Annotated in this window: 46 protein-coding genes, 1 pseudogene and 1 riboswitch; of the genes and pseudogenes, 25 read left to right on the top strand and 22 right to left on the bottom strand. The window is 40.9% G+C overall.

All coding sequences use genetic code 11. From position 1 onward, the window contains the following. Positions 1-582 precede the first annotated feature (582 nt). The 5 genes from AB6T38_RS15000 to AB6T38_RS14980 form a co-directional block, all read right to left on the bottom strand. Positions 583-1,149, bottom strand: coding sequence for an ankyrin repeat domain-containing protein (locus AB6T38_RS15000; RefSeq protein WP_372548073.1), 567 nt, complete (start codon positions 1,147-1,149; stop codon positions 583-585). A 67-nt stretch (positions 1,150-1,216) separates the two neighbouring features. Continuing rightward, positions 1,217-2,806 carry a catalase gene (locus tag AB6T38_RS14995; RefSeq protein ID WP_372548072.1) on the bottom strand — a complete coding sequence of 530 codons (1,590 nt, stop codon included), beginning with the start codon at positions 2,804-2,806 and terminating at the stop codon, positions 1,217-1,219. A 112-nt stretch (positions 2,807-2,918) separates the two neighbouring features. Beyond that, positions 2,919-4,181, bottom strand: a complete 1,263-nt coding sequence (locus AB6T38_RS14990; protein WP_372548071.1) for an alanine racemase — start codon at positions 4,179-4,181, stop codon at positions 2,919-2,921. 34 nt (positions 4,182-4,215) lie between these two features. Continuing rightward, complete coding sequence (gene amt, locus AB6T38_RS14985; protein WP_372548070.1) at positions 4,216-7,257, bottom strand: ammonium transporter; 3,042 nt, start codon at positions 7,255-7,257, stop codon at positions 4,216-4,218. A 241-nt stretch (positions 7,258-7,498) separates the two neighbouring features. After that, entirely contained in the window at positions 7,499-8,458 is a 960-nt protein-coding gene (locus AB6T38_RS14980) for a hydrogen peroxide-inducible genes activator (protein WP_372548069.1), read from the bottom strand. A gap of 153 nt (positions 8,459-8,611) precedes the next feature. On the opposite strand from AB6T38_RS14980, the gene AB6T38_RS14975 reads away from it, so the two are divergent. After that, complete coding sequence (locus AB6T38_RS14975; RefSeq protein ID WP_372548068.1) at positions 8,612-9,256, top strand: carbonic anhydrase; 645 nt, start codon at positions 8,612-8,614, stop codon at positions 9,254-9,256. 19 nt (positions 9,257-9,275) lie between these two features. Further along, positions 9,276-10,922: a SulP family inorganic anion transporter gene (locus tag AB6T38_RS14970; protein ID WP_372548067.1), complete on the top strand. Its 1,647-nt coding sequence runs from the start codon at positions 9,276-9,278 to the stop codon at positions 10,920-10,922. A gap of 97 nt (positions 10,923-11,019) precedes the next feature. On the opposite strand, the gene glyA is transcribed toward AB6T38_RS14970, so the two are convergent. Further along, positions 11,020-12,270, bottom strand: coding sequence for a serine hydroxymethyltransferase (gene glyA / locus AB6T38_RS14965; RefSeq protein ID WP_372548066.1), 1,251 nt, complete (start codon positions 12,268-12,270; stop codon positions 11,020-11,022). Between the two features lie 152 nt (positions 12,271-12,422). Between glyA and AB6T38_RS14960 the strand changes: the two genes are divergently transcribed. Beyond that, positions 12,423-13,277 carry a LysR family transcriptional regulator gene (locus AB6T38_RS14960; protein WP_372548065.1) on the top strand — a complete coding sequence of 285 codons (855 nt, stop codon included), beginning with the start codon at positions 12,423-12,425 and terminating at the stop codon, positions 13,275-13,277. A gap of 173 nt (positions 13,278-13,450) precedes the next feature. On the opposite strand, the gene AB6T38_RS14955 is transcribed toward AB6T38_RS14960, so the two are convergent. Beyond that, positions 13,451-13,732, bottom strand: a complete 282-nt coding sequence (locus AB6T38_RS14955) for a hypothetical protein (protein ID WP_372548064.1) — start codon at positions 13,730-13,732, stop codon at positions 13,451-13,453. Next, positions 13,732-14,187 carry a hypothetical protein gene (locus AB6T38_RS14950; RefSeq protein ID WP_372548063.1) on the bottom strand — a complete coding sequence of 152 codons (456 nt, stop codon included), beginning with the start codon at positions 14,185-14,187 and terminating at the stop codon, positions 13,732-13,734. Before AB6T38_RS14950 ends, AB6T38_RS14955 begins: the two co-directional genes overlap by 1 nt. A 279-nt stretch (positions 14,188-14,466) precedes the next feature. On the opposite strand from AB6T38_RS14950, the gene AB6T38_RS14945 reads away from it, so the two are divergent. From AB6T38_RS14945 to AB6T38_RS14935, 3 genes are all read left to right on the top strand, one after another. Beyond that, on the top strand, positions 14,467-15,975 hold the full coding sequence (locus AB6T38_RS14945) for a DUF4397 domain-containing protein (protein ID WP_372548062.1): 1,509 nt from the start codon (positions 14,467-14,469) through the stop codon (positions 15,973-15,975). 132 nt (positions 15,976-16,107) lie between these two features. Next, the gene (locus tag AB6T38_RS14940) at positions 16,108-17,784 is read left to right on the top strand and encodes a DUF3466 family protein (protein WP_372548061.1); all 1,677 of its coding nucleotides are present in this window, start codon (positions 16,108-16,110) and stop codon (positions 17,782-17,784) included. Between the two features lie 161 nt (positions 17,785-17,945). Then, the gene (locus AB6T38_RS14935; protein WP_372548060.1) at positions 17,946-18,455 is read left to right on the top strand and encodes an NUDIX domain-containing protein; all 510 of its coding nucleotides are present in this window, start codon (positions 17,946-17,948) and stop codon (positions 18,453-18,455) included. A 10-nt stretch (positions 18,456-18,465) separates the two neighbouring features. Here AB6T38_RS14935 and AB6T38_RS14930 read toward each other — a convergent pair whose 3' ends face one another. Beyond that, the gene (locus AB6T38_RS14930) at positions 18,466-19,392 is read right to left on the bottom strand and encodes a LysR family transcriptional regulator (protein ID WP_372548059.1); all 927 of its coding nucleotides are present in this window, start codon (positions 19,390-19,392) and stop codon (positions 18,466-18,468) included. Between the two features lie 194 nt (positions 19,393-19,586). Here AB6T38_RS14930 and AB6T38_RS14925 point away from each other — a divergent pair, with 194 nt between their 5' ends. Next, complete coding sequence (locus AB6T38_RS14925) at positions 19,587-20,591, top strand: NAD(P)-dependent alcohol dehydrogenase (protein WP_372548058.1); 1,005 nt, start codon at positions 19,587-19,589, stop codon at positions 20,589-20,591. 88 nt (positions 20,592-20,679) lie between these two features. On the opposite strand, the gene AB6T38_RS14920 is transcribed toward AB6T38_RS14925, so the two are convergent. Then, positions 20,680-22,191 carry an Hsp70 family protein gene (locus AB6T38_RS14920; RefSeq protein WP_372548057.1) on the bottom strand — a complete coding sequence of 504 codons (1,512 nt, stop codon included), beginning with the start codon at positions 22,189-22,191 and terminating at the stop codon, positions 20,680-20,682. Positions 22,192-22,305: 114 nt separating this feature from the next. Further along, entirely contained in the window at positions 22,306-22,746 is a 441-nt protein-coding gene (locus tag AB6T38_RS14915) for a cupin domain-containing protein (protein WP_372548056.1), read from the bottom strand. A 99-nt stretch (positions 22,747-22,845) separates the two neighbouring features. Between AB6T38_RS14915 and AB6T38_RS14910 the strand changes: the two genes are divergently transcribed. After that, positions 22,846-23,433 carry a TetR/AcrR family transcriptional regulator gene (locus AB6T38_RS14910; protein WP_372548055.1) on the top strand — a complete coding sequence of 196 codons (588 nt, stop codon included), beginning with the start codon at positions 22,846-22,848 and terminating at the stop codon, positions 23,431-23,433. Between the two features lie 106 nt (positions 23,434-23,539). On the opposite strand, the pseudogene AB6T38_RS14905 reads toward AB6T38_RS14910, so the two are convergent. The 4 genes and pseudogenes from AB6T38_RS14905 to AB6T38_RS14890 all read right to left on the bottom strand — a co-directional run. Further along, positions 23,540-23,713, bottom strand: a pseudogene (locus tag AB6T38_RS14905) (aminopeptidase P family protein); the annotation flags it as partial. A 372-nt stretch (positions 23,714-24,085) separates the two neighbouring features. Continuing rightward, positions 24,086-25,498, bottom strand: a complete 1,413-nt coding sequence (locus AB6T38_RS14900; protein WP_372548054.1) for a hypothetical protein — start codon at positions 25,496-25,498, stop codon at positions 24,086-24,088. A 582-nt stretch (positions 25,499-26,080) separates the two neighbouring features. After that, a complete protein-coding gene (locus AB6T38_RS14895) occupies positions 26,081-26,707 on the bottom strand; it encodes a PEP-CTERM sorting domain-containing protein (RefSeq protein WP_372548053.1) in 627 nt (208 codons plus the stop codon). A 172-nt stretch (positions 26,708-26,879) separates the two neighbouring features. Then, on the bottom strand, positions 26,880-27,215 hold the full coding sequence (locus AB6T38_RS14890) for a hypothetical protein (RefSeq protein ID WP_372548052.1): 336 nt from the start codon (positions 27,213-27,215) through the stop codon (positions 26,880-26,882). A 181-nt stretch (positions 27,216-27,396) separates the two neighbouring features. Here AB6T38_RS14890 and AB6T38_RS14885 point away from each other — a divergent pair, with 181 nt between their 5' ends. Then, positions 27,397-28,095 carry a response regulator transcription factor gene (locus tag AB6T38_RS14885; RefSeq protein ID WP_372548051.1) on the top strand — a complete coding sequence of 233 codons (699 nt, stop codon included), beginning with the start codon at positions 27,397-27,399 and terminating at the stop codon, positions 28,093-28,095. Continuing rightward, positions 28,088-29,296, top strand: coding sequence for a sensor histidine kinase (locus AB6T38_RS14880; protein ID WP_372548050.1), 1,209 nt, complete (start codon positions 28,088-28,090; stop codon positions 29,294-29,296). Before AB6T38_RS14885 ends, AB6T38_RS14880 begins: the two co-directional genes overlap by 8 nt. On the opposite strand, the gene AB6T38_RS14875 is transcribed toward AB6T38_RS14880, so the two are convergent. From AB6T38_RS14875 to AB6T38_RS14865, 3 genes are all read right to left on the bottom strand, one after another. Next, positions 29,286-29,945, bottom strand: coding sequence for a hypothetical protein (locus tag AB6T38_RS14875; protein ID WP_372548049.1), 660 nt, complete (start codon positions 29,943-29,945; stop codon positions 29,286-29,288). The genes AB6T38_RS14880 and AB6T38_RS14875 overlap by 11 nt on opposite strands. 498 nt (positions 29,946-30,443) lie before the next feature. After that, positions 30,444-31,688 carry an aspartyl protease family protein gene (locus AB6T38_RS14870; protein ID WP_372548048.1) on the bottom strand — a complete coding sequence of 415 codons (1,245 nt, stop codon included), beginning with the start codon at positions 31,686-31,688 and terminating at the stop codon, positions 30,444-30,446. Positions 31,689-31,766: 78 nt separating this feature from the next. Further along, a complete protein-coding gene (locus AB6T38_RS14865) occupies positions 31,767-32,471 on the bottom strand; it encodes a hypothetical protein (protein ID WP_372548047.1) in 705 nt (234 codons plus the stop codon). Between the two features lie 230 nt (positions 32,472-32,701). Here AB6T38_RS14865 and AB6T38_RS14860 point away from each other — a divergent pair, with 230 nt between their 5' ends. Then, positions 32,702-33,856, top strand: coding sequence for a serine hydrolase domain-containing protein (locus tag AB6T38_RS14860; protein ID WP_372548046.1), 1,155 nt, complete (start codon positions 32,702-32,704; stop codon positions 33,854-33,856). Positions 33,857-33,907: 51 nt separating this feature from the next. Here AB6T38_RS14860 and AB6T38_RS14855 read toward each other — a convergent pair whose 3' ends face one another. After that, a complete protein-coding gene (locus AB6T38_RS14855) occupies positions 33,908-35,221 on the bottom strand; it encodes an aminotransferase class V-fold PLP-dependent enzyme (protein ID WP_372548045.1) in 1,314 nt (437 codons plus the stop codon). A gap of 243 nt (positions 35,222-35,464) precedes the next feature. Between AB6T38_RS14855 and AB6T38_RS14850 the strand changes: the two genes are divergently transcribed. After that, the gene (locus AB6T38_RS14850; RefSeq protein ID WP_372548044.1) at positions 35,465-37,891 is read left to right on the top strand and encodes a TonB-dependent receptor plug domain-containing protein; all 2,427 of its coding nucleotides are present in this window, start codon (positions 35,465-35,467) and stop codon (positions 37,889-37,891) included. Between the two features lie 123 nt (positions 37,892-38,014). Here the strand turns inward: AB6T38_RS14850 and AB6T38_RS14845 are convergent, their stop codons facing one another. Then, a complete protein-coding gene (locus AB6T38_RS14845) occupies positions 38,015-38,182 on the bottom strand; it encodes a hypothetical protein (protein ID WP_372548043.1) in 168 nt (55 codons plus the stop codon). Positions 38,183-38,530: 348 nt separating this feature from the next. On the opposite strand from AB6T38_RS14845, the gene AB6T38_RS14840 reads away from it, so the two are divergent. The 12 genes from AB6T38_RS14840 to secF all read left to right on the top strand — a co-directional run bounded on the left by AB6T38_RS14840 (position 38,531) and on the right by secF (position 51,933). Next, a complete protein-coding gene (locus AB6T38_RS14840; RefSeq protein ID WP_372548042.1) occupies positions 38,531-39,244 on the top strand; it encodes a PEP-CTERM sorting domain-containing protein in 714 nt (237 codons plus the stop codon). Between the two features lie 112 nt (positions 39,245-39,356). After that, positions 39,357-39,479: riboswitch (TPP riboswitch) on the top strand. Between the two features lie 168 nt (positions 39,480-39,647). Further along, entirely contained in the window at positions 39,648-41,612 is a 1,965-nt protein-coding gene (thiC, locus tag AB6T38_RS14835) for a phosphomethylpyrimidine synthase ThiC (RefSeq protein ID WP_372548041.1), read from the top strand. A gap of 84 nt (positions 41,613-41,696) precedes the next feature. Next, complete coding sequence (thiE, locus tag AB6T38_RS14830) at positions 41,697-43,370, top strand: thiamine phosphate synthase (protein ID WP_372548040.1); 1,674 nt, start codon at positions 41,697-41,699, stop codon at positions 43,368-43,370. Then, a complete protein-coding gene (locus AB6T38_RS14825) occupies positions 43,367-44,278 on the top strand; it encodes a ThiF family adenylyltransferase (protein WP_372548039.1) in 912 nt (303 codons plus the stop codon). Before thiE ends, AB6T38_RS14825 begins: the two co-directional genes overlap by 4 nt. After that, the gene (thiS, locus tag AB6T38_RS14820; protein ID WP_372548038.1) at positions 44,275-44,490 is read left to right on the top strand and encodes a sulfur carrier protein ThiS; all 216 of its coding nucleotides are present in this window, start codon (positions 44,275-44,277) and stop codon (positions 44,488-44,490) included. Before AB6T38_RS14825 ends, thiS begins: the two co-directional genes overlap by 4 nt. Before the next feature lie 3 nt (positions 44,491-44,493). Further along, on the top strand, positions 44,494-45,264 hold the full coding sequence (locus AB6T38_RS14815) for a thiazole synthase (protein WP_372548037.1): 771 nt from the start codon (positions 44,494-44,496) through the stop codon (positions 45,262-45,264). Continuing rightward, positions 45,251-46,366 (top strand): 2-iminoacetate synthase ThiH, encoded by a 1,116-nt coding sequence (thiH, locus tag AB6T38_RS14810; RefSeq protein ID WP_372548036.1) that lies wholly within the window; start codon positions 45,251-45,253, stop codon positions 46,364-46,366. The genes AB6T38_RS14815 and thiH overlap by 14 nt, the downstream gene beginning before the upstream one ends. 193 nt (positions 46,367-46,559) lie before the next feature. Then, a complete protein-coding gene (locus AB6T38_RS14805) occupies positions 46,560-47,372 on the top strand; it encodes a sterol desaturase family protein (RefSeq protein WP_372548035.1) in 813 nt (270 codons plus the stop codon). Positions 47,373-47,679: 307 nt separating this feature from the next. Beyond that, the gene (locus AB6T38_RS14800; protein ID WP_372548034.1) at positions 47,680-48,234 is read left to right on the top strand and encodes a DUF1439 domain-containing protein; all 555 of its coding nucleotides are present in this window, start codon (positions 47,680-47,682) and stop codon (positions 48,232-48,234) included. Positions 48,235-48,397: 163 nt separating this feature from the next. Continuing rightward, positions 48,398-48,964, top strand: coding sequence for a hypothetical protein (locus AB6T38_RS14795; protein ID WP_372548033.1), 567 nt, complete (start codon positions 48,398-48,400; stop codon positions 48,962-48,964). A gap of 144 nt (positions 48,965-49,108) precedes the next feature. Beyond that, positions 49,109-50,953, top strand: coding sequence for a protein translocase subunit SecD (gene secD, locus AB6T38_RS14790; protein WP_372548032.1), 1,845 nt, complete (start codon positions 49,109-49,111; stop codon positions 50,951-50,953). Between the two features lie 44 nt (positions 50,954-50,997). Further along, positions 50,998-51,933 carry a protein translocase subunit SecF gene (gene secF, locus AB6T38_RS14785; protein ID WP_372548137.1) on the top strand — a complete coding sequence of 312 codons (936 nt, stop codon included), beginning with the start codon at positions 50,998-51,000 and terminating at the stop codon, positions 51,931-51,933. A gap of 396 nt (positions 51,934-52,329) precedes the next feature. Here secF and AB6T38_RS14780 read toward each other — a convergent pair whose 3' ends face one another. Beyond that, positions 52,330-53,325 carry a transposase gene (locus tag AB6T38_RS14780; RefSeq protein ID WP_372548031.1) on the bottom strand — a complete coding sequence of 332 codons (996 nt, stop codon included), beginning with the start codon at positions 53,323-53,325 and terminating at the stop codon, positions 52,330-52,332. Between the two features lie 334 nt (positions 53,326-53,659). Then, a complete protein-coding gene (locus AB6T38_RS14775) occupies positions 53,660-55,993 on the bottom strand; it encodes a peptidase U32 family protein (protein ID WP_372548030.1) in 2,334 nt (777 codons plus the stop codon). 218 nt (positions 55,994-56,211) lie between these two features. On the opposite strand from AB6T38_RS14775, the gene AB6T38_RS14770 reads away from it, so the two are divergent. Beyond that, entirely contained in the window at positions 56,212-56,880 is a 669-nt protein-coding gene (locus tag AB6T38_RS14770; RefSeq protein ID WP_372548029.1) for a glutathione S-transferase, read from the top strand. The last annotated feature ends 791 nt before the right edge of the window (positions 56,881-57,671 follow it).

The following is a 57,671-nucleotide window of genomic DNA, read 5'->3' as shown; positions in this document are numbered from 1 at the left end:
TTTATCACAATTACAAACAGTTGTATTTCATAAGGTAACTTATTGAAGAAAAACATAATTTTCAAAATAATGGAAAAAAACAACAAACACTATTGATAATGATTTTCATTTACACTATTATGGATCTGCCTGGAATCGTTAAGTTTCACTGGTCCTGGCTTAACGCAACCAACCGGGTAGGCATTTTCTCCAAGGTGCCTACCCACCTCCCTACCCTTTCCATATCTACAAGATTAAAACCTGTTAGTTCAGATCCTTGCATAAGCTTTAAAAGTCAAAACCTAACTGATTAAGTGTTACCAAAACGTAGTTCATTTTTTATTACGGTTACTTTCGATTATAAAATGAGGGTTATTTATTCAAGTTGTTTGGAAGGTTTTATTAGGATTGCTTAACCTCAGAGTACGTAACCATAGACTTTGAGTGCAATCCAGTTGGTTAGGATAAATAAGTGATCGGGGGTTTAGCTCACCAGCGTCTGCGCATTGTTTAATTGAAGTTATCAAACACAATAATAATGGCTTTAAACTCAAATTAATTTAGCCATACTAGGCACTATTATCAACCTAGTCTTTTTGCTCTCTAAGGTTTAGCTTGCTTAAATTTGTCAGCTAGAATCTGATTACCTTGGCTTGCGGCAATATCGCTTAAACTGCGACTATGGCTATCTTTTAGGCTAATGTTAGCACCCTGGTCAAGAAGCCCTTGGATAATATCCTGTCTGTCAAATAAGGTAGCAAACATCAATGCGGTTTGACCATTTTGATTGCTTTGATCTACTTCGCAGTCAACTCCCATTAGTGATTTAGCTATGCGAAGATTACCTTTAAATATCGCCCCCATTAACGCTGTGTTACCTCTTGCATCTTCTTGGCACGGATTAATATCTTCCAACCCCAATAAAAAGTTAACAGCTTCAGTTTGGCCATTGTAAGCGGATAAAATCAGTGCAGTATATCCCTTTTCATTTGCAATATTGACTGACAACCCAGCATTGTAAAAGGTCGTTAATAATTCAATATCCCCCGTTCTAGCTGCATCAAAATACAGGGTTTTAAGTTGCTGGCTTTGTTCATTTTCATTGGCATTCGCGGGATGAAAAGAAGCGCTGAGAAGTACGATTAAAAATACGGTGATTAGGGTTTTCATTGGTCTTTCCTTATAAACACACTGCCTGCAATTGCAGGCAGTGAAAGTTATTTAATGGATAATCAAATTAGAACAATTTGCTGAGTTTAAGGGCAATCTTCTCGCCTTCAGCTGCCAAAGCTTGTTGCTCTGCCATTAGCGCTTTTGCTCTTGCTTTCACTTTGCTCAAGTTAGTACCTGAACGTTTAGCGATAGCCGTACCGTAATCTTTGTCCGCGTTGTACATAAATGCACTAATATTGATTCGAACTAACTCTTTATCAGATGTTGCTAGGGCTCCACCTAACACTTCAATTAATCTAGTTTGTTCGTCTTTACTAAATGAGCGGTACAAATCACCAGCTTGTCTAAAGTTCAATTGCTTGTAGAAAGGTATTTGTTGATAGCTTCCTAACAATGGCATAGCTGAATATTTGTATTGTGTATCTTCTGCCAAATTAAGGTACTCACTTGGCTGATAATTCACTTCACGCTGGGTATTAGTTGGACGTAATTTACCGTGTTGCATATGGTTGTTAATCTTGACATTTTTAGGTGCGTTGATTGGAATACGGTAAGAGTTCACGCCTAAACGGTAACGCTGGGTATCTGCATAGGCAAACACTCGGCCTTGTAACAATCTATCTTCTGATGGCTCTATGCCTGGAATTACGTTACTTGGTGCAAATGCAGCTTGTTCAGTTTCTTCAAAAAAGTTGTCAGGCACGCGGTTTAGTACCATTCTGCCCACTTTGCGAAGAGGTAACTTATCTTCTGGCCATACTTTAGTGGCATCAAGGGGGTTAAAGTCAAAGTTATTCACGTCTTTTGGAGATAATACTTGAATGTATAGGTCCCAAGATGCAGTTTCGCCTTTTTCGCCGATACGCGTATAAACATCAGTAGTATGAGGTTGCATGTCTTGACCTTGCATGGTCGAAGCTTCTTCATAGGTGAAGTTCTTTACGCCCTGGTTGGTTTTCCAAACAAATTTCACATAGTTCATTTCACCTTTAGCATTAACAAATTTGTAGGCGTGAACGCTAGAGCCGTCCATGTTTAAATAACTTTTTGGCGTGCCGTAGTCAGAAAACAACATGGTTAGCATTTGTGTTGATTCTGGTACATGAGAAAAGAAATCGAACACTCTTGATGCTTTTTGCACATTGTCATAGGGCGACGGTTTTAAACTGTGAACCATATCTGGAAATTTAATCGCATCACGAATAAAGAAAATCGGGAAGTTGTTACCGACTAAATCCCAGTTGCCTTGTTCGGTATAGAACTTCACTGCGAATCCACGAGGGTCACGCAAAGTCTCTGGAGATTGATGACCGTGAATTACCGCTGAGAAACGCGTAAATACTTCGGTATTTTTACCTTTTTCTTGGAAAGGGGCAGCCATGGTTATGTCAGATAAATCCGCGTAGTTTTCGTAATATCCGTGGATACCTACACCGCGGGCATGCACCACTCTTTCAGGAACACGCTCTCTATCAAAGGCCGCTAATTTTTCAATTAGATGACTGTCTTGAAGTAGCACACCACCCCAAGGACCAGCAGTTTGAGAGTTTTGGTTATCGCCAATAGGCGCACCATTTTGTCTTGTTATTGTGGTGTTAGCGACTGCACTAAGGGACAACAAAATTAAACTTGATAGGGTTATTAATTTTTTCATTTTCGTTTCACATCCTATTTATCTATAACTTGGGAAGCCCCAATAGAGTGCTAGAATAGAAACTTAGTGAAAGTTAGTACATTTGATAAAAACGAAGTCGAGGTTCTATTTTTTAGAACCACGCTTCAATTGCGTCAATAACATTGTATTGCCGATCAACAACCAGCATTTTTCGCCACTTATCAAAGGTGGTACAGGGATGTGAGATGCCAATAGCTACCATATCGCCAGGTTTTAGTTCATCATCACTTGGCACTTTTAAAAAACAATGTTGATCATTAATCCGAGTAATTCGATAATTATCTTGGTCAATTTTAGTCAAATTCGTGGCCAATCTCGATTTAGTGTACAAAGGTTTAGGCAACCCCTTATCATAGGAAAAATCACGTTTCCCCGCCCCTAAAATTACCACTCCAGCTTCAGGCTTAGACAATACATAACACCACACTTCAATTGCAGCCTCAGAGGCAGGTAAGGTAATTTGTTCATTCGCTAACCTTTCATCAATGGCCAATGATGCTTTGTCGTAAACCCCTGAATCACTGAATAGGTAACAACCACTTCTAAGTACCACCTTAACATCAAAGTTTTGCTGTAAATCTGCAAAAGTTGCAGCGCAGATATCGTAATATTCAGAGCCACCAATGGTTATAACGAATGGCTCAGTAGGAAGGATAACTTGTTGCTCAATAAAGACCTTAATGGTCGTTTCTAACAAGTTCAAAAAATCACGAACCCGCTGTTCTTTTTGTTCCGTAGAGCCTTCAAAAACCGCTTCATAGGCACTAAAACCGGCAACCTCCCATTGATTGGCACAAATACTCTCGATTAACTCTTTGGCTTTACTGGGTTCTCGTACTCCACATCGTCCACCTTCTGCGCCTAATTCGATGAGTAATTTAAGCTGCTTATGATGTTGTATATTTGCCGCTTTTAATAATTCAAAAACATCCAATGAATCGATAAAAAGGTAGAGGGTCAAATCAGGGTATTGGCCTAATAATTGTTCGACTTCCTTGATATTGCCAGGGCCCACTAATTGATTAGCAAATATGATGTGACTTGCCCCCATCTCAGCGGCTAAGCGCAAATTAGTCACATTCGCAACAGTTAAGCCCCAAGCCCCTTCGGCTAATTGTTGTGAAATTAATTCCGGACTCATAGTTGTTTTAATATGAGGCGCAAGCAGCAGGTTATTGCGTTGCAACCATTGTTCCATGCGCTTACTATTTTGTTGTAAAGCAGCTTGTTTGATTATGCCGCAGGGCAAAGGCAGGTCTTCTTGCAAGATATTCCAGCCAGCATTAGCGATTTGTTCACGATTAAAATGCTGCGCGTAAAAAGGCAGCCCCTTAAACAACGGTCTAGTTTCCATGTGAATCCTTTTGATTGCAAAGTAGAATCTACGATCAATCCTGTGGGTTTAATAATGCATGTACCATGTTAGCGCTTTGGGGGAGATGAAAAAAATAACCTTGGTAAAGATGGCATCCCATATCTCGTAATGTATCAAATTGAGATTGCGTTTCTACACCTTCGGCAACCGTTGTTAAACTTAAGTTTTTGGCTAAATTGATAATAGTGGCGCAGATTTCCGCATCTTCGGTTTTAGTGTCACAGTCATGGACAAAAGAGCGGTCGATTTTCAAAATATCTAGCGGCAGTTTCTTGAGATAACTCAACGAAGAGTAACCTGTGCCAAAATCGTCTATCGATACTTTGATATTAAGGCTTTTTAACTCATTCAGAATAGCCACACAATTTTCGATGTCTTGAATCAAAATACCTTCTGTAATTTCAAACTCCAATAGCTCACCTGGAATTGCAAAAGCCGCTAGTTGCTGCTTAACATGGTGTATAAAGTCTTCTGCGACTAATTGTCTTCCAGAAATATTTATTGCAATGGGCACAACGTTGAGCTTCTCATCGAGCCAAAACCGTAATTGGCTAAGTACCTTCGCAATCATGACCTCACCAATATGCACAATCAAATTACTTTGTTCTGCAACTGGAATAAACTCACCGGGGGAAATTTCACCTATATCTCGCCGTTGCCATCGAATCAAAGCTTCTAACGATACCACCTCACCCTGGCATGTGACTTTTGGTTGATATGCAACACTGAATTCATCATTATCAATTGCTTGCTTAATTTTTCGTTCAAAGCTCACTTCTTCTTGTGCTTTTTGGCCCATCTCATCTGTATATAATTTAAAATTATCACGACCATGAAACTTGGCGTTGTACATGGCAATATCAGCCCTTTGAATCAACTCTTCAGTACCAATATCACCATTTACTGAAACAGAAACCCCAATACTGGTAGCAATTTGATAATTTTTACCACTCAAAGTAATGGGATCTCGCAGTTTAGCCAGAATCCCTTGGGCTTTTTGTGCGATCAATTGTTGAGTGAGTTCACCTGTTATTACCACAATAAACTCATCACCACCTAAACGGGCAATAATATCTTCTTCGCGGCAAACTACTTTTAGTTTTTTGGCCACCTGACACAATAAATAGTCACCGGCTTTATGCCCTAAGGTGTCGTTAATTTTTTTAAATCTATCTAAATCTAAAAAGAAGACGGCTATTACACCGGCGGATTTTTTAGACTTTGCAACTTGATAATTGAGTTCAGAAATCAAATGAATGCGATTGGATAAATGGGTTAATGGGTCGTGATATGCCAAAAAATTCAAACGCGCTTGAATTTTTTGTTGTTTGGTTACGTCTCGCAAATGCAAAGTAAATTCATTAATGTGACTGTCATTCAATTTACTGCTAGTGATAGTCACCTCTGCGGGAAAAGTTTGTCCCGCAGCACGTTTTAATTCGATTTCACTTCGTCGATTCAGTACCAACCCAGTTGCAGATACAAACTGCAACGCTAAGCTCTGTGAGAATCGCTCCAGATCTTTGTTCAGGGCAAATATTTTAAAAAAGTTTTGCTGCAAAACCTGGGCTTTTAAACAACCAAACGTGCGTTCGGCAGCGGGGTTGAACTCAATGATATATCCTTGCCAATCGATGGAAACAATACAATCCATGGAAGAGTCTAAAATAGCGCTTTTACGTTTTTCGCTTATTTTAAACTGAGTGATAGCACTTTCTCGCTGATTCATTTCTTTGGAAACTTTGCTAATCACTTGGTTGTATTTTTGCGCTATTTGCCCAACTTCGGTAAAGGGTTCTTCTTTAACTTGAAGAGTAAAATCACCTTTATTTTGATGATTCTGCATATCATTTAATAGTTCTATTAATTCCGTCGATGCTTGGTGTTCACTGACATTTAAACCACTAAGTTCGTCTTCCTTGGATACTCGCAATGGTGAGACTTTGTTAAGTAGATAAAGAATTAAAAAACAAGTGAGAAAACTGAACAGACCAATCACAACGACACCAAAAACTTGGATACTGAGTTGCGAAGTAAATGACAACCCAGTTGCCAATTTTTCAGGATCGCCAAATAAGGCCACCGCAATTGTTCCCCAGACTCCAGCAAACAAATGTGCGGGGATCACTTTTAGTGCATCATCAAGCTCAATGATATCCATTAACTCAGAGCCATAGTGCACCACCAAACCCGAGACTATACCAATGATTGCAGCCTCAACGGTTGATACCGCATGACAGCTAGCAGTTATAGCCACTAGACCTGCTATTACACCGTTCAAACTAGTACCAACATCAACATATTTTTGCCGTTGAAAATAGATAAGTGTAGCGGTTAATCCTCCCCAAATCGCAGCAAGACAGGTGTTTAAAATAATATAAGGTACTTGTGCATTGAATGTTAAAGTGCTACCGCCATTAAACCCGAACCAACCAAACCAAATAAGTAAGGTTCCCATGGCTGCCATAGGTAAATTACTACCTGATGGAAACTTAGTATTGGTTTTAAAGCGATCAATCCTTGGACCCACAATGATTACACTTGCCAAGGCTACCCAACCGCCGACCGAGTGCACTACAGTTGAACCAGCAAAATCCACGAACCCCAGTGACTCTAACCAACCTTGATTATCTGGAGTGTAAATTCCAGCCCACACCCAATGACCGACTAGGGGATAAATTAATCCACTTAAAATAAGGGTAATGTACATATAACTGGAAAAGCGTGTGCGCTCTGCAATTGCACCAGAAGTTAGGGTTGCAGCCGTGCTGCAGAACATCATTTGAAATAAGAAAAAAGAAATTTGAAATGGCGTGTTGCCATCACCAAAAGTAAAACCTCCAGCGCCGAACCACCCAGCTAAACTTGGTCCAAACATAATGCCAAAACCAAAAAACCAAAAAACACCGGCAGATACAATAAAGTCCCCAATATTCTTTGCGGCCACGTTGATACTGTTTTTACTTCGTGTTTTGCCACTTTCTAAACACAAAAATCCAACTTGCATTAAAAACACAAACATTGCAGATAAGAGTAGCCAAAAATGATTAGACAACCTATGACCCTAAAACTTGTTTATTTCAGTTAATAGGTGAGCGCCGATGCAAAGAATGTTCCGCCTTCATTTCCCGCATATTTAACATTAATGCACTCTACGGCCTCATGAAATACTAATTTAGTGCAATCAAGATCCTTTTAACGTGCATTAGGATTAAATTGGTGCAAAAAACACACAAGTAATTGAACGGATAGATCTCCATTAGTCTTAAAGGTTAAGTGAGAAAAGATCTATAAAATCAAATTTTTCGTGTGGTTGTATTTTTCACATGAACTGCACTTGCTAATTTTTCCGCCACGATCTCCCTAAAAAATTGTGCTAACTCACGGAAAAACACCCTGCCAGGCGCGGTATTTCGCCAAATTAAATGTTGCACGCGAGTAATAGGAATATTTTGCAGTTCACATACATGAAGTTCGTTTGGCCGATGTAATTCTGAGTGCACATAAAGCCCTGGTAAAAATGAAATGCCAACTCCCATCACCACCATTTGCCTTAAGGTATCTAAACTGGTTCCCTCATAATCTCGATACATTTGTGCACCAATTTGAGCACAAATCGTCTGCACTTGATGATGAAAATGATGGTGTCCTTCTAGAGTTAGTACTTTTTCCCCCTGCACATCAGTTGGCTTAACAAATTCCTGACCAGCAAGGGCGTGATCCTTTGGCATCACTAATTTTAGTGGTTCCGTAAAGAGCTCAGATACGATGAACTGCGCGGATTCATGATTTGATGGTGAAATTATTAAATCGTACTGCCCATTGAGCAAACCTTCTTCCAACTGCTGCGGAAACTCTTCACGCACATAGAACTTTAATTGACTAAATCGCCGATGCAATTCAGGCAACACAAATGGCAATAGATAAGGCCCTAAAGTCGGAGGAACGCCTAATCGGTAAGTAGTTGAGGTGCCATCAATAAGTTCACGAGCAGTGTCGTTAAACCGCTGGCCTGCCCGCAATACTTCTTGGGCAAGGGGCAAAAGTGTATTCCCCTGAGGGGTAAGTAAAGTGCCACTTCGGTTGCGTTCAAACAAGCTCAGGTTCATGGTTTTTTCAAGAGATTGAACCTGTGTTGTGAGTGTTGGCTGACTGATCCCTAAGGCTTGTGCGGCTCGTCGAAAACTTAAACTTTTGGCTACCGCCACAAAGTACTTCAGTTGGTTAATTGAAGGAAACTTATTGTCTGATGTCATTTTAAACCTTATGTCAATTTGAGTGATTAAAGCACCGACTGATAGGCAAAAACTATCACGATATAAAGTATACTTCTATATAGCTATCAGGTAAAACTGTTTGCGAATTCGTTTTTAAGAATTATTTTTTTTAATTAAATAGGAGTGACTATCATGGACCACGTAATTACTGGTGTAGCTAAATTTCAAAAAGATGTCTTTCCTGGAAAGAAGGCAACTTTTAAAAAGTTAGCAAACGGGCAAAACCCAGAAGTTTTATTTATTACTTGCGCAGATTCTCGCATCGACCCAAATTTATTGACTCAGACCGAACCTGGTGAACTTTTCATTTGTCGTAATGCTGGCAACATTGTTCCTCCTCACAGCAATGTAACGGGTGGAATTACTGCATCCATTGAATTTGCAGTAGCAGCCCTAGGCGTTTCACACATTATTGTTTGTGGTCACTCTGACTGCGGTGCCATGAAAGGTGCATTAAACACCGACAAACTAGATGGGCTTCCCCACGTAAAAGAGTGGTTGTCTCATAGTCGTTGTGCATCAGAGGTAGTGAAAGAAAAATACGGTAGTTTGTGTATGGATCATTTAGACAAATTAACCGAAGAAAATGTTGTTCAACAACTTCAGCACCTTCGCACTCACCCATCTGTAGCAGCTAAATTAGCCACTGGCCAGGTAAAACTGCATGGCTGGGTCTATAATATTGAAAGCGGACAGGTGGTTAGTTATGACCCAGAAACAGCTAAGTTCATGCCACTGGGACAATCAAAAACAGATAAAGAATTATCAGTTGCATAGACGTGATAAAGGTACATATATGAAATTCGATTTGTCAAACCTAAAGGGTGATATTACTGGTGGTCTTACCGCTGGTATAGTCGCTCTTCCTTTAGCCTTAGCGTTAGGTGTAGCTTCGGGTCTTGGCCCCATGGCTGGTCTATACGGCGCTATCGCTCTGGGCTTTTTAGCAGCCTTATTTGGCGGCACACCGTCACAAATATCAGGCCCAACCGGTCCGATGGTGGTGGTTTTAGCGGGCTTGTTTGCCAGCTTATCAGGCGATGTTGCACTCATCTTTACTGCTGTTATGCTGGCAGGTCTTTTCCAAATCGCTTTTGGTTTTTTGGGAATAGGTCAGTACATTCGACTCGTTCCCTACCCGGTAATCTCTGGATTTATGTCAGGGATTGGCGCAATTATTATTATTCTCCAGTTCGGTAGACTATTAGGTCATGAGCCTCCAAGTGGCACCATAGGCGCTTTGAGTTACATGCCCACAGCCTTGGCAGATATCAACTTTGCTACCCTAATTCTCGGGTTAGGAACCTTGATAATTGCATATAAATGGCCTGCCGCTCTCGCAAAGTACATCCCAGGTCCCTTAGCCGCTTTGGTGATAGGTACCCTTGCTAGCTTTGCCTTCACCAATGTTCCTGCTCTTGGAAATATTCCTACAGGATTGCCAAGCTTGCATTTACCTGTCTATGAGCAAAGTCACTTCTTTTTAGTGTTAGAAGCAGCATTCATACTAGCAATTTTAGGCGCAATTGATAGTTTGCTGACCTCATTAGTTGCTGACAACATGACTCGTACCCGTCACGACAGTAAAAAAGAGCTTATCGGTCAAGGGATTGGTAACACTGTATCTGGTTTATTCGGTGGTATTGCTGGCGCAGGTGCAACTATGCGTACAGTAGTTAACATCCGAACCGGTGGTAAAACCCGAATCTCTGGAATGGTACATTCGCTAGTTTTACTTGCAGTTGTACTTGGTTTAGGTCCATTGGCAGCCAACATTCCCCATGCTGTCTTAGCCGGGATACTTGTTAAAGTTGGTCTGGACATTATTGACTGGAGTTACCTAAGACGTGCTCACAATGGCCCACGTTGGGATTTTGCATTGATGATTCTAGTATTAGGCCTAACCGTATTTGTTGACCTAGTGACAGCCGTAGGCGTAGGTGTGGTTTTAGCAGCCTTGGCATTTGTTCGTCAAATCGCGCAAATTCAAATCGACGAATTAAAGAAAATTCCGGATACTTTGAATGATCCCAAAGAAAATGCATTGCTTAAACAAGCAGACGGTAGAGTTAGTATCTTCAGTTTCGGTGGACCTCTTAGCTTTGGTGCTGCTGCAGATGTTGGCCATCATGTGCGTGACAAGGTAAAACCTGGATCACAAATATTGATTATGGACTTTACACGAGTGCCCACAGTGGATGTTTCAGCAGGTATGGCCATTGAAACGGTGGCATCAGATGCAAAAAATGCTGGTAGAAGGCTGATAATTTGTGGTGCCAATGACGATATTAAACAAGTATTAAAAGGCATCAATGCAGCCCAAACGGATGTAGAGTCCTTTGACAACCTCTTAGGTGCGCTAGAACATGCTGTCAAGTTAATTAACAAGGAGCCAAACTCCACAAAAAAGTTATCTAGCTCTGCAACCTTGGCTGGAGCGTAATAAACTAGTAGCAAAATAGCCTTTGCCTAAGGGTTATAATTAGCTACAAGGTTAACAATTCAAAAGCGCTGTATCTATGATACAGCGCTTTTTTTATTTATCCGTAAACTGGAAATTCAGCGGTCAGCTTTGCAACCTTAGACTTCACTTGCTCACTCACCATAGGGTCCTCTGGGTTATCCAGTAAATCACATATCCAATTTGCTAAATCAGCTACATGACTTACTTTAAATCCTCTTGAGGTTACTGCAGGTGTACCAATGCGTATTCCACTGGTCACAAAAGGTGATTGTGGATCATTAGGCACGGTATTTTTGTTAACGGTGATGTTCACCGAACCAAGTAACGCATCCGCTTCTTTACCTGTCATTCCGCGAGCGATTAAATCCACTAAGAACAGGTGATTGTCGGTTCCACCAGAAACCACGCCATAACCACGCTTTAAAAACACATCAGCCATTGCTCGAGCGTTATCAACTACTTGTTGTTGATAAGTGGTAAATTCAGGGGCTAAAGCTTCTTTAAATGCCACTGCTTTTGCGGCAATAACATGCATTAAAGGACCACCTTGAATACCTGGGAATATCAAAGAATTGAATTTCTTTTCCAGCTCAGGATTAGACTGACACAAAATCAGACCACCACGGGGTCCACGCAGGGTTTTATGGGTAGTAGTGGTCACCACATCAGCTATAGGCACTGGGTTAGGATATAGACCCGCTGCCACTAAACCTGCCACATGAGCCATGTCCACAAACAAAAAGGCACCAACACTTTGCGCTATATCTTTAAACTTTTGCCAATCTACCACCCGGGAATAAGCAGAAAAGCCTGCAACAATCATCTTCGGCTGATGAATATGCGCCAATTCAGCCACTTGTTGATAGTCAATTTCACCGGTATCCGTATCTAAGCCGTATTGAATGGCGTTATATAATTTGCCTGAGAAGTTTGGCTTTGCACCATGAGTTAAATGTCCACCATGATCTAAGCTTAAACCTAGAATAGTATCGCCAGGTTTTAGCAGTGCCATGTACACAGCAGCATTTGCTTGAGAGCCTGAATGAGGTTGAACATTGGCGTAATCGGCCGCAAAAAGTTGTTTAGCTCGTTCGATTGCTAAGGTTTCCGCTTTATCGGCAAATTCGCATCCGCCGTAGTAGCGTTTACCAGGGTAACCTTCGGCGTACTTATTTGTTAACACGCTACCTTGTGCTTCCATCACCGCTTGACTGGTATAGTTTTCTGACGCTATCAATTCAATATGCGCTTCTTGTCGTTTTTCTTCATCTTCTATTACATTGAAAATATCAGGGTCTACAGTTTTTAACGGGTTATTTAGTTGCATCTTTTTTATGTCCATTGCCTTTCGAGAAACTCTATGCTAGAACTACACAAGCAATAAATAAAATTAATAATAAATATGAGCTCATAAGATTTTAATATGGCTTTAACAAGGCATAAACATAAATGCCAACCACTTGCATCAGGAGTGAAGCCATGAAAAATTTATCTATCGATTTTTTACGATCGTTTGTGACAATTGCGCAAACAGGTAGTTATACATTGTGCGCAGAGCGTCTAAAACGCACCCAACCAGCTATCAGTTTACAAATAAAAAAACTAGAAGAAGTAGTTGGAGAAAAACTCTTTCTGCGAGAAGGAAATCGACTTACTCTCACCTTAGCGGGCAGTAAATTGTTAGAGTTTGGCATGAAGATATTGATGCTAAATGATCAAGCAATGGCTGAATTTGGTAAACCTCAGGTCAGTGGTAATATCAAGTTAGGCATTCCAAGTGAATTCTCAACCACCTTAATGCCGAAAATAATACGGCGTTTTACCCACACATACCCTGAAGTTTCCTTAGAAGTACATTGCGCATTAAGTAAAGACTTAGTCTGTGAACCTTTAAAAAGCCAGTTCGACCTGATCTTATCTCTACAAGAACAACCCGATCCTGAACAAGAAGGCTTTATCATCACCGATCAATTGGTGTGGGTGGGCAGTCAGAGATACGTAAATAAAGTTCCCAATAAACTCCCTATAATTGCCGCCCCCGCTCCTTGTATTTACCGTAAACGCGCTACCCACGTTTTAGGAAAATGCAAGAAACAATGGCAAGTTGTGTACACCATTTCAGATCTAAACGGTATTCAAGCTGCTATTAATGAAGACTTGGGAATTACGGTACTGGCAAGGAGTACTGTACCGCCAGGCTTGTTTGTATTGCCACCACAAGCCGATTTGCCGGACTTAGGACACATTGGTGTATGTTTATTGAACCCACAAAAAGTGCGGTCAGAAGCCATTGAGTTATTGGCAAAAGATATGGTTGACCAACTAGCAATTTAAGCCTCATTTGTTGGTTAGACGGAAAATAGGTCGAAAATAAATAGTCGCAGCTAAATTAAAACGGTTAAGCAAAAAAACAGCACCTCAAGGAAGACCCTGGGGTGCTGGAAGTTGCTCTTGGGAGCACACACACGAACACAAATCGTTATTGTAATTTATCTACCACAACTGTTTTAAGGTTTGGCCTTAACAGTGGGATATTTTACGCTTTGCTGATTAATAGCCACTTTTGCTTTATTCGCTTCATAGTAATCAGCCCGCATTTTCTCTCGATATCGTTTCATTATTTCTTTGTTTAATTGAGATTGTGGTTTGTTATCGTTAGCCGCTTGCTCTTCATTTCCATTTAAGCCAGTCGCGTTACCTTGACCAATACCCACACTCAAAATAGTCATTAAACTAAACTTAATCAGTAGGCTAGGTTTAAATAAATTTGAGAAGAAGCGACTTTTCATTATTTCTTCACCATTGGATATTCAACACCTAATTGCTCTAGGTAAGTATCATATTTTTCAGGATCGTAATAAAAAGGTTTTAACTTCTCACGAAATTCACCCATGATTTTCTCATTCAAATGAATTTGTGGTTCATCGGTATCACGTAAAAACGATTGGTACTTAACGTCCTTGGTTTGTACGTTGTCAAAATAGTCCTGTACCTCTGCCATCAATTCAGGATCGGTGAATAGATCGATCATAGTCATCGCATGGGCCTTACCGCCTGCAACAATACCTTTGTGAGCAATAGGTGTAGCCATGGCCACTGCATTTGACCAATGATGTCCAGGCAAGTTAGGAATATTAGATGGATATGACAACCACATTGAAGGTGTCACCCAAGAGATATCTCCCATATCATCAGAACCACCGCCAGTCATGGTTTTAGGATCCGGTGGTGCTACAACAGGCATTAAATTCTATGTTGGTATTTTGATGACATAACGCAAATTGAGATATAACGCTGGCTTTCAAAACGCCATATAAGTTTTTCCATTGATAATGCTGTTACACATTCTTAAGGTTTTATTTCCTACTCACGTAACAATTCCATTGAGATCGTAAAGTTTCTGTAAAGACCTCCTCATCTGTGAACAAATCAACGTTCCCCCTGTCCGAATCGCCATTGTGAGAAAAATGACATCTATGCTCATCACCTCGCTTTTCCTAACAATAATTAATCTGGAGAATCCATGAAAATCAGTAAGACAACCCCAAAATTCACTTATTACCCCTGGGTATGTTTGGGTTTAATGCTATTTCTATTAACTGGCTGCGGCAGTGACGACGATAGTTCAGGTTATATTAAATTCTATAATGCATCAGCCAATGCCTCTGGCGTTTACCTCACAGTAGATGAAGATTTAGATAATGATGATGATGATGAAATTGAGCTAACGTATAGCGCGGTTGAGTTTGCAGAAGTTAGTGCAAATAATGAGTTGGATACGGGAAGCTATTATGTGGAACTAGCCTGGCAGGATGAAGAAAGTAGTGACCGTAGTGATCTGGAAATGGTCTATCAGGAACAACTCAGTATCAACTCTGATAGCATCACCTTTCTTGCTATGATTGGCGATATTAGAGAACCAGAGGTATTAAAATTTGATATTGAAGTCGTAGATGACGACGATGATGATGACGATGACCTGTTTAATCTCCGTTTATTAAATCTTCATCCTGATTATCAAAACGTTGACGTATATATGTCTGCGGATAATGAAACCTTTAACGAAGCAGTATTTGTTAACACCAGCAGCTATACCGAGTTGTCTGAAAATATAAAAATGGATCAAGACCAATATATTTTCTACATCACCGAAGCGGGTAGTGATGAGGTTATCTACACTTCAACTGATCAATCCTATACCACAGTAAGCCAATACGTCATCGTGTTGAGAGAAAATATAGGGGTTGGTTCATCACCTTTTGCTATCGACAGCATTGGTACTAACGGCGCAACCTTGTTGAACGATGTTGATTCAGAAGCCACCTTTGGTTTCTACAATGGTGTGGCTGAAAGTGAATACCTGCCGAACTATGACGGTTATATCAATATTGATGTCAAATTAGGTGATGCCTCAGAAATCTTGCTTGAAGGCCTTGGCATAGGCGAGTTCAGTGACTCTACAACCACCGCAAATGGTGACTATGGATTTGATGTGACTGATTTTAACACTGAAGATACCTATATCAGTGATGCTCTATTAAGTCTGGATGAAAATGCAGATAGTACCATCTTTATTTATAACAAAATTGACCCTATTGATGATGATGAAGATAACGACATTGATGAAGACAGTGATGGGGTTGTTGATGGTTACGAAGCCACGATAAAATCACTAACCATTACCAAAAGTAACACTTCCAGTATCTATAGCCATGGAATCAAAGTAGTTAACTTATCCGACTCTGATGATTTTAGTCGAGTGACTTTCTACTTTGTATTAAATGACGAAATCATCTCAACGGCTGAAAATAAATTATCGGTATTAGAAACCAGCAGTGGTTCAGTTACTTTACTGAATAATACCTATGATATTTTCGCCATTGCCACTATCGACGGTACCGACGTCATTATGGATAGTTTGACGATGACGTTAGATGAAGACAGCGTAGAACAGTTTCTTATATTCTCAAAAAATGAGTCTATGCCTTCTGGTTATCAAATGACCTTAGTTAACCAAAAATCTGACAAGTAATCTGACAACACCTCACTCGCAAATTTTATAAAAAACTCAGACTAGAAGCAGGCACAACAAAATTGTGTCTGCTAAAGGACATACCTGAAATTTGCCTGCGGCGAGGCTAAAAAGTAGTAAAAAGGAAATTCAATGAAAAAGATCCAACTTGTAATAGCGCTGTCTTGCTCCATTTTAGTGGGTTTTAAGGTCTATGCTGCGCAATATCAAGTAATAGAGTTACCCTTTACCGAGTTGGGTGACAGTGCGTCTCCCACAGACATAAATAGTATTGGTGAAGTGACCGTCAACCTTGTGAATAAATACAATCCACCGATTGATATATCGCTACTCAACTTCGATGCATTGTCTATTTATCTAACCGATGTTGAGTCGGCAAAGGTAGGTGATTTTAACGACGAGGACTATGCGTTCCTTTACAGTTATATTCAATCTTCTGCTGAGAATCAGTTATACCAACAGATTTCCGCTCTAAATGCCTATATCGCCACAGAATCAGACGCTGAAGAGCTGCATGGCTTTGATATTTTTGACTCTGAAACGGACGATTACACGAATAGTGCTTATGTAAGTGCACAGGGAATTAACGATTTTGGTTATGCTGTAGGCTACAGTCATGATGGATTTTACACCCTCGATTATATCAATGAAGATATTGACGATATAACCTATGTATTAAATGACTTTTATGTCAGAGGGTTTGCCTACATAGATGGTGATAAGGTTGCCTTACCGCCACCAGAAACAACCGCGGGTGGTTTAAGTTACGCGTTTGATATCAACGACAGCAATCAAGTGGTTGGTTTTGGAACCACTGAATTAGTATCTGAAGCGTTTGCCCAAAGTGTGGAAGACTGTGCAAATGATGATTTACGAGGGGATGTACCAGAAGAGTCATGTTTGCGTAGTTTAAGTATTGATCTTAATACTAGCGTTTCTACCATTTCACAACGCAGAGGCATTATCTGGCAAGTAGATGAACGAGGAAGTATTAGAGATACTTACGTTTTAGCCATGTTAATTGCACCTGAAAGTGACGATGAAACTATTTATAGTAGCACTGCAGTCGCCATTAATGATTATGGTGTGGCTGTAGGAGAGTCCCCCGGCTACTACTTTGATACCACCACTGTCACCACTTCTGCCGCTATTTATATAGATGATGAAGTCAGTACCATCAACCAAGATGAAGAGGTTTATTCCAGCACGGCTACGGCAATTAATAACGACAACATAGTAGTAGGTTATGCTTCAAAGCTAGTAAACGGTAGCCTGGTGAACAAGTTTTTTGTTCACGATGTGGATGCAGACGTCACCGAATATCCAGATGATTTTTATACCTCAGCGAATAGCTATGCCACAGATATTAATGACCAGAACATGATCATAGGTTATGGCGAGTCTGAGTTCACCACATCTGGCACCAGTCGAACAGGCGCTTTTTTATATGATTATAGAAATGACATTTTCAACGAAATAAATACCTTAATAGAATGTAATAGTGCCTATAACATCGTTGAGGCCCAAAGCATCAATGACGATAACACCATTGTTGCCACCGCCACAGTGACAGAGGCTAGTCGTAATCTATCTGGGGAAATTATTTATGATGATTATGGCGCCGAAGTGGAAACGACGCATTATGTGGCTGTCAAACTAGAACCCATCTCTGGCGGATCCATAGATAACTGTGACGCCCTAGAAGACGAAGTTTTGCGCCAGGGTGGCATTATATATTGGTTACTTTTATTAATACATGTGGGTTTACTCAGACTGTATTGTGTCAAAAAGCCTAAGCTCAATTCTTGATAAACTGATCATTGTTGTGCAGGCACAAGTCTGCCCAATAATTTTCTAACCTAGTGCTTTTATTCAAATTTTTATCCCCAAGCCAACGCCTTAGGCACTACTTTTTTGGATTTTCATGTAAAATAATCAGCCTATGCATTCCATAATAAAAAGTATTACCCATGTTTAAGCATTGTCCGAAATGTCAAAGTACAGATATCAGTTTTGAAACTCAGCGCTACTGGCGTTGTGGTCATTGCGACTTTGTGTATTTTCACAACACCGCCGCCGGTGTTGCAGGAATTATAAAATATCAAGACCAACTACTTTTTACTGTTCGAGCAAAAGATCCCTGCAAAGGAAAATTAGACTTGCCCGGTGGCTTTGTGGACTATCATGAAACACTAGAAGAAGGTTTAAGCAGAGAGTTAATGGAAGAATTAAGCTTATCTATTGCCCCGCAACAATGGCAATATTTATGTTCTTTCCCCAATCAATATTTATACAAAAATATCAATTACCACACCATAGACAGTGTGTTTGTTTGTGAGCTAAACGATAAACCAATAATACATTTAGAAAAGTCAGAAATACTAGAAGCCCATTGGATAGGGTTAAACGAAATTGATGTCAGTGAAATTGCCTTCCCATCAATAGCTAAAGCCGTTACACAATTTATCGATTTAGGTTAATTCAATAACTTCAACTCTCTGACAATCTCTTAAACTCTAAATCGAACATGGTTTTATGCTCATCAATATAATTTAGGAATTCGGCGAGCTTATTGGGTTTATTAAACCCCTGTCGATAGACCATGTAAATTGGCAAACTAGGACTTAGCCAATCAGGTAAAACATGCTCTAGCTCACCAGACTCAATGGCATCTCGCACCAGAAACCAAGGCAATTGGGCAATACCTAAGTGATTTTTCACGCAGTTTAACACTGCAACAAAATCAGCACACTGAAATGCCACAGGAACCGATGCATATTCAGTTTTTGTGCGATTTTGCAGTGTCCAAGTACTTTGTGCAGGCTCAAAAAACTGCACACTTTTGCAGTTTTTTAAATCCTCAACGCCCTGAATTGCATGATTTTTAAGATAATCCGGTGATGCCACCAGCACACGATTAGCTTTACCAATTTGCCGTTGAATGAGGTTCTCGTGTTGGTTTTTCCCCATGCGAAAGGCTAAATCTAAGCCTTCTTTGAATAAATTTTCATATTCATAGGAGAGCTTAAGGCTCAGGCTAACTTGTGGCCAAGTCGCGAGAAAGTTTGGCAAAAGATGATTACTCAATACTCGTCCTAAAGCTGGAGGCGCAGCCAAATTTAATTTCCCTGATACACTGCTATTCAAAGTTTTAATATCGTTAAACAAATGATTCGAGTCTTCTAACAACACCAATGCTCGACTATATAGAATCTTTCCCGCTTCGGATAAACGTACCACCCGCGAAGAGCGGTCGAAAATTTTACTCCCAAGCTCCCCTTCCAGTTTTGCAATATCTTTACTTAACTTCGACTTAGTGACCTTGAGTATATTCGCCGCTTCGGTGTAACTCAGGGTTTCGGCAATGACCACAAAATGCCGTAATAATTTTAAATCGATGATCTGATTATTTATCATGTGAGTATCTTTGCAGCTCTGTTGACGATTTAAGGGAAGTAACCCACCTATTCTATTTATCACCACCCTAGCACATTGTTTCCATATCAGAAACTCTGAGTTTCTTTTACATCTATTGTTACTTCCAACCGATTCAATAAAATAACCCCATTGAAGGCTACTAAGCCAAAATCTAAAAAATGCGAGGAATACAAATGATTAATGCCTATGCAGCCAATGCCGCTGGAGACAAATTAGAAAAATTTCAATACGATCCGGGTCCGTTACAACAGGATGATGTGGATATTAGCGTAGAATCTTGTGGTATCTGTCATAGCGATCTGAGCATGTTAGACAATGAATGGGGCTATACTCAGTACCCTTTTGTGCCTGGTCACGAAGTAGTCGGTGTGATTAATGCCATTGGTGACAATGTTACTTCCCTAAAAGTCGGCCAACGAGTAGGACTCGGTTGGCAATCCGGTTACTGCAATGCTTGTAGAACCTGCCAATCGGGAGATCATAACTTATGTTCATCAGCAGAGCTAACCTTAGGTGGTCGTCATGGTGGTTTTGCCGATAGAGTCCGCGCTCAAGCAACTGCGGTTGTTGCCCTACCCGATGAGTTGAATCCACAAAGTGCAGGTCCATTATTTTGTGGAGGTATTACGGTATTTAACCCTTTGGTGCAATTCGACATCAAACCCACTGACAAAGTAGCGGTAATTGGTATTGGTGGTCTAGGCCATTTAGCCTTGCAGTTTCTAAATTCTTGGGGTTGCGAAGTCACCGCCTTCACGCGAAATAGTAAAGAGCAAGACGAACTCATTAAACTAGGTGCCCATAAGGTACTTAATAGTAGTTCAGATGAAGAATTGAAAGCCGCAGCAGGTACCTTTGATCTGATAATATCCACGGTAAATGTGAAACTTAACTGGAATGCCTATGTGTCTACACTAGCGCCTAAAGGTCGTTTACATTTTGTTGGTGCCACAACAGAGCCGTTAGACTTAAGTTTGTTCCCATTGATGGCGGGACAACGTTCAGTTTCCTCATCGCCAGTTGGCAGTCCAGCGACCATTAAAACCATGTTAGATTTTGCAGCCCTTCACAAAGTTGAGCCGGTTACAGAATATTTTCCTTTTGAGCAAGTTAATGAAGCGCTAGATAAATTGCGCAATGGAAAGCCCCATTATCGCATCGTATTGCAGCATAAATAACCTCGCATATAAACAACGCTAAACTACCGCCAGACTAGCTATCCGGCGGTAGTTTATGCGCTATTGAAATGACGAGTGGCGATTGAGATTAATTCGTTTTAGCTAATTTACTAGCTTGAATTGCCAGCCCTTCACATACTGAATTAAATGCATCACCTTGCATCACGGGAAGGTGAGGTAACATCACTTCTTGCAGTTCTTTTCTAACGATGGGTGACAAACTCATACCACCGGTTATAAACAACATTTCTGGTGGCTCACTGCTATTGTCTAAACACTGAGTCACTAAACGTTTTACTCGCCGCATCCAAGTTTGCATGGAGCGGTTCAAATCAGTCAGCGTAATATTAACATCGTAGTCTGGTTCAATATAATGCAGTGGTAAGGTCACTTCATCTTTAGAGGACAACAACTCTTTGGCTAGACGGGAGGAGTTGACGAGTCTGGCAGAGAGTTTTTGCTCCTGCACAACCAACAAGCGTTCTAACAGTCGAGGATCTTTAGTAATAGACATAGTTTGTGCGATTTCCAAACCATAGTCTTCAGAGAAAAACCGGTTAAGTTTGGAAATATCATCAACGGCACACATATCCGAGAAATAGGTAGGTGGTATGGGTAAACCGCTATGTGTTAATAACTCTTGCCCCATTGTTGGCGCAATGGATTTTACGATGAGGTTTTTATCACATTCCATTCCCCCCAAACGTGTTCCTGTGACCGCAAGAACATCTTGTTGACGGTCCAAATTCTCTCGCTTCTGGGGAGATAATTTAATGCAACACACATCAGTAGTACCACCACCTATGTCGACCACCAGCACATTGGTAGGTTTTTCTAGGGTACGTTCAATTTGATAGGCAGCAGCGATGGGCTCTTCGAGAAATTCAACCTTGCTAAAACCGGCTTTTTGCGCAGCTTGCGTCATAATATCGATGGCTTGATTGTTGCCCGCATCTCCTCGTGTACCGTGGAATTTAACCGGGCGGCCAATTACGGCTGTATCTACTGTGGTTTGCAGTTGCTTTTCGGCACTTAGGCGAAAAAACTCTAGTTGTTTAGCAATAATTCCAACAAAGGCTTGTTGCTGACCGGCAATTAGAGTCGCCCCTAAAAAGTTCTTCGGCGAGTAAATTAGACGTCCTTTATCCGGCATTTTTAAATACCGTTTAAATCCTTCTTCCCCAAACGCGAACTTGCCTGTTTCAACCAATTGTTGCAAGGATAAATCTTGCACTGTCATGTCTTTTAACAACAGTTGAATAGCCTTGCGTTGCAGCGCTGGTAGGTTATGCAATTGGCCACGAAAATCATCTATTTTTTCGCTGTATATGCGTTGTTCTCTTGGATCTGAAGCCTCGTAATAGCCTTGTTTAGCTTTTTCAATTTGATCGTTTATGGCACGTTTAATCTGTGCTACTTTTGCTTCAATAATCCCAACCGGAGGCAACGGTAAATCGTCTTCATAATAAATAAAGACTGAAGAGCGGATTTTGTTAGCTGCATCTAGATCAGGATCGAGTTTAATAAATTGGTGTTTTTCACCATCAAAAAAAACCACCTCAGAATTTGAGGTGCCATAATCTATGCCAATCGCTGCCATTTGAGTCCAACACTAGTGAAAATTAAAGTCGCGGATTGTAATGTAAAACGCGTTATTGTTCATCTATTGTTTGCGATCCAAAAATTACTCCTAAAAGAATAGAGCTTGAGCCATTCAAACAAAGGTGACTTTATGCCGTTCACCAATATCTGGCATTTTGTGTAAATCCTCAGGCATCGCTTTTACTCTATCATTAATTTCCTGGAAGAAATGATGGGAATGACTGGGAGATTCAAATGCAATGAACAATCCCTCTTCATCAGATACCCCTTTAAATCCATGCACGTGATTGGCTGGTACCAAGGCATAGTCACCTGGATTCAATAACGAAACTGTATCATCTAAGCGCAATTCAACTTGCCCTTTTAGCACATAGAAGCCTTCATCCCAAGGATGAGAATGGGGAGGCGCGCCTAGCCCTTTAGGGACTGTATTTAACATACTTGAGTAACGCCCGTTAGTATCGTCTGCAGTACACAAGAATTTCAGTTTCATCCCCAATACAGCTAACCAATTCTCATCACTTGCATGTTTAATTATAGCTCTCGTTTCCATCTGAAATGCCCTTTTGTGACACATTATCAGTATAAATATTAGACAGAAGTCAGCACCTATGTCAAGATAACAACATAAATGACAAAACATTAGTATCCAATGACAACATTGCAGCAAAAAAAACTAGAGTTTACCCGCAATCTTATCTTGAGTGCGGCATGTGAATTGACTGATAAGCTAGATGTAGATGAAATCAGCTTTAAGAAAATTGCCCAACGTGCAAATATTTCTGAGCGCACCATATTCAGATATTTTGATAGTCGAGAGGCATTTTTAGATGAACTTACACAGCGATTGTATGGGCAATTAGAGTTGCCCGATTTTCCCACAGAGATAACTCAGTTGCCTGACTATATCTCACAGTTTTACACCCAGCTTGATAATCAACAGCGAAAAGTGTTGGTATTACTAAAAGGTGAGTTATTTCAACGTGTTTTGTCGACATCAGCAAAAGCGCGACTAGAAGAATTGACCCAATTGTTATCGGAAACTTACCCAAATACCGCTGAACCTGAAATTGTTAAAACCGCGGCCAATATTCGTCATAATTTAAGTGCATCGAGTTGGCGTTATTATCGAATGTACTTTGAATTTGATCTAGACACCTGTATTGAATGTTCGCAGATGCTGGTCGCTCAAGCGTTGCAGCATCTGCATAAAGTGAGTGTCGAAACGACTGAGACTTAATTAGAATAAGCTCTTGTTGCGGTGGTATTAAATACTCAGCGCCGTCTTCAGTGATATGCACCAATTCTTCTACTGAAATACTTTTTCCTTGACCATTTTCCAGCGACCAACTGTAAAATCCATCGAACGCAAAGGTCATGCCTTCGGCTAAGGCTAGTAACGAAGCAGATCTAACACTCACAGCCCGTGAAGCACCCAAATTTGGCCCTGTATCGTGGGCAACATATCCCACTGGGTGTCCGGTACTCCACATCAATGGAATAGACCCCGTCGCTTCCATCACTTTACGTTGTACAGTATCAACATCAATTCCTCTCACACTCGTTTCATTGCCATAAACGCAGCATTTTGGCCTTGTTTAGCATTTTTCCAGTAACCTTGTATGTCAGCTGGCGCTTTGTTGACTAAATTTAGGTCCTGATGCCTTAATAAGTTGTTGATACTGGGTGAAACTAATTTCGTCGGCTTGGGCATTATTAGTCGACATATTAATTGCAATAGAAGCAAAATTTTTGTTTTTGATAAAATCAGTCGCTGATTCAATCTTTAGAAACATAAATACAATCGATAACCCATGCGACAATGCATTGATTTTATTGAATTTTCACCAAAGCGCCTTTAGTTACAAGGTCATCGGTTAATTCCATTAAAACTACTTATCTAAACTCACTAAGCCCGCTTGTTTTAAAGAGTCAGCGAGTAGATCGATGAACGCAGGCACATCAAAATAGGAAGTATGTATTAACTCCTGCCAATTGAGACTATCGGTTAACTCGGTACGAATGTCAGGCGAAGCCCCTGCACTTTCGGACATACCTAATACTAAACGTACTTTGTGCAAGGTTTTAATGGCATTTTTTTCACTGTGTTTACGCAGAGGCTCGGCTATTGCCTCATCCAAAAAGTCACATTTATGGGCAAATTGAGGTGGATGTGAGCTTATGGCATGCACATCCTCTTTTAATAAATCATCGCCCCAGGCACGTTTCTGAATTGAGGTCCAAATCACTTTATTGAGTATATACGCCATTGGCCGACCAAATAAAAACGCTAAAACACTCAATAACTTCGTCAGTACCCAAGTAGCTGGTATCCAAATAAGTAAAATTTCAAATGCGATAGAAAAGGTAATTCCCCCGATACTAAAACCTTCTGTACCATCTTCGGCTGAAACAAAATAAGTCAGCATTTCACCGTCATTAAAGGCTAAATCGAACGCAAATATCAACCCAACAAAAATAACCAATCCAAATTGCAAACCGGCAACAATGGGCATCAAAAAACTGTTTGGAATAATAGGCGCACTGATATTTTGAACGTTACTTAGGGCACTAATGGCTTCATCTTCTTTATGCCATAACCCGCACCATGACTTTCGATAAAGCTGTTCCGCTTGTTGTTTTTGTTTTTTACTAAACCAACTTTTTTTGCGCGCTTCGTATAACCAAAGGCAAACATAAGTGATAGCCCCATACAGAGTCATTGCATAACCTAAGGTCACAAAGTCTTGATTCACCTCGGGCTTGAACATCGTCATTAACAAGATCCAAATACCCAACACTAGAGCCACTATGCCGGTAGTGTAAATAGTTAAACCTATGCTTCTAAGGCGTTGAAATAGAAATGTGTTTGGTCTGTAGTCTAAAAAAGGCGTGCCCACTGTACACCACAGTTTAAGCCGTTCAAAAGGCGCGTTATTTGCTACTGATTTTAAAAGGGCGTTATAGATAACCGAGCCACCATGGCTATGCCCAATGAGGTAGTAGTCTTGCTTCGCCTCGTCGTAGGATTTCAATTGTTCAGCTAAGGCAAACCCTGCTGCTCGCCTTTTATCTTCGCTGTTAGGACCAATTTCCCATTGAAAGGGAACGATTTCAACGTGGGCGGGATCAAGTGCTAAGCGCGTTTGCAATTCCCCCATAAAGACACTGCCAAGTTGCCACCACTTATCTCCTGAACTAGTGACATCCCCCGCCCCAGTACCATGGACGGTAACTAACTTTATGGGCGTTTCATTTTGACTAACTTCGTCCTTAGACGCTTCTTTATTGTTATTAGTGGACACAAATCATTCCTTAATTGGTTTCCAGAGCACGTACTAGCGCTATGGCTATCGCCTAACTGTACTATTTTTAATCTAAAATTAGCAGTTTTTTACAATTTAGCCAGCAATAACCCTGCTACAGCAAATTATTGAGACACCCATGATAAGAAACAAATTATCGAGACACCCATGTTATGAAAAATTATCGAGACACCCATGTTATGAATTAACCAAGAATTATCGAGACACCCACTACAGACTAGCTAGACAGCCATAAATATCTGACTATCAAGACACCCATAAAAACCAACAATTTCACCCTCGTTTTACACTGCTAGTGCCAGTATGCTGAAATCTATTATCGATGAAAATTCTGTGATTTTAAGGGCTGTAGAGATTGAGAAATGACCCGCAAAGCATGGTGATAACTTTCACTGTTATCTTTAATTGCAATGGCTATGAACTTTGTGCTGATCTAAGTAACTTAGTTGTATAAAAAATATTTCAAACCATCCTATAAATAAAAACCAGAGTGAATTCACTGATTCACTCTGGTTTTAAAAAAAATGCTTATTTGTCTATCAAATAAATACTTAACTGTATTTATCGACTTTGTGCTTTCTGACGTCTTGATAACGATACAAATAATAATGCACAGCCCAACAACATCAAGCCTTCTGGCTCTGGAACGGAAACGGGAGCCACTTGTAGGTTATCAAATGAACTATAACCATCATTGTTCTGAAGTTCTACTTTGTGAACGTTGTAATAATTCATTGCAAACGTACCAATACCAGTATAGTTGTCTTGAGTACCGATTTGATTGCCCGCTATATCAAAGGCTCTTACGTTCCAACTCGCGTTACTTACACTATTATTGAACCAACCAATATCTAGACCAATGAAGTCAAACGCTAAACCTGAATTAAGTGTTAACGAAAACACCGACGACCTATTCCAAGTTTCGAGGAAACGCCCATCTGCTCCCCAGCCAGTTGATGCAGTAAGAGCACCAAAACCACTCATTGCTTCCTCAGTAGAAAACACGTTGACGCAATTGCTACAATTAACTGAAATGTTAAATCCAGATTCAGAATAAGAAGGAAGGTTTTCAAATCGATAATTTGAAGAAATATCATTTAACGTTAAGATTGTGGCGTGACTAAATGCACTGAAAAGAACAAGTGAAAATGTGGTAACTAACGTACCGATTAACTTTTTGTATTGCATGTTTTTTACTCTTTTGTTTTTATTAATTGGTCAAATACAATTTTCAGGCCAAATTTTAAAACAAATAAAATCAAAAGGTTATGTTGAAAAATATTCTTTCACCAACAAAGTGTAAAAATTATTGACAATTGACACCTCCTTTAATTGTTCCAATTTTTGTCGTTTCAATACGCTAAACAAGTTTCTTTAAACTATCCACGAGTTGTTGAATTTCGTCCGCCCCAGTAAATACTTGGGGAGTGATACGGACACAAGCACCGGAGTCTAATCCCTTACGGATAACCGTGAAAATCCCAAAATCATTCTCCAGTCGCTGCTGCAATTTATTAGCATCATCAATACTGGTTTTTCCCTTTAGTCGAAATGAACTCATCCCTGTGGATGATATACTGTCTTTTCCGCCTAACACTTCGATATGGCTCATGGATTGGGCTTCTGTAAACCACAAGTCTCGCAAATAGTGAAGTCGCGCTTGTTTATTTTCGCCACAAATTATCGAGACACCCATAAATGTCTAACTATTAAGCCCCCATAAAAATCAATAATTTTACCCTCGTTTGACCTTGGCGGTGCCAGTATGGTTTTTATGAATGAAGAACATTGATAAAAATTTGCCATCTTTTAAAAACTAATGAAATATTTACCTCATTAATGATCTTGAAACGACTCTGTCCCCTCTAGGATTGCTCATGGTAAAAAAGAAAAGTAATTTGTCGGTATTATTGATAGAAGACAATTTAGCTATAGCCAAACAGGTTGCTGTTTTTTTGGAAGCGCAAAATTGGATTGTTGATTGTGCCACCGTAGGTAAACAAGGCATAAATTTAGCTTTGAAGCATCACTTTGATTTAATTATATTGGATCTCAACCTTCCTGACATGGATGGTCTTGATGTTTGCGATGCAATAAAACGTACTGCAGACCGTAATATTCCCATTTTAATGTTAACTGCCCGCGACGCATTCGAAGACAAAGCAAAAGGTTTTGGAATAGGCGCTGATGATTACTTAACTAAACCATTTGATTTGAGAGAGCTTGTATTGCGTTGTGAAGCACTAGCTAGAAGGCCGTTATTGCATGGTGAAAATTTTCTGCAAAAGGGCCTGTTAAGTATCGATTGCAGAGCCCATAAAGCCATGTTTAATAAATTAGAATTAACCACCACAGGCATTGGATTTCGGATTTTGCATAAATTAATTGAAGAACACCCTTATCCAGTCAGTCGTTCCGATTTAATTCGCCACTTATGGGGCGATGAGCCACCAGAGAGTAACGCCTTAAAGTCACATATTTACGGCTTGCGAAAGTCTTTTGAAAAAGTCACGGACAGGCCCATTTTATGTACCATAAGTAATATTGGCTACCAGTTGCAGGCATTAGATGATTAAATTTAAATCTCTGAAATTACAGCTATTTTGTGCTTTTGGTGGCTTGAGTCTAATCATTTGTATTTTTTTCATTCGGCTCAGCTTTCTATTTGCAGATATTATTCAGGAAAATAGCGCAGAGGCTATATTATTTACCGAAGGTCTGTATGTTGCCTCGAATTACCGACCGAATAGTCCTATCCCCGCCCCTCGATTTGACTATATATCATTGCATTCAGATTTGAGCCAATTACCACTGAAGATTCAACTCCAATACGATCAGAACCAAAAGATCAGCAGAATTACCGAACAATCATTCGATGGTTTATTATTGTCACAACCCTTGCCTGACAACACGCGGGTGTTTTTATTACTCAATCGAACACCACTAGAAGCTGGCTCTCACATGTCCACTGTAATGCCATTATTTTTATTTAGTGTTTCAATTGGAGTAATTGTTTTAACACTTCTGAGTTCGTGGTATCTAGCAACCCTTATCTCCCGCCCAGTGCAATCTTTAACCAACAGCGTAATCGAGCACAGAACCACCCAGACTTGCGAAATTCAAGGAAAAGAGCGGGAAGATGAAATTGGCCATCTTGCAGACGCATTTTCTGAAACCTTTGCACAATTGCAAAGTGCACTTAAAAGGGAACAAGATTTCACTCGTGACGTTAGCCATGAGTTGCGCACCCCAATTACTCTGATTAAAAATACCTTAGAGTTGAGTAAAGAAACGCCTTTAGATAAAGAGGGGCTTTTAATTCTAGAGCAGGCTAGCAATGAATTGAAACAAACAGTAGAAGTATTGTTAGCCCTAGCTAGGGAAAAGAACCTCGAATTCGAAACACTAACCATTTTACCCATAGTTGAAAAAACAGTATTGGCCATATACCGCATTTATCCGCACATAGGTTTTCAAGTTAATATTGCTATTCCGGCAAATATGAAAGTCTCTGGCAACCATTATTTGATTTCACTTCTTTGTCAAAATCTAGTCAATAATGGATTTTATCATGGTTATCAAGGCGGTATGAAAATTAGCGCTGAGGGTAACAAACTAACTTTTGAAAACGAGTTAACTGAAGCAGACGACAGACCCTATTATCAAGGTTTAGGCCACGGGCAATATTTAGTCAAGCGTATCGCCACTGTGATGGGCTGGGATTTGTCCATAGATCAGCTTGATGGTACTTATCGAGTGACCGTTATTACACGTTAGCGCGCAAGCTTCGCCCTTGTAAATAAAGAACAATACTTAACCAAATAAACCAAACCACCTGCAACATACCAAAGATTGCGCCCATAATACTGAAATTAGGGAACAAAGTTAATAAGCCACAGACGGCAGTGATAAAACCTACCCCATGAATCAATCTAGGAAACTGTTGTTGCTCAATTAGCGTTAACGTCATAGTCAGCATCCAGATCCCGCCGACCCATTCGACACCTTCACCTAAGCCCATTTGAATGGCATAAATATCTTGCCAAACATCCGAGATTGAACCATTGACAGGTAACCAAGCATTAAATAGAAGTTCAATTGACAGTATCGCAATTAAACCACTGGCAAAAATATAGGATGACCACAAGTAACTCACTAACATGGTTATTTTATGTGTTTTCGAATGCTCTAGTTTGCCCTTAGCTGTTATCTGCATGCTTAGCAACAATATTGCTATGGCAAAGACAATATAAACCACAAAATACCAGAACTGCATTAAAATACGGTGCTCAGTAAACACCAGTAAACGCTGTGTTGGCCCTTCGTTAAAGTCGGGGACCCACAGCAGAATGAGGGATAATCCAAAAATAAAAGACAGTGCACAGATTAGAGATGTAATAGCCGCTAAATTAATTTGAGTTTTCACTCACCAATTTCCACCATGCTGAGTTTATTAATTGAAGCAACAATATAACACAATTGTTCAGGAGCAATGGCCTAGACATTAACAGCGGCTTACCAAAAAGTAATTCAAAATGTGTTTGGATTCACACATTTACATACTTTCAACTCCTTTAGGTTCTGTCTTCGCCCCACTTAATTTGAGTTTTTAGGCGCTGCGGTTGTCCCCGCTAAAATACCAGCAATGTTTACCACAATACCTAGACATTCGTGCATTTCTAAAAATAAGGCTGTAAACGATCTCAAGTGATATTCCTCAGCCACATCTAAAGGTAATTAATGGTAACTACACCTAACTTTTTAACTGCATCTTGCCCGTTCTCTGATTGAACATCTACAATCTAAACCTTTGCTCCGGCTTCAATAAAAACCTTAGCAATGGCTAAACCTATACCTTAGGCTTCACCAGTGATTAGAGCAACTTTATCTAGCAATCGACTCATTTCGTTTTCCTTTATCAACCTTACCTAGGTGAAGAATAACCCAAAATATGCTGGCCAACATAGGAAAAACAAGATTCGTTTTTGACACATATTTGGTGACTCCCCGGTTTTGCGTTGAGTGCAATCCACTGCTGTTGTGAAATCTGTTTAGCTGGTGACTGATTAATGCTTACTACTTCATCCCCTACTTTTAAGCCAGAGACTTTAGCAGGAAGCCCATCTGTAACATAGCGAACAATAAAATTTCCATTTTGCAGCTTTCGTAACTCCATTCCGGCTAAATTATAGCGTGATGCAAAAACATGCTTAGGATAGGATCGCATAATAAACTGAAGATTATGATAATCGACCACGGTAATAAATTGATTCATCAACGCACTGCCAATTACCCACCAGTCATCTTCATCGTCACTTGGAATGAGATTAGTTTTTACATCTTTTATCTGTAAATTTTGAAAGTGTATTGACGGAATTGTTACCCGCTGGTGCTCGGTGATACCACTCATTCCAAAATCGGCAGCCATAACCCTTTTATTTGGTAGTGTTATATCATTTTGAGTTGGGAAAGCTGCACTCATTTTAAAATAGTGCCTGCTGCCTGTATCTATCAGAACTTCTCTTTGCAACGTTGTGCTTTGGTTAAATTCAACGGTAGCGTCAATACTCAACTTATTTAGGGATACAGATATGGGCATGACAGCATCCCCAGCACGAACACTTTGGCTGTCAGCGGATGCAGTTATCTGCGCCTTTTGTTTATCGAAGGTCCACGCAAAATGCCGAAGTAAATCATGGCCTAACACACCATCGAAAATAGCCTCATCTACACGCAGATAATAAGAACTTGACGAAATTGGAATATACGCCACTTTTACGTTTTCAAATTTAACCTCCCCCACGTGTAAACTAGCCAGCTCAGATTGATAAGCTCGGGTATCTTCCCCTTCTCCCCAGCCAGCGATTTCTAACTCGAAACCTTTTTCTTTCTTTACACCTTTACCCTTTTGAGTATCAAAAACCATAGTGAAAGAGGCTCCTGTATCAATTAAAAACAACAACTCGGTTGAATCATTCACTAATAGTCGCACATAGGGTTTTTCACCAATATAAATTGCAGGTAGAATTTGATCGGCTTTTTGGTTCGGCCAAATCGCTTGAATATCCTTGTTGGCGTACATCATTCGCAGGCTGTTCACTACAGAACAGCCACTTATAAACAGTCCCAATAGCAGCAAAACAGTTGCCATTTTAATCTGGTGTTTCATCATACTTCCTCAAAAAACTCAACAACACGTCAACCACTTAAAAAAGTTAGGTTGACGGCGCGGTTGTTTCAATCTGGGTTAGAAACGATAAGAAACGTTAAGGCTATATTGACGTTTAAAATGAGCGTCAATGTCATAACCATTTTGTACGGAATCGAAGTCCGTGTAGGTGTAATCGAAGAATATGTCCACCTGATTAGATAGGTTCCAAATGACGCCTGTGGAGAGTGCATAGGCGTTGTCTTGGGCAAAATCTTCAAGTTCTCGATATACGCCGATTCCATAAACGCTTAGGTTTGGTTTAAGCCGCCAAATTACTGACAATCCACCTCTAAACTCAGATTTGTTATCACGCTTGTCTTCGTTCCAATGTAAATAATGAGCGGATATGCCAATGGAAAAGTTATGAGATAAGACGTATTTACTACTCAAACCACCTCCTAATGCGTAACTATCGTCATATTCTGCAGACTCATAAATTCCCATTAAGCCTGCATCAAAGGTAACTTCCAAACCTGTTTTAGATTCAGCCCGTTGCCAAATCCCATAACGTAGGCCTGTTGGACCAATAGTTAAATTGTCAGTTAACCCATAAGCAAAAGAAAATATGGGTTGAACATCATTTCCGTCGTCCCCTGAACCATAGGATGCGCCTAATCCCACCTGCATTTCGTTATCATTCAAGGTTAGGTTGCGCATTACTGGGTTTGCCTCACTCAAGGTATCTGCGAATATGTGAGGTGATATAATTATTAAAGCTAATATTAAGATTCGTTTTTTCATTGGTTAATGCCTATTTACGTTGTTAGAGTGACGGCATTGTCACAATAACGAGGTAAAAACAGGGTGAAATTCATTAAACAATTTAATCTCCATTGGTAAATAACACTCCCCCTAAAAAGCCCGATTAATCAATACTAGACCTAAATATTGGTTTAACTATTTCACTCCCAGTTCACCTCTTATTAGTTACTTTTAGCTTCACTTTACAACAGCTAATAAAGGTACGAATGATGACTAAACTCTCAAAAATTAACTATTTAATGGCTAGCGCTTCAGCGATATTTTTACTAGGTGCTTGTGGCTCCAGCAGTAGCGACAACACATCGACACAACCACCTGTTGCTCACGAGGTGGATTACCAAGAGTTTATAGAGGATGGCGTTGCTCAAGGCATTCCAGGAATAATAATGTCCATTGAAGGACCAGAAGTAGACTTCATTGGTAGCGCAGGCTTAGCTAGCATAGAGCAGCAAACTCCGATGCAAATTGATCATGTTATGCCCAATGGCAGCGCTGGTAAAAAAGCCACCGCGTTACTAGTGGCAATGTTACATGATGACGGACTTTTGAATATGGATGAAACTATCGATACCTGGTTACCCGATGAAATTCTTGACCGAATCGAAAATAGTCGCAGCATGACCTTGCGACAGCTGTTAAATCATACAGCGGGGGTTTACGACTATTTGGACTCTGCTACTCAAGCAGCATGGTATTCAGCTATAATGAGCGATCCTAGCTCTCTTAAAACCGACACTTATGCGTTACAATTTGCACTAGATCAGCCTGCCTACTTCACTCCTGGCAATGATTTTCATTATTCAAACACAGGGTATTTACTTGCTGGACTTATATTAGATGAAGTTTTAGGCGAACATCATTACACCGAAATGCGTAATCGAGTAATCGTTCCACTCGGCCTTAATAGTACTTATTATAATGGCCTGGAAAAGCACATGGGGTCGATAATTTCAGGATATGTTAAAATTGATGGCGAATTGGAGAATGCCAAAGTTGTATATGAAAATATTGGCGTATCCGACGCCCCGCTAGTCAGTTCCGTTACTGATATGTCGTTGTTGCTGAAGTCTATTGTTGATGAAGATTCTGTGATTTCACGGGATGTTAGAGAGTTGATAACAGACCCGCAAAGCATGGTACAGGCAACGACGACATTACAATACGGCTTAGGCATTTTTAAAGAAATATCCAATGGTAAAACCGTTTACCACCATGGTGGAGACGAACCTGGATATAAGACAGAAACATTCTATATTCTAGATGACGATATTACTTTCACTGTTTTCTTTAATTGCAATGGGTACGATCTTTGTGCTGAACAAAGCAACATAGTGGTACAAAAAGTATTTCAAACTCTTCTATAAACAAGCAAGCCAGAGTGAAAACAACGCTTCACTCTGGCTCGTTTCATCATGCTAAGCAAGTTTCTTTAAACTATCCACGAGTTGTTGAATTTCATCAACCCCGGTAAATACTTGGGGAGTGATACGGACACAAGCACCGGAGTCTAACCCCTTACGAATAACCGTGAAAATACCAAAATCATTCTCCAGTCGTTGCTGCAATTTGTTGGCATCATCAATACTGTTTTTTCCCTTTAGTCGAAATGAACTCATCCCTGTAGATGACATACTGTCTTTTCCGCCTAACACTTCGATATGGCTCATGGATTGGGCTTCTGTAAACCACAAGTCTCGCAAATAGTGAAGTCGCGCTTGTTTATTTTCGCCACCAATGGCCTGATGAAAATCCAGTGCGGTCGGTACCGCTAAAAATGCAGCGAAGTTAGCCGTGGCTGTATGCACACGGGTGTACGCTCGGCTGTTATCAGGATCTGACTCTCCAGGATAAGGTGCAATTTTATTTAAGCTACCTTTTTTCATGTACAAGGCGCCTACACCAACAGGTGAACCTATCCACTTATGTAAATTAAATCCAGCCCAATTAACCTCAAGATCACTAATTTTATAGTCGATTAATCCCCACGATTGAGCGCAATCGCAAATAACATCAATACCCCGATTATGCGCTTCTTTGACAACTTCAACGACTGGAAAGACTAAACCGTGTTGATTACTCACATGGGTGAGCAACATCAATTTAATCTCTGGATGCTTATCAAAGGCAGCTACGTAGGCGTGCAATAATTGCTGTTGGTCGGCCAGACTAGGTGTAATGACTTCGACACTTTTCACTCCCTGATCCTGCTCTAACCATTTCATTGTCGTTTTGAAGCTAGGATAATCACTGTCTGCAAATAACACCGCATCTCCAGCACTCAAACCTTGATATTGCCGAATCAGGTTATGGATGGATTCAGTGGCATTGCGAGTTAAGACAATTTCCCCCTCTTCTGCCCCCAGAGCTTGAGCCACTCGACTCGTTGCATGCCGAATATCTTTGGGAAAGCGTTTGCGTGCATAAAATGAGTTTTGATCATTGACCATCTTAGTTGCCCGTTGATACGCTTCAATGACGGGCTTGGCCATTTTTCCCCAATAACCGTGCTCAAGATTGACGATCCCCTGTGTCCGATCATAGTAAGTGGCGATTTCAGCCCAAAATGCTTCATCAGCGGCTAAACTGCCAGCAGAACTTTGACTTGCTTTAGGCAAAATAAACGAAGAAGCCTGTTTCTCGGCCGCAACTCCAAATGACGAAATAGCCGCTGTAGTGGCAACGCCAGTTAACAAACTACGACGGCTTATGGAAAATTTAGAGTGATTCATGTGCTTTCTTATTGTTTTAAATCAGATGATTAGGATAAATGTAATTTATGACACTTTGATAAAATAAGGAATCTACATTCAACATTTGCTTTACGAGAATTTATTTCACCCAAATCTAAAACCCAATAAAATCAATCACTAAGGATAAATAAAACTGCCATTTTTCCTTAACCATTTTGTCATTTAAACGTGCAACAGTAGCGCCCATCAAAATTCATATCTAAATATATTAGGGTTTAATTTATGTTTATATTGTCAAAAATTTCTCGTTCTATATGTCTTGTTTGCAGCGTTAGTGCCATCATTCCGTCTTTAACTCAGGCTCAACAAGCACCAGATGCTGCAATAAATAAAAATTTAGAAAGTATAATTGTTACAGGAACTCGTTCTTCAGAAAAAACTGTTTTTGATTCCAGTGCCCCCATTGACCTAATTGCTGCTGATGAGCTAATGGGTACGGTTTCAGAAGACTTATCAGATACCCTCGCTCAACTGGTACCTTCATATAAAGTACAGAGATTACCTATGGCAGATGGTCAAGTATTTGTTCGACCTGCGACTTTACGAGGTTTATCAGCCGATCACACATTGGTACTAATCAACGGTAAACGCCGCCATCGTTCAGCACTTTTAGGTGGCAATGGCGCACAAGCTCCTGACCTATCGCAAATTCCTGGCTCAGCAATTAAACGAATTGAGGTGTTGCGAGACGGAGCATCGGCCCAATATGGTTCAGATGCGATTGCAGGGGTAATCAACATCATACTGGATGATAGCCAAGGACTTGAAGGCTTTATCCAATATTCTGAATATGCGGAAGGTGACGGAGAAAATATCAGAGCAGGAATAAAAGGCGGATTCAAATTGGGCAATGACGGCTTTGCCACTATCAGTTTTGAGTATGCAGATGCACAGAAAACCTCCCGCAGCCGACAACGCCCTGATGCTATCCAATTCGCAGCAAACCACCCTGAGGTTATGTTACCTAATCCGGTACAAAACTGGGGACAGCCGGAGACGGAAACCTTGCGATTTGCATTGAATTCAGGGTTAGATACTCAAATCGGTATGGCTTATATATTTGCTACTTTTGGTCAAGGGGAAGGACTAACTGACTTTAACTGGCGCAACCCAGACAGTACCAGCGCTTTCAATTTAACTGATGTCTTCCCTGATTTTGATCTAAGGGAAACCTATCCTGCCGGCTTTTCTCCCCAATTTGGTCATGAAGATACTGACCACGCATTTAATCTTGGAATCAAGGGCACTTTTTCCAACGATATTGATTGGGATATTAGTGTCGGTTCTGGACAAAACCATATCGAATATAACATGTCCAATAGCATTAACGCCTCCCTAGGCCCAGCAAGTCCAACTGATTTCTATATTGGTGAATTAAATCAAACTGAAACCAACGTTAACGCCGATTTTAATTATCTATGGGCTTCATCCATGTTAAGTGACCTAGCTAATATTGCATTTGGCGCAGAATATCGTAAAGAAACTTATGAAATAAAACCCGGCGATTTGGCATCCTATGAAATAGGCGCTGGAGCTGTTGTGGGTTTGCCCTCTGGATCAAATGGTTTCCCAGGATTTTCGCCAAATCAATCAGGAGAATCCAGTCAAAATAGCCAATCAGTTTATGTGGATATTGATTTACCAATAAGCGAACTATTAACAATTGGTTTTGCCACACGCTATGAAAAGTATTCAGAATATGGCAACGGTAAATTGACCGGTAAACTCTCTGCCCGTTATGAAATCAATAGTGACTTTGCGCTTAGAGGAACAATATCCACAGGATTCAAAGCGCCGACACCAGGGCAACTATTTAGTGAGCGTACTTCCCAAGGTCTAGACACCAATACATTAAATATTTTCACAACCGGACGTTTTTCACCTGAAGGTGATGTGGCAGCGGTATTGTCACAACGTGAAGACGTGACAATCAACCCCCTTGAAGCGGAAGAATCAAAGAACCTGAGCGCAGGAATAGTTTATCGTCATGACAGCGGCTTTCACTCATCATTAGATTTCTATCGAGTGGATGTAGATAATCGCTTAGCCACCTCTTCTACGTACACGGTAAGCGATGAGGAAAGAATCCAATTTGCATCTTTAGGTGTACCGGGTGGCGAAAGTATTACCCGCGTTAACTTTTATCAAAATGACTTTGATACGCGCACCACAGGGATAGATGTAGTAATAGGTTATATCACTAATCTAAACCAAGGTGTTTTATCGGTAACTTCAGCGCTGAACCATAACAAAACTGAAGTACTTAATGGTAGTCTAGTTGGCAACGACACAACCCGTAACCGTTTCGAAAATATCCTGCCGCAAAATACCGCGAACCTTAGTCTAAATTATCAAATGGACGTCGTTAGTGTGATGGCGCGAGTTCGCTACTACGGCTCTTGGACTGACTATTCAGGGAACAGTGATGGAGACGTTTTCCAAGATTTTGAAGGTGAGTTTTTCACCGATATATCGGCCACTTATAATGTTAGTGAAAAACTGACATTAAACTTTGGGGCAGAGAATATTTTCGACTCATATCCACAAGAAGCGGTTTATCAAGCAAACCGAGGCTTGATATATTCCCGAAATGCTCCTTATGATACCGATGGTCGAAATTTGTATATTCGTGCAACATTTCAACTTTAAAGCTCGTCAATTTTTGTAGGTTTTGCATATAAAAAAACCAGTATTGTAGCGGTACTGGTTTTTTCGCTCTCTGCAAGCAGCATTAAAAATAATCAGTATTAAACTAAACAAAATTGCTGATAACTAGTCTGACTCTCCTTGGGGTTTCATTGGCTGTTTCGTTTCTATCCGTTTTCTGTGCTTTTTATCCAAACCAAAAAAATAATCCGTAAAGCGTGCCATATCGCAAGGTGAAGAACTCAACTCTGGGGCTGAGTCTAATGTTTTTGACGATCTGTTTTGCTTTTTCATTTCCTTTTTCCTTAGATCTTTTCACCCACTGCATTTGAAAACATACAAACAATAGACTGGTTCACAATAACATCAGTGATTTTTCGTACATTGTTAGTATAAAACACTATGGCGGTTTTGCCTGCCGCTGAGCTAACCTCTATTACAACCCCTCTTGAAAAAGCCACTTTCATTTACGAGATTTTTATTTACCAAAAAGCGGTTTTAACCGTCAAAAATTTTAACAACTTTATAACATAAAAAGATTAAGTCATTGTTTAGCAAAAAGATAAAATTTAGGTTTGAAATATGCATATTTAACCATGCAAATTATAAATTTGCAGTTATCTAAATAAATAAGGAAGTACTATGAATTTATCTAAATTAGTTAAATTAGCAGTTTTAGGTTCGGCTTTTATGACCATGTCTAGTCATGCAACACTAGTCACTAAGACCTTTGACAATGGCGATTCATTGGCAGACTTTTATGTAGATCGTGCGGCACCGGCGAGTTTCCAAATTGTTGGCAACGAGCTTGTTATGGGTATCGACGGTTCAACGTCTACTGGAGGCGGTTCATTTTACGATACCCAAGGCATGAAACTAGACATCACAGGTTCAAACTATGTGTCTGTCGATATGTTTATTGATTCGGCATGGACCAATAGTGAACGTTTTGCAGGGCTCTGGGGAGTTGGTAGAAATGCTGCTAATGATATCTCTAGCTACCCAATTTTAGAATTCCAAGGGGCGGGAGTTACCGATCCTAGCGCGGGTTTAGCAATCTGGGATAACGCGTGGGTTGACCTATCAACGCTTTTTAACCTAGATGAATTCAACACTATTGCATATAAAGCAGCGAATAACGGAGTGCAGTATTTTGTAAACGGCACTATGGTGTATTCTGAAACAGCATCAGCAACAATCTCTTTTGGCGAAGTTATTTTAAATGCTAAAAATGATGGAAATTCGTTTGATGTACGTTATGACAATCTAACATACGGTGTGGTTTCTGAGCCTGGCGCTCTTGCACTACTTAGTTTAGGGATGTTGGCTATGGGTTTACGTCGCCGCAAATCTTAAACAGATAAAAAAGCAACTCCACAATGCAGTACTAAGTTCACCTTTGTTTTTCAAAGGTGAATTTATTATTCAATAATCTGCTTGTTAAATTAAATTAGTGTGTTTATATTAGTCCCTCTTGTCGGAGTGCTAGCACGATTTAGTTTACTAAGTAGTGTGAGCTGAGACCGTTGATTCGGGATCCGTTGAACCTGATCGGGCTAATACCCGCGAAGGAAACAAGCGTAATGCTGTAACCATAAATGTGCTTTTATTGCAGATTAGTTTTACAGCTTATTTTGCCAATTGGGGTGGTCTTCTGAGTTGTTAAATGCAACCTGCCCTTTTCGATAATTGGCGCTTTTCAACACCAAACCTCTCCAGACAAGCAACTTCATTTTTTTAACAATATGAGAGATTGCTAATGTCAAATCGTCGTCAAACTCGCGCTAATGCGAAACAATTTATTGATAACTTTAAACCCTTTTCTTATCCCAACTCCAACAAAGTCTATGTGCAAGGCGAGCTACACGATATTCGTGTTGGTATGCGCGCAATATCCCAAACAGAGACTATTTTAGGTGGCAGCAAAGACGCACCTATTACCGAACAAAATCCAGATATTCCGGTATACGACTGCACAGGCCCCTATTCCGATCCCAATGCCCAAATCAATATACATAAAGGTTTAATTAAACTTCGTCGTAATTGGATTATGCAGCGGGGAGACGTTGAACAGTTAGAGCAAGTTAGCTCTGAGTTTAGCCAAGCACGCAGCAGCGACGATGATTTAGAGCACTTGCGATTTAACCGCTCGGTAAAACCGCTAAAAGCCAAAGCGGGTAAAGCTGTCACCCAAATGCATTATGCTAAAGCGGGGATCATTACACCGGAAATGGAATATATTGCGATCCGCGAAAATATGGCCAGAGAGGAACTAACGGATCCGGTTTTACGCCAAAAAGCCCAAGGTAATGCCTTCGGTGCACTCGTTGGACAACCTATCAGCGCAGAATTTGTGCGCCAAGAAGTGGCACGCGGTCGTGCGATTATTCCCGCCAATATTAACCACCCCGAATCCGAACCGATGATCATTGGCCGTAACTTTTTAGTCAAAGTAAACGCGAATATTGGCAACTCTGCGGTTACTTCTTCCATCGAAGAAGAAGTAGAAAAATTAGTTTGGTCAACCCGCTGGGGGGCCGACACGGTAATGGACTTATCCACGGGACGCTATATTCACGAAACCCGAGAATGGATTATCCGTAATTCGCCTGTCCCAATTGGCACTGTTCCCATTTACCAAGCCCTGGAAAAAGTAAATGGTGTTGCCGAAGATCTCACTTGGGAGGTATTCCGTGACACCTTGATAGAACAGGCTGAGCAAGGCGTAGACTACTTTACGATCCACGCTGGAGTATTGCTGCGTTACGTACCTATGACCGCAAAGCGCTTGACGGGCATAGTATCTCGCGGCGGCTCCATAATGGCCAAATGGTGTTTATTTCATCACAAGGAAAGTTTTTTATATGAGCATTTTCAAGAAATCTGTGAACTGTGCGCCGCCTATGACGTATCCCTATCTTTAGGGGATGGAATGCGCCCGGGTTGTATTGCTGATGCTAATGATGAAGCCCAGTTTGCCGAGCTAGAAACCCTAGGGGAATTGGTCAAAATAGCTTGGCAATATGACGTACAAACCATAGTCGAAGGCCCTGGCCATATTCCAATGCAATTAATCAAAGAGAATGTGGACAAACAGTTGCAAATTTGTGACGAAGCGCCTTTTTACACCCTTGGTCCACAAACAACTGACATAGCGCCGGGCTACGATCACTTTACCTCAGGCATAGGCGCAGCGATGATAGGTTGGTATGGGGTAGCCATGTTATGTTACGTCACCCCTAAAGAGCATTTAGGACTACCGAATAAAGAAGACGTTAAACAAGGCTTGATTGCCTATAAAATCGCGGCCCATGCAGCCGACGTCGCCAAGGGGCACTTAGGTGCGCAGATCCGCGACAACGCGCTGTCCAAAGCACGTTTCGAGTTCCGTTGGGAAGACCAATACAACCTTGGTTTAGACCCTGACACGGCAAGACGATATCACGACGAAAGTTTACCCCAAGAGTCAGCCAAGGTGGCTCATTTTTGTTCCATGTGCGGTCCCAAATTCTGCTCCATGAAAATCACTCAAGACGTGCGCGAATACGCCGCCAAACAACAAATTCAGATAGAACAAGACGCCTCACGATTGAAATTGAGTCAAGCAGGATTGAGTCCGCAGGAAATTGCCTCAGCTATGGCACAAAAGTCCGAAGAGTTTAAAGCCCAAGGTGCCCAGCTATACACCCCCATTGATGAACAAGCCATTACGGAGTCTGAGTAAACCATGGGTGTCTACTTAAGCACACGTAAGCACAGAGCCTGAAATAACTATGGGTGTCTACTTAATCAAGGGGATGAACTAATCATGGGTGTCTACTTAAACACAAATATCGAATCAGGTGAGGTGCGGTCTGCTGGCCGCCCCATTGTTTGGTCTATTGCCGGCTCAGACAGTGGCGGTGGGGCTGGCATACAGGCAGATTGTCTAACCATTCACGACTTGGGAGGGCATGCATGTACGGTTGTGACTGCCATCACCGCCCAAAATTCACAACAAGTACAAGGGATCACGCCTACCCCAACAACTATGCTTGGAAAACAATTGGATTGCTTACTGGAAGATATTCCTCCGGCAGCAATTAAGATTGGTATGTTGGCCAACCCTGAGCAAATTCGCTGCATAAGTGAGTGGCTTATCAGCAAATTAAAACCCTATGAAAAGGCCAATAATCTGCAAATTCCAGTGATTTGGGATCCGGTAATGGTGTCCACCAGCGGTCAATCTTTATCCAGCCATCATCAACAAGACAGCTATGCCGCTTATTTGCAATTGGCAAAACAGGTTAGCCTGATAACCCCTAATCGTCATGAACTAGGGGTATTACTGGAATTAAGCCAGTTGCCAAACCTCACTCACCATGAGCAAATTGCCAATCTTGAAAACCTTGCCAAAAGACTAGACTGCAACATACTGTTCACCGGTGGCGATCTCTTAGGGGCTGATACACCAAACTGTGAAACCAAAAGCGCTGATTTGAACAATCAGAGCATAGATAACAGCTATGCAACGGATTGGTTAGCGGTTAAAGATATTCCATTTACTTCACCCCAACATCAACATCAGCGTATTGGCTTTAGCAGCCTCTGCGTAACTACCCAACACAATCACGGCACAGGCTGCACCTTATCCAGTGCCATAGCCACAACGATGGCCATGGGCTATCCATTATTAGATGCCATTGTGGTGGGCAAAGCCTATGTACATCAAGGGCTAAGCAGTGCTTATCCGGTGGGCAAAGGGCCGGGAGTTTTAGCCCGTAATGGCTGGCCCAAACACCTTGAGCACTTTGCGAAAATTACTCTGCCTAAATATCCACAGATAAAGCAAAGCCAAGGGCTTAGTTTTACCAACGTCCAACAGCCTTTGCAGGTCTATCCGGTAACTGAGTCGGTTAGCGTACTAGAGCAAGTGCTAAAAGCCGGGGCACGCACGGTGCAATTACGTTTAAAAACCACATCTCCCTTAAAGCAGTTGGAACAACAAATTGAACAGGCTATACAAACAGCGATCGCTTTGGGTAAACAATATAAAGCGCAGGTATTTATCAACGATCATTGGCAATTGGCCATTAAACACGGTGCATTTGGAGTGCATTTAGGCCAAGAAGATATGTTGCAAGCAGATTTGTCACAGATCGCAGGGGCAGGTTTGGCACTAGGATTGTCCTCCCATGGATATTTTGAATTACTTTTGGCCCAGCAACTGTCGCCCAGTTATTTGGCCATCGGTCATATCTTTTCAACGCCAACTAAATCCATGCCCTCTCAACCTCAAGGACTCAATAAACTTGAAAAGTATTGCTCCTTGCTGAGTGATCGCCTAGCCCTAGTCGCGATCGGTGGCATTGATCACAATAATCTTGATGCCGTCAAACAGACTCAAGTAAACGATATCGCCGTGGTACGCGCCGTAGAAAAAGCAAAAGATCCCGCGCAAAGCTGGCAAAAACTGCAACAACAATGGCAGGCACTATCATGAAAGATAAGGATATGACTGACAGTGCTGTGACGGACAGCAACAGCGCAAACAAAAGTGCGATGAATACCTTGAGCGACAATCAGTTTATTCAATATTACCGGCAAATATTGTTGTCTCAAGTTGGCGAGCAGGGTCAGCAGAACCTACTCAATTCCCATGTAATAGTGGTGGGTGTGGGTGGCCTTGGGAGTCATGTCACCCAACAATTAAGCGCAGCAGGCATTGGCCATCTTTATTTGATAGATGATGATCTGGTTGAGTTGTCGAACCTACCCAGACAAATTTTGTTTGATGCAAACTCCATTGGCAAACACAAAGCCATCTGTGCCGCTGAAAAAGTCGCTGCAATCAATAGTGATACACAAGTCCGCTATTTCTGCGAAAAGTTTACCCATTGTTTTGCTGAACATCTATTGCACAGCAATGTTGAGCTGCAACAAGCCCATCAAAACGGCCAGTTAATCTTACTTGATTGTTCAGACAACATGCCAACTCGGCAATCGATTAATGTTTGGTGTGCCGCGCACTTTATCCCGTTGATAAGCGCATCAGTCGCGGCGTTTTCCGGTCAATTGTTGGTGGTTGATGGCCAAGTGGCACCGCAAAGAGGCTGTTACAACTGCCTTTTTTCTGGCAATTCAAGCCCCCAAGGTTGTGCTAATTTAGGGGTACTTGGTCCTAGCGTTGGGATCATGGCCAGTATGCAAGCACTGACAAGCATCAAACACATCCTAAAGCTTGATACCGAGCTTCAACATTTGCACATTTTTGATGGTTTGCAACTCAGCTGGCGGCAGCTTATTCGTCACCGTGATCCCCATTGCCAAGCCTGTGGACACTGGCCCAGCGGGCCACAAAGTCAGCTTTCTAAGCCCCAGCACCCCACCCAAACCGAGGTAACCTTATGATCACTATTTATGTAAATGAACGCCCCTTAGAGGTGAACAAAAGTAGCAACTTACAACAGGTTTTAGCCCTTAGTGTGCAATCTTTTGAGCTTAGATTAGACAACATTGCGGTGGTACACAATCAACATGTGGTGCCCAGAAGTCAGTGGTCCACAAACCTGTGTCATGAAAATGATCGAATTGAAATATTTAGTGCTGTGGCAGGAGGATAAAGAATGTTAACAATAGCAGGACAACACTTTTCTTCTCGCTTATTTAGCGGCACCGGAAAATTCGCCAGTAGTGAGGTGATGTTAGATGCTTTGCATGCCTCAGGAACAGAATTGGTCACCCTAGCAATGAAACGCATTGATTTAAAACAGGGGACCGACAACTTGATACAACCATTAACGGCAATGGGCGTGAAGTTACTGCCCAATACATCAGGGGCGCGAAACGCACAGGAAGCGATTTTTGCCGCGCAACTTGCCCGTGAGATGTTACACACCCACTGGATAAAACTGGAAATTCATCCCGATCCCAAATATTTAATGCCCGATCCCGTAGAAACCCTAAAAGCAGCGGAAACCTTAGTAGAAAAAGGGTTTGTGGTGATGCCTTATGTCCACGCCGACCCAGTATTATGTCGGCGCTTGGAAGAAGTTGGATGTGCGGCGGTAATGCCACTAGCCAGTCCCATCGGCAGTAATCAAGGTTTACTGACCAAAACATTCTTACAGATGATTATTGAACAAGCTAAGGTGCCAGTGGTTGTCGATGCTGGGATCGGTAGCCCATCGGATGCCACTGCGGCAATGGAAATGGGAGCCGATGCGGTACTGGTTAATACCGCCATCGCGGCAAGCCAACAACCAGTTACTATTGCCCAGTGTTTTCGTCAAGCGGTTATTACCGGACGTAAAACCTATCATGCGGGTTTAGCACGGGTATCAAACCAAGCCAGCAACACCAGTCCATTAACGGGATTTTTAAATGAGCTTTGTTGATAAATTTAAACAATTAGATTTAACTGCGTTGCAACTAGCGTTAAATAGCGCCACTTGTGCTGATGTTGAACAAGCTTTGCAACACCCAAACGGAAACCTTTACGCCTTAATGGCGTTATTGTCCCCAGCTGCAATCCCCTATCTAGAGCAAATGGCACAGCAAGCCAAACAAATAACCTTACAACGTTTCGGTCACAATATTCAGTTGTTTGCGCCCATGTACCTGTCGAATCTGTGTGCCAATGAATGCGATTATTGCGGCTTTACCCTAAGCAACAAAATAAAACGTAAAGTACTAAATCACCAAGAAATAGCAGACGAAATAAACATTCTTAAAGGCCGTGGTTTCGACTCTCTATTGCTGGTGACAGGCGAACACGAAAGCAAAGTAGGCATAGACTATTTTGCTCAAGTATTACCCCAATGCAAACGCCATTTCAGCCATGTTTCATTAGAAGTGCAACCTTTACAAACCCGGCAATACAAACAACTGGTTAGCCTTGGGTTAGACGGGGTTATGCTGTATCAGGAAACTTACCACCCTGTGACTTACGCAAAACATCATACTCGAGGTAAAAAGTCGGACTTTTTGAATCGTTTAGATAGCCCAGATAGGTTAGCTCAGGCGAATGTGGATAAAATTGGTTTAGGGGTGTTGTTAGGCTTAGATGATTGGCGTGTAGATGCGCTACTAATGGGACATCATCTAGCCTATTTAGAGAACCGTTATTGGCGCAGTAAATACAGTATTTCATTACCTCGATTACGGCCTTGTACAGGCGGAGTTGAGGCAAAAATGCCCATTTCCGACACAGGACTAGTACAATTAGTCTGCGCATTTCGATTATTCAGTGAAGCCTTAGAAATTAGCTTATCCACCCGTGAAACAAGTCAATTTAGGAACAACCTAATGCCACTGGGGATCACTCATATGAGTGCTGGCAGCTCCACTGAGCCTGGCGGTTACGCTAAACCCGAGAGCCAATTAGTACAGTTTGAAATCAGCGATGAACGCTCGGTCAAGGAAGTGGCCGAGGCCATAAAAAACAACGGGTATACCCCTGTTTATAAAGATTGGCAAGGAGATTGGATTACAACTTAGTCGGTTAAAAGACAGAGGCTTAAGTTGGCTGAAATTACTCTTTAAATGGGAAAAAAGGTGAAAGCCTGAGTTGGAATTGCAGCGGAAAATATCCTATACCATTAGTTATGTTGTCTTCAAACAGGTTAAGCTAGACACTCTGCTACACTTGATTTAGCTAAAATGGCAGCCATATGTGTGAGGATATCGATTAGTGAACGCTGAATTTATATTGTTATTGTTGAGCCCACTATTTCTGATCGCCATAGGCGTAGAACTGCGCAAACGCAGGCAAAGTTACTCATTAAAAGAGTTTGGCCTAAATCTGGGGTTAGCCTTATCTCACCAAGCAACCGACATTCTAGCCATGCTTGCTTTAATGCCCTTTTTTTATTGGTTACACGGTAAATTCGCAATATTTAGCATAGAACTGAGCGTTTTCACGGTGATTATAGCTATCATCTTACAAGACTTTTTATATTATTGGTTTCATCGCGCTAGTCATCAATGCAATTGGTTATGGGCAGCCCGTGTTGTACACCACAGTTCCAACAATATGAATTTTTCTACCGCTATGCGGCAAAGTCTATTTTACCCTGTTGTTGGCATGTGGATATTTTGGTTACCTATGATTATTTTGGGGTACACACCAGAGCTAATGCTGACAATAGTCGCATTGAATTTGGCATTCCAATTTTTTGTGCATACTGAACTTGGCCCCGAATTCAAAATACTTGGTAAAGTGTTTAACACCCCTACTCACCATTGCGTGCATCACGCAAGTAACCCTCAATATGTTGATAAAAACTATGCCGGGGTGCTTATTATTTGGGACAAAATTTTCGGAACCTTTGTAAGTAATAACGGCGAAGCCCCACGTTATGGTGTCACTGAACGAGAATATAAGGTTTCCTTTTTTGATGTGGTATTCACACCGTGGCGAATTCTGCTTAGTCAGATTAAACACCAAAAAAGTGTCTTTGCTGCTTTAAAATTACTATTCAATCAGCCTAAAAAGCTGAATTAGTAGCTTGTTGTCCATGCAAACTAGCGTTGCTGGCGCAACTATTTGGATAAAATCAATATGAGTCTCATTATGGGACTGAGCGCCAGATTCAATGGAGTTAAAACGCTTATCACTTCAGACAGGGGTTAGGTTCAAGATTGATAGTAATGGGCCCTGTAAGCTCGTACAATAGAATCAAAAGGGCAAACAATCTTGAGCAACATGAGCAATGTTATGTGGATCTGATATTGCCAATTCAGTTTAGTGTCACTCAGCAACTAATCTGGATTGGAACCCCTTATTATTTTCAAATCATCCAGAGGTTTTCATGAAAATTTTATTCTTTATCGGCGCACTATTTTTAACCGGATGTGCCAGTACCCAAGGTCTATCTGTTTTCTCATTTACTAACTCACAAGTACAATCTCTGCTGAGTCAGCAGTTACCTAATTTAAGCGAAAAAGCCACTGTCATGGGTGTCCCAGTAGAACTAAAAGTCAATGACTTAAGTGTTAATATTGGTCCAGATAATCGAGATGTAATAGCCCTTGGAGTGGATTCAGGTGCAGAGATCAATGCTTTTGTATTTAAGTACCCAGTGCGCTTAATGCTGCAGGTTGAAGGTAGTCCTTTTTATGATAGTGACAAAAAAGCAGTGTATTTGCGAAACCTTAAATTGATCGATTCAACGGTTGAAGCAGGCAATTATAAAGGTAATTTAAATGTGTTAAACGACCAAGTAATGACGCTTATCAATACGTTTTTGATTAACACTCCAGTTTATAAGTTGGATACATCAGATCCAACCGTTGCTCTGTTAAGTAAAGTGCCATTGAATATGAAAGTAGTGGAAGGTGCGGTTCAATTAGTGCCCAGCCTCTAATGTGACACAATAATCTTCGAGCAGTTGAATCGGCTCGGTGATAGCATTGCATTAACGGGCTTAGCACACTATTTGTTTGTTGTTTTCTTGTTCTAACCCTTGCATTTTTTCCCTTCATCCTTATTAACCTTATCAATTCATTACAGGTAGTTAGATTAGTTTCATGTGGTCTTGGCACGCTTTACTCTTTAGTTGGTTTATTGCTGTTTTTATAGCAATGAGTGCCCCTGCCCACTCTGTGGATAATCCGCTAAATTCTCCCCACATCCCATTAAGCGTCGACGTTCATGCTGGTCAGCTCGACAATGCACAAAATCAACACACCTTGTCTCAACTGACCCAAATCTTGTCTGCTGATTATATTATTAGTAAACAACAAACAGAGTTAAAAAAGCGCAAAGGGACTACTCGCAAAAAGAGCAGGCAAGATCATTTTCAATCTAAATTTCCCCCTGAATTTTTTAAGATAAATCGCGATATACGCTGGCCTCCCTTTGAGCGCTGCGCCTACAGTGCATTTAGCTCACCCATTCAAAACGAACCCATTTTTGTTCTAGCATACGAATTTCTGCCTGAAATTTTAGGTCGTCAACACTTCTTAGCAGCGCCAGTCAGCAGTGTTGATACTCCATGGTTTTTGCGACCTGATGCTGCAAATAACCACAGCAAATTAGGTGGCTGGAAAGACGGAAATACACTGTATTCCGGCGCTATTACCTACCTAAGTTAACACATTCTCGCACTACACTCAGTGCACTTTTTTAATGGGTATCTGTATACCCTTATTTATGTTGCGTTAGCCTATTACTCGCTTGCGCACTCCATTTAACCATTGCTCTAAGCAATGGGTTATTTGCTAAAAAAGAGAACGAACATGCGTAAAACAACAGCAAAATCCAAGCATACTTGGCAGTTAATCGTGATTATCGTCACTGTGCTTATATTGGGATTAAATGCCATCCCAACTTTATATGGAAACAACAATGCGTTACTGATTAGTAGCAGCAATCCAACTCAATCACTTCCTGCACCGCAAACCTTGCGTCAGTTAATGCAACAGGAAAACATTCAAGTTAAACAAATTATCAGTGGCGATACCGACAGCAAAATTGTTATCCAAGGCGATGATGAAGCGCTTTCCATTGCCCAACAAAAACTGAAGACCGACTTAGATGACAGCTACGAAGTCCGTTTAGGCAGTCAATCTGCAGCGCCAAAATGGCTTAATGAACTTGGCATGTCCCCAATCAAGTTGGGTCTAGATCTTAGCGGGGGTGTCCTGTTTGTATTGGAGGTTGATACGCCAAAAGCAGATCAAGAACGCTACGAAAGTGCAAAAGACGAAGCCATGCACATCATTCGCCAACAAGGTTTTAGGGGGATGAGCGTCAAGCTGCCTGAAACAAATGGTGACACCTCCACGGCAAATGGTCTTAACCTGCACTTCCTCACACAGCAAACAAGTGATGTGAAAACCCTTGTACAAAAAGTCCAAGACTATTTACCCGGAATTGTTTATACCAAAATTGACGAGAATAACGGTCGTTTGATGTTTTCCGAGCAAAGTATCAACGAATTTCACCAACAAATTATGGCTCAAGCGTTGACGACCTTACGAGGTCGTATTGAAGAGTTAGGGATTACTGAGGCGGTGACTCAGCGGCAAGGGGCCAACCGAATTCGCGTAGAGTTACCCGGGGTGAAAGACCCTGAGCAGGCGAAACGAATTATTGGTGCCACCGCTTCGTTAGATTTTTACGCAATGGCAAAAGACGGTGAAATAGGTGCCAAAACCTTTAAGGATAACAGTGGTCGTCGATTGCGGGTCGCTTCGAAACCAATATTCACCGGCTCAAGCATTGAGAATGCAAACTCAGGCCGCGACGAAATGGGGGGTGCATTAGTCAATCTGTCATTGGACTCCGTGGGTGGCGAAAAGATGTCAGCATTTTCCAAAAACAATATTGGTAACCCCATGGTGGTGGTATTTTCTGAATATCACCGCAACGCAGCCGATGAAATGGTTAAACGTAGTAGGGTGATCAACGTTGCAACGATTCAAGCCCAATTAGGAAATCGCTTCAGCATTACTAATCTGGACAGCCATGATGAAGCTGCTGAATTGGCTCTATTGTTACGTGCAGGTTCATTAGATGCACCAATCACAATAGTCCAACAACGGACAATTCAGGCCTCTCTGGGGCAAGACAATGTAAACAACGGGATTATGGCATTAGCCATTGGCTTGAGTATCACCTTGTTATTTATGGGATTGTGGTATCGCAAATTGGGGTTAATTGCGAACACTTGCTTAGTTCTTAATTTGGTGTGTCTAGTTGGGTTGATGGCCTTGTTACCCAATATGGTTTTGACCTTGCCGGGGATTGCCGGATTGGTTCTCACCGTGGGCATGGCCGTGGATACTAATGTGTTGATTTTTGAGCGAATAAAAGAGGAGCGAAAACGAGGGAGAAGTAACTTTTTAGCCATAGAGATAGGTTACAAGGAGGCGTTTAGAACGGTTTTAGACGCTAACATAACCACTATGATCACCGCCTTAATTCTTCTCAGTATAGGGTATGGCCCAGTAAAAGGGTTCGCCATGACACTCAGTTTAGGCATTTTAACCAGCATGTTTACCGGCGTTTTTGTCGCCCACGTATTGACCTACCTAGTGAAACCTCAAATCCCAGTAAAGCATAAGGAACTTTTGTCATGAACACAAAATTAATCAACAATGAGGACTTTGCAAAAGACCTTAATATGACCAAAAACGAAATGGAAAAATCGCCCTCCCTTTCTCGATTCAGTCGATATCGGATTGCAGGATTCTATCTCGCAATGACGTTAATGGTGCTGTCTGTGGTGGGTTTAGGGATGCGTGGACTAAATTTAGGATTGGATTTCACGGGTGGTTATATGACGGAATTCACCACCAGCCAAAGTATCGACAAAGCAGACATGCAACGTCAGTTGGGTGCCCAACTGACGGCGGATTTTGAGCTCAATAGCAGCGTTACAAATACCCATTGGACTGTGCGCCAGGCGGATGGTGTAGCTGATGTTATAGATAAAGCTTGGCTTGCAGATTTCGCTAAACAAAGCGGCTACCAAATTACTCCGCAAGATTCGGTTTTTATTGGCTCACAAGTGGGGTCGGAATTAATTGATAACGGCGGTTTAGCCATGCTTGTTGCTGCAATTGCGATGATGATGTATTTGACCTGGCGTTTTGAATGGCGCTTAGCCTGCGGCTCATTGGTGGCGTTGATCCATGATGTATTAGTGGTACTGGGATTATTTGCGTGGTTTGGCCTACCGTTTGATTTGACGGTATTAGCTGCAGTGCTTGCCATTATTGGTTACTCACTGAATGACTCCATCGTAATTGGAGACAAGTTACGTGAAGTCATGAGCGCAAAAAGCAACCTAAACTTGAGTGACATAGTGGATACCGCGGTTAAATCAACATTAACCCGCTCGTTAATAACCTCGGGCACCACACTGGCAACCATAGCCTCAATCTGGCTCTTCGGTGGACAGCCACTACAAGGTTTCGCCATCACCCTATTTACTGGTGTCGTATTTGGAACACTCTCATCAGTTGCCGTTTCGGCAACAATCCCGCAACTAATCGGTTTAAACCCCGCGTTTTATCATCATCGCGTGCAGGAGTTAATACTCAATGATGAACCTTAGAACCCGCCAAATATAGAGTTTGAATAGCAACTTAATGCCCACTTAGGTGGGCATTTTTTAGTTAAAGACTGCGCACTAGCGGGACAGCCATGCTAAGGAGCAGTTATTAGCGGTATTAGCAGGACAGCCAAATTAAAGACTATTTAGACAGCCACAGTAACAATCAGGTTATTCACAGTCCAAAGGAATTAGTAAGAAACAAATTATTGAGACACCCATTTTAAAAAAGATCTATTTGGTAGTTGTATAGCAATATCGGTTTATGAAAATGAATTAGTTTCAAGAAATGTTGAGGATTTATATGACAAAAACTGATTTTTAACTACTCTCAATAAGCTCATTTGTCAGTAACTCATAGATGAGCAAACCGTAACACCTTAGGTCCCATGTCTGGGATTAGTTTCCCTGACGGTAAATAGGGTTGAGCAGTAATTTGGCTTTACCCATACCTCGAATCCGTTGATGATTTGTACTACGTTTGAATTTTTGTAGCATATGTTCGCTACCTGCCGCGATTGAAAAGTGACGCTCAAATTCGGTGGCTAGAGTAAACCACTGCTGTAAATTAATACCTAAGCGCTCGAGGGGTTTGTTTTTTCTATTACCTATAAATCCAAGCTTGTCATCTCGTTCAATTCTTCCGGTACAGTCCACTAACTCACAATAGTCGCTCAAACTAAAAGTAATACCTTTGGGTGTATTTTGTCGGTGATTACCCACAAAACGTAATAGTGATTTAGGCTGTTTACCCGTTTTCATGGCCGCAATACGCTTGAAAATACTAGTATGCCTAGAAGTTTCAGGAGTGCTTTCCATTCTAGCTCGAATTGGGTTTAAGTCGACATAAGCCATACAAGCTAAAAGTGCTCGCTCATCTAATAACGCTTGAGATTTGAACCTTCCTTCCCAAAACCGACCAGTACATTCATCTTCTTTGTTAGCTTCACGCGCAATGTATTCATTCAAGCTTCGCATAAACCAACTGATGTCAAACAAGCGCTTACGATAGACTTCAGTGATTTTATCCACTGTAAGTGCTTCACATTTATTGAGTTTTTTGCCATTCAGATATTTTTGCGTGAGCAAAGTCCCTCTGTGCAATTTATGCCAACGAGTAAGTACCTCTTTTTTTGAGAAACTTCCAGCAAGATCTTTATCTACGAACAGAACGACGTGTGTATGATTATTCATTACCGCAAAAGCGGCAATATCAATGGCAAAAACCGAACCTAAAAATAGTAGCCGAGATTCTACCCAACCGCGCCGATGCTCGTAATTTTGCCCAGTGAATTTATTTTCTCCGCACAAAAATGATTGTCTGACACACCGCGAAACACAGTGATAGTAGGGAGTCTCACTTAAACATATTTGCTTTTTTCTCGCTTGAGCCATACATCATCCATCCTTGGTGATTAAAGACTTTTAAGCATAGTCGATTGTGAAAATTTAGTAGTATTGAAATAGATCTATTACCATTGCTGGTCCTAGAGTGATGATTTTCAAACTCCGTTTAACTAGGATGGGTGTCTAAGTTGTGGTTCATGCCTGTCCCAATAGTAGCAATTTCTAACTAATAACTTCAGCTACTAATAAGGGTGTCCCGTTAACCTTTTTCGATAGTGAACAGTGATGGGTGTCTCGATAGCGAATTTTGAGAGTGAGTTAGCCATCAAATATCCAAATTAATGACTATTCACAAATATTTGCGGTAAAGCTGTAGCTCTAACTACAAGCCATTATGGTATTGACTGTCTGTCGACGCTGGCACCATAGTATTTAACTGATTTTCAACTTGTTTATTTCCCTGCAACAACTCCTCGAACTGCTCTATTAACGCAACTTTGTCTGGGGAGACTTTATCACCAGCGCCAATATTAGTTAGGTCAATCATAAAGCCATCAAACAAGTCAGCTAAATCATGAATCACCTGCATATTCAAAAACTGATCTTCATTATAAATACTTGGGTAACCTGCTTTTTGTTTATCAATGGCAAAAGACATACCTTTAAGATTTGTAATGCTGGTAGATTTATCGCAGGACAACATACAACCATTGTCAATTCTCGGCTTATCACACCCCACACTTTGCTGGAAAAAACACTGCCTACTCGTCATCAGCAAAATGGGATGATAAATACTGTAAAACAACTTAAAGTTTTCAGGACGAGCAATGTTTTTCATCTGCATACGATTCAGCTCGTTCGAAATAAACGCTCCACTACAGTCAAACTCTTCTTTCATGGCCATTAAAGCATAAGAGTTAGTCGTATTTAAGAATGGACCGGCAATCCACTTTATCCCTAATTTGTTAGCTTGGTAAGCAATGCCAGTATTATTTGTGACAATTAATGGTGGCATAATTTTTTCTAAGATATTAATCGCCACTTCATAATCTTTACCAATTAGTACTGCTGGAAACCAGGGGATAAGACGAGGGTTTTCAGCAAGGAAATCAATATACTTCGTGCAATTTCGCTTGTAAGCATCAGGTAACTTAAAGTAAATATCAGCATCGGTAACATCCGCCAATGTTACATCAGATTCATCGCAGATTAAGATGGAGAGTTTGGGTTGTTGCGAGCCACCAGCATCTTTGTCGTGACTTGTTAATTTAGGCAGTGTTACTGGAGGAATTAACGCTTGAGCACCATTTAATAAGCGAGTAGCTTCGTTTTTCAACGTAGTCAGTTCACGAAAAGGGACGGTTAACCCTGTCGACAAACTATTTAAATCAATTTTAATTAGCTCATAATCTCCGTTACTTAAACTTTTAAATCTCTTCTCTAAAGCGACTTTATCAATTGCATTTTTATCACTTCTTGTTAATAAACTGCTTGATTGTAATGTAATGGTTTTGTCATGAGTCTGCGGCTCTTTATCCTGAAAAGATTGCTGATGGCTTAAATCATCTGTTTTGATAACAAGCGTTAACGGACAACCTTCTTCACCGGAGAATGAAAGTTCCAAAGGAACTTTATCGATACTCAAATATTGGATTTTTTCCCTTACGATATCGTGAAGTTCATTCTTCTCTTGATACAAGGTTTGCTTTACTTCTTGTATTTGCACAACCGATATACGATTGCTATCGTTGTCAGAACTGGCTTTGGCGATGGCATGGTTTTTAGAGTTATCCCGTGGATTATCAATAAACATCGATTGATTTAAATCACCACGTAAAAATGCATTGGAAAAATCTCGATTAAACACCTTATAGAGGCGCTCACCATCTTCAAGTAGTTCACCCGTTTCTACAAAGCCATCGATTTGTTTACGGAAGCTATCCACAACGGTATGAACGTAACTCGAGCCTTTTATTCGACCTTCGATTTTAAACGAATAAACACCAGCTTCGATTAAAGCGGGCAGATCAAAAAATGCAGAGTTATCTTTTAGGTTAAGGGGAAAGTTATGGCCTGATTCAGTGGTTTCATATTCTTCACGACACGCCTGGCTACAACGTCCGCGATTACCCGAATTTCCTGCACTTGCAGAGGTTGAATAGCACAATCCAGAGAACGCAACACATAATGAGCCATGAACGAACACTTCGGTTAGAATGTCGTGTTCGCGACTTACTGCGGTTAACGCACTAATTTCTCGCAGATTTAATTCTCTAGATAAATTGACCCTAGATGCCCCTAATTTTTTTAGAAAGGCAATTTGCCCCGCATTGTGAGTAGTAAGCTGCGTAGAGGCATGAATATCTAAAGAAGGAAAATGCTTCTTGATAAGATTAAACATGCCAATATCCTGAACAATCACACCATCTAAGGTGGTGTTTACTAATTTACTTAGCAACTTAGCTAAGGTAGTAAACTCCTGCTCTAAAATGACTATATTCAGGGTCAGAAAAATCTCACATTCATATTGATGGGCGAGCCGAATAACACCAACAAGTTGCTCAAAGGAAATATTCGATGCACGATTACGGGCATTGAAATTATCTAGACCACAATACACGGCATCGGCACCAGCAATAATTGCCGCTTTTATGGCATCAATGTCACCCCCAGGGGCTAACAATTCAATTTTTTGCTGGTTTTGGATACTACTCATGCCGACATTACTCATTTAGGTGCGATTTATTTTAAGTGCTATTACGGTCTATTTTACATCCCGCATTTATGTGCTGATGATTTTACCTGTATATTTAGCCAATGAATATCACTAGAGTGGATTATTCTCGTCAAATCCTGCAAAGTGCCGAGCTTTAGACGTTTAATAATTAAGATAAGTGCCGACTTCGGCAACTTTAAAAACAATAGAAAGTAACTATGGCACAGCCGATACTATACTCATTACGAAACTGCCCTTATGCAATGCGAGCAAGAATTGCGCTTTTCAAAGCCAACCAACCCGTTGCCGTGCGAGAAGTAAAATTAAACAATAAACCTGCAGAAATGCTAAAAGCTTCCGCAAAAGGTTCGGTCCCCATTTTAGTAGTGGAAAATGATTTAAAATCGATATTGATTATTGAAGAAAGTCTTGAGGTTATGTTGTGGGCTTTAGCTCAGAGTGATCCTGATGATCTGCTTCGTAAAGACGAACCAATGGCTCTACCTTCAATGCTTTCGTTAATTGCTCGTTTTGATGACGAATTTAAAACACATTTAAATGCGTATAAATGTGCCAAACGCTATAAAGAAAACAACCTGATTGAGTGCAGACAAGCATGCGAGGTTTATATTCAAGAATTAGAAGATTGTTTGTCAGTTGGAACCGCAGATAATCAGACAAACAAAACGTCTTATATCATTTCAGACCAAGAGAGTTTGGTTGACATAGCGTTACTCCCTTTCATCCGTCAGTTCGCCAAAGTCGAACGTCAATGGTATCAGCAATCTCCCTACCCAAAGGTTAAACAATGGCTTAACCACTATTTACAAAGTGTCATGTTCACCAAAGTAATGACTAAGTTTGAAGTATGGAATTCGACGAACTGATCCTGTCATTCTTAATGATAAAGAATATTATTTTCTAACCATCCAGTTACCATCTCCATACGACAGGCCTTGCCATGCACTACCATAGAAGCACATCATTTAGTAGCTTCAACGGTATAATCTCGACAGGTTTCACCATTAAGTAAGTCGATTTTGATTGGAACCACACGATTTGTAAAACCTGTATCAAGGTTATACCTCTGCGTAGCCACACCAGTGCGAACCATTTCTAAAGAATGTGAAGAAAATGCGGATTTAATGATTACCCTAAATTTAGAATCCTCACCACATCCCTCTCACTTTTTGAGTAAGCTTTGGATACAACCGAAAGATATAAACAACGATATAAACGAGACACCCATGTTTAATTCGGTTCAAATCCTTAAATTAAGGACACTTTAAGGTGGATGTCCTAGTAATTAGTTAATTCGGTCCAAATCCTTAAATTAAAGACACTTTAAGGTGGGTGTCCTAGTAATTATCCTTTAAGGTGGATGTCCTAGTAATTAGTTAATTCGGTCCAAATCCTTAAATTAAGGACACTTTAAGGTGGGTGTCCTAGTAATTCCTAGTAATTCATCAATAGTTATAAACGAGACACCCATAATAACTCTTATCTAGACTTTAATGGTCAACTTTTCTTGGACACTTTGTTGGAGATATTATATCTAAAACCATCGAGGTAAAGATGAAGAAGTACACAGCCTCAATAAACGAGATCTCATACTTTATAACACCAAACTCACTGGAAAAATACGAGGGTTGCAAGTACTCTTTCCGGTGCAGCTTCA

It is taken from the genome of Aliiglaciecola sp. SL4, assembly GCF_041538045.1.
GTDB lineage: Bacteria > Pseudomonadota > Gammaproteobacteria > Enterobacterales > Alteromonadaceae > Aliiglaciecola.
Note: the sequence above shows the minus strand (reverse complement) of the source record. Positions and strands in the feature narration are given on the sequence as shown.

Coding starts and splice junctions, on each gene's coding strand:
- AB6T38_RS15000 (WP_372548073.1), bottom strand. CDS start 1,149: ATGAAAACCCTAATCACCGTATTTTTAATCGTACTTCTCAGCGCTTCT.
- AB6T38_RS14995 (WP_372548072.1), bottom strand. CDS start 2,806: ATGAAAAAATTAATAACCCTATCAAGTTTAATTTTGTTGTCCCTTAGT.
- AB6T38_RS14990 (WP_372548071.1), bottom strand. CDS start 4,181: ATGGAAACTAGACCGTTGTTTAAGGGGCTGCCTTTTTACGCGCAGCAT.
- AB6T38_RS14980 (WP_372548069.1), bottom strand. CDS start 8,458: ATGACATCAGACAATAAGTTTCCTTCAATTAACCAACTGAAGTACTTT.
- AB6T38_RS14975 (WP_372548068.1), top strand. CDS start 8,612: ATGGACCACGTAATTACTGGTGTAGCTAAATTTCAAAAAGATGTCTTT.
- AB6T38_RS14970 (WP_372548067.1), top strand. CDS start 9,276: ATGAAATTCGATTTGTCAAACCTAAAGGGTGATATTACTGGTGGTCTT.
- glyA (WP_372548066.1), bottom strand. CDS start 12,270: ATGCAACTAAATAACCCGTTAAAAACTGTAGACCCTGATATTTTCAAT.
- AB6T38_RS14960 (WP_372548065.1), top strand. CDS start 12,423: ATGAAAAATTTATCTATCGATTTTTTACGATCGTTTGTGACAATTGCG.
- AB6T38_RS14955 (WP_372548064.1), bottom strand. CDS start 13,732: ATGAAAAGTCGCTTCTTCTCAAATTTATTTAAACCTAGCCTACTGATT.
- AB6T38_RS14950 (WP_372548063.1), bottom strand. CDS start 14,187: ATGCCTGTTGTAGCACCACCGGATCCTAAAACCATGACTGGCGGTGGT.
- AB6T38_RS14945 (WP_372548062.1), top strand. CDS start 14,467: ATGAAAATCAGTAAGACAACCCCAAAATTCACTTATTACCCCTGGGTA.
- AB6T38_RS14940 (WP_372548061.1), top strand. CDS start 16,108: ATGAAAAAGATCCAACTTGTAATAGCGCTGTCTTGCTCCATTTTAGTG.
- AB6T38_RS14935 (WP_372548060.1), top strand. CDS start 17,946: ATGTTTAAGCATTGTCCGAAATGTCAAAGTACAGATATCAGTTTTGAA.
- AB6T38_RS14930 (WP_372548059.1), bottom strand. CDS start 19,392: ATGATAAATAATCAGATCATCGATTTAAAATTATTACGGCATTTTGTG.
- AB6T38_RS14925 (WP_372548058.1), top strand. CDS start 19,587: ATGATTAATGCCTATGCAGCCAATGCCGCTGGAGACAAATTAGAAAAA.
- AB6T38_RS14920 (WP_372548057.1), bottom strand. CDS start 22,191: ATGGCAGCGATTGGCATAGATTATGGCACCTCAAATTCTGAGGTGGTT.
- AB6T38_RS14915 (WP_372548056.1), bottom strand. CDS start 22,746: ATGGAAACGAGAGCTATAATTAAACATGCAAGTGATGAGAATTGGTTA.
- AB6T38_RS14910 (WP_372548055.1), top strand. CDS start 22,846: ATGACAACATTGCAGCAAAAAAAACTAGAGTTTACCCGCAATCTTATC.
- AB6T38_RS14895 (WP_372548053.1), bottom strand. CDS start 26,707: ATGCAATACAAAAAGTTAATCGGTACGTTAGTTACCACATTTTCACTT.
- AB6T38_RS14890 (WP_372548052.1), bottom strand. CDS start 27,215: ATGGGTGTCTCGATAATTTGTGGCGAAAATAAACAAGCGCGACTTCAC.
- AB6T38_RS14885 (WP_372548051.1), top strand. CDS start 27,397: ATGGTAAAAAAGAAAAGTAATTTGTCGGTATTATTGATAGAAGACAAT.
- AB6T38_RS14880 (WP_372548050.1), top strand. CDS start 28,088: ATGATTAAATTTAAATCTCTGAAATTACAGCTATTTTGTGCTTTTGGT.
- AB6T38_RS14870 (WP_372548048.1), bottom strand. CDS start 31,688: ATGAAACACCAGATTAAAATGGCAACTGTTTTGCTGCTATTGGGACTG.
- AB6T38_RS14865 (WP_372548047.1), bottom strand. CDS start 32,471: ATGAAAAAACGAATCTTAATATTAGCTTTAATAATTATATCACCTCAC.
- AB6T38_RS14860 (WP_372548046.1), top strand. CDS start 32,702: ATGACTAAACTCTCAAAAATTAACTATTTAATGGCTAGCGCTTCAGCG.
- AB6T38_RS14855 (WP_372548045.1), bottom strand. CDS start 35,221: ATGAATCACTCTAAATTTTCCATAAGCCGTCGTAGTTTGTTAACTGGC.
- AB6T38_RS14850 (WP_372548044.1), top strand. CDS start 35,465: ATGTTTATATTGTCAAAAATTTCTCGTTCTATATGTCTTGTTTGCAGC.
- AB6T38_RS14845 (WP_372548043.1), bottom strand. CDS start 38,182: ATGAAAAAGCAAAACAGATCGTCAAAAACATTAGACTCAGCCCCAGAG.
- AB6T38_RS14840 (WP_372548042.1), top strand. CDS start 38,531: ATGAATTTATCTAAATTAGTTAAATTAGCAGTTTTAGGTTCGGCTTTT.
- thiC (WP_372548041.1), top strand. CDS start 39,648: ATGTCAAATCGTCGTCAAACTCGCGCTAATGCGAAACAATTTATTGAT.
- thiE (WP_372548040.1), top strand. CDS start 41,697: ATGGGTGTCTACTTAAACACAAATATCGAATCAGGTGAGGTGCGGTCT.
- AB6T38_RS14825 (WP_372548039.1), top strand. CDS start 43,367: ATGAAAGATAAGGATATGACTGACAGTGCTGTGACGGACAGCAACAGC.
- thiS (WP_372548038.1), top strand. CDS start 44,275: ATGATCACTATTTATGTAAATGAACGCCCCTTAGAGGTGAACAAAAGT.
- AB6T38_RS14815 (WP_372548037.1), top strand. CDS start 44,494: ATGTTAACAATAGCAGGACAACACTTTTCTTCTCGCTTATTTAGCGGC.
- thiH (WP_372548036.1), top strand. CDS start 45,251: ATGAGCTTTGTTGATAAATTTAAACAATTAGATTTAACTGCGTTGCAA.
- AB6T38_RS14800 (WP_372548034.1), top strand. CDS start 47,680: ATGAAAATTTTATTCTTTATCGGCGCACTATTTTTAACCGGATGTGCC.
- AB6T38_RS14795 (WP_372548033.1), top strand. CDS start 48,398: ATGTGGTCTTGGCACGCTTTACTCTTTAGTTGGTTTATTGCTGTTTTT.
- secD (WP_372548032.1), top strand. CDS start 49,109: ATGCGTAAAACAACAGCAAAATCCAAGCATACTTGGCAGTTAATCGTG.
- secF (WP_372548137.1), top strand. CDS start 50,998: ATGACCAAAAACGAAATGGAAAAATCGCCCTCCCTTTCTCGATTCAGT.
- AB6T38_RS14780 (WP_372548031.1), bottom strand. CDS start 53,325: ATGGCTCAAGCGAGAAAAAAGCAAATATGTTTAAGTGAGACTCCCTAC.
- AB6T38_RS14775 (WP_372548030.1), bottom strand. CDS start 55,993: ATGAGTAGTATCCAAAACCAGCAAAAAATTGAATTGTTAGCCCCTGGG.
- AB6T38_RS14770 (WP_372548029.1), top strand. CDS start 56,212: ATGGCACAGCCGATACTATACTCATTACGAAACTGCCCTTATGCAATG.